Source organism: Ancalomicrobiaceae bacterium S20 (assembly GCA_040269895.1).
Taxonomy (GTDB): domain Bacteria; phylum Pseudomonadota; class Alphaproteobacteria; order Rhizobiales; family Ancalomicrobiaceae; genus Methyloraptor; species Methyloraptor flagellatus.
The window spans coordinates 1245778-1303448 of sequence record CP158568.1; the positions used below are offsets into that span (position 1 = coordinate 1245778).

The 57671-nt window shown below is 67.6% G+C and carries 47 protein-coding genes and 4 pseudogenes (2 of these 51 only partly in view); 28 read left to right on the forward strand and 23 right to left on the reverse strand.

Annotated features, from left to right (window positions below):
• The 3 genes from ABS361_05835 to ABS361_05845 form a co-directional block, all read right to left on the reverse strand.
• A protein-coding gene (locus tag ABS361_05835; protein XBY45782.1) for an NAD(P)-dependent oxidoreductase crosses the window boundary here: on the reverse strand, nt 1-63 show its 5' end (the start). It extends 807 nt beyond the left edge of the window; the window shows 63 of its 870 coding nt (coding positions 1-63); its start codon is at nt 61-63; its stop codon lies off the left edge, out of view.
• Between the two features lie 128 nt (nt 64-191).
• Nucleotides 192-1118, reverse strand: coding sequence for a LysR family transcriptional regulator (locus ABS361_05840; GenBank protein XBY45783.1), 927 nt, complete (start codon nt 1116-1118; stop codon nt 192-194).
• Between the two features lie 338 nt (nt 1119-1456).
• A complete protein-coding gene (locus tag ABS361_05845) occupies nt 1457-2179 on the reverse strand; it encodes an SDR family oxidoreductase (protein XBY46824.1) in 723 nt (240 codons plus the stop codon).
• Nucleotides 2180-2274: 95 nt separating this feature from the next.
• On the opposite strand from ABS361_05845, the gene ABS361_05850 reads away from it, so the two are divergent.
• Together ABS361_05850 and ABS361_05855 are read left to right on the forward strand one after the other, a co-directional pair.
• Nucleotides 2275-3189: a LysR family transcriptional regulator gene (locus tag ABS361_05850; protein XBY45784.1), complete on the forward strand. Its 915-nt coding sequence runs from the start codon at nt 2275-2277 to the stop codon at nt 3187-3189.
• Between the two features lie 49 nt (nt 3190-3238).
• Nucleotides 3239-4393 (forward strand): MFS transporter, encoded by a 1155-nt coding sequence (locus ABS361_05855; GenBank protein ID XBY45785.1) that lies wholly within the window; start codon nt 3239-3241, stop codon nt 4391-4393.
• A 16-nt stretch (nt 4394-4409) separates the two neighbouring features.
• On the opposite strand, the gene ABS361_05860 is transcribed toward ABS361_05855, so the two are convergent.
• Genes ABS361_05860 through ABS361_05875 form a run of 4 tightly spaced genes read right to left on the reverse strand, consistent with a single transcriptional unit; the run spans nt 4410 to nt 7913 of the window.
• Entirely contained in the window at nt 4410-5447 is a 1038-nt protein-coding gene (locus ABS361_05860; protein ID XBY45786.1) for a branched-chain amino acid ABC transporter permease, read from the reverse strand.
• Entirely contained in the window at nt 5447-6355 is a 909-nt protein-coding gene (locus ABS361_05865) for a branched-chain amino acid ABC transporter permease (protein ID XBY45787.1), read from the reverse strand. The genes ABS361_05860 and ABS361_05865 overlap by 1 nt, the downstream gene beginning before the upstream one ends.
• On the reverse strand, nt 6352-7098 hold the full coding sequence (locus ABS361_05870; protein ID XBY45788.1) for an ABC transporter ATP-binding protein: 747 nt from the start codon (nt 7096-7098) through the stop codon (nt 6352-6354). Before ABS361_05870 ends, ABS361_05865 begins: the two co-directional genes overlap by 4 nt.
• The gene (locus ABS361_05875; GenBank protein ID XBY45789.1) at nt 7095-7913 is read right to left on the reverse strand and encodes an ABC transporter ATP-binding protein; all 819 of its coding nucleotides are present in this window, start codon (nt 7911-7913) and stop codon (nt 7095-7097) included. Before ABS361_05875 ends, ABS361_05870 begins: the two co-directional genes overlap by 4 nt.
• Before the next feature lie 174 nt (nt 7914-8087).
• Between ABS361_05875 and ABS361_05880 the strand changes: the two genes are divergently transcribed.
• The 5 genes from ABS361_05880 to ABS361_05900 all read left to right on the forward strand — a co-directional run bounded on the left by ABS361_05880 (nt 8088) and on the right by ABS361_05900 (nt 13281).
• On the forward strand, nt 8088-8831 hold the full coding sequence (locus ABS361_05880) for a GntR family transcriptional regulator (GenBank protein ID XBY45790.1): 744 nt from the start codon (nt 8088-8090) through the stop codon (nt 8829-8831).
• Nucleotides 8828-9211 (forward strand): TIGR04076 family protein, encoded by a 384-nt coding sequence (locus ABS361_05885; protein XBY45791.1) that lies wholly within the window; start codon nt 8828-8830, stop codon nt 9209-9211. The genes ABS361_05880 and ABS361_05885 overlap by 4 nt, the downstream gene beginning before the upstream one ends.
• Entirely contained in the window at nt 9211-10287 is a 1077-nt protein-coding gene (locus ABS361_05890; protein XBY45792.1) for an aldo/keto reductase, read from the forward strand. The genes ABS361_05885 and ABS361_05890 overlap by 1 nt, the downstream gene beginning before the upstream one ends.
• Nucleotides 10288-10325: 38 nt before the next feature.
• Nucleotides 10326-11588: an ABC transporter substrate-binding protein gene (locus ABS361_05895; GenBank protein ID XBY45793.1), complete on the forward strand. Its 1263-nt coding sequence runs from the start codon at nt 10326-10328 to the stop codon at nt 11586-11588.
• A 199-nt stretch (nt 11589-11787) separates the two neighbouring features.
• Nucleotides 11788-13281, forward strand: a complete 1494-nt coding sequence (locus ABS361_05900; GenBank protein XBY45794.1) for an aldo/keto reductase — start codon at nt 11788-11790, stop codon at nt 13279-13281.
• An 89-nt stretch (nt 13282-13370) separates the two neighbouring features.
• On the opposite strand, the gene ABS361_05905 is transcribed toward ABS361_05900, so the two are convergent.
• Nucleotides 13371-13955, reverse strand: coding sequence for a TetR/AcrR family transcriptional regulator (locus tag ABS361_05905; protein ID XBY45795.1), 585 nt, complete (start codon nt 13953-13955; stop codon nt 13371-13373).
• A 690-nt stretch (nt 13956-14645) separates the two neighbouring features.
• On the opposite strand from ABS361_05905, the gene ABS361_05910 reads away from it, so the two are divergent.
• Complete coding sequence (locus ABS361_05910) at nt 14646-17924, forward strand: multidrug efflux RND transporter permease subunit (GenBank protein XBY45796.1); 3279 nt, start codon at nt 14646-14648, stop codon at nt 17922-17924.
• Between the two features lie 14 nt (nt 17925-17938).
• Nucleotides 17939-19144 carry an efflux RND transporter periplasmic adaptor subunit gene (locus ABS361_05915; GenBank protein ID XBY45797.1) on the forward strand — a complete coding sequence of 402 codons (1206 nt, stop codon included), beginning with the start codon at nt 17939-17941 and terminating at the stop codon, nt 19142-19144.
• Between the two features lie 101 nt (nt 19145-19245).
• On the opposite strand, the gene ABS361_05920 is transcribed toward ABS361_05915, so the two are convergent.
• A complete protein-coding gene (locus ABS361_05920) occupies nt 19246-20520 on the reverse strand; it encodes a sodium:proton antiporter (GenBank protein ID XBY45798.1) in 1275 nt (424 codons plus the stop codon).
• A 255-nt stretch (nt 20521-20775) separates the two neighbouring features.
• Here ABS361_05920 and ABS361_05925 point away from each other — a divergent pair.
• The 3 genes and pseudogenes from ABS361_05925 to ABS361_05935 all read left to right on the forward strand — a co-directional run bounded on the left by ABS361_05925 (nt 20776) and on the right by ABS361_05935 (nt 23447).
• A pseudogene (locus tag ABS361_05925) lies at nt 20776-21386 on the forward strand (cytochrome c3 family protein).
• A 3-nt stretch (nt 21387-21389) separates the two neighbouring features.
• Nucleotides 21390-22481 (forward strand): hypothetical protein, encoded by a 1092-nt coding sequence (locus ABS361_05930; protein ID XBY45799.1) that lies wholly within the window; start codon nt 21390-21392, stop codon nt 22479-22481.
• A pseudogene (locus tag ABS361_05935) lies at nt 22384-23447 on the forward strand (IS3 family transposase). Before ABS361_05930 ends, ABS361_05935 begins: the two are co-directional and overlap by 98 nt.
• A 61-nt stretch (nt 23448-23508) precedes the next feature.
• Here the strand turns inward: ABS361_05935 and ABS361_05940 are convergent.
• The 4 genes from ABS361_05940 to istA form a co-directional block, all read right to left on the reverse strand.
• A complete protein-coding gene (locus tag ABS361_05940; protein XBY45800.1) occupies nt 23509-25836 on the reverse strand; it encodes a TIR domain-containing protein in 2328 nt (775 codons plus the stop codon).
• Between the two features lie 209 nt (nt 25837-26045).
• On the reverse strand, nt 26046-27677 hold the full coding sequence (locus tag ABS361_05945; protein ID XBY45801.1) for a hypothetical protein: 1632 nt from the start codon (nt 27675-27677) through the stop codon (nt 26046-26048).
• Between the two features lie 1634 nt (nt 27678-29311).
• On the reverse strand, nt 29312-30040 hold the full coding sequence (gene istB / locus ABS361_05950) for an IS21-like element helper ATPase IstB (protein ID XBY45802.1): 729 nt from the start codon (nt 30038-30040) through the stop codon (nt 29312-29314).
• Entirely contained in the window at nt 30040-31539 is a 1500-nt protein-coding gene (istA, locus tag ABS361_05955) for an IS21 family transposase (protein XBY45803.1), read from the reverse strand. Before istA ends, istB begins: the two co-directional genes overlap by 1 nt.
• Nucleotides 31540-31760: 221 nt before the next feature.
• Between istA and ABS361_05960 the strand changes: the two genes are divergently transcribed.
• Nucleotides 31761-31970 (forward strand): hypothetical protein, encoded by a 210-nt coding sequence (locus tag ABS361_05960; protein ID XBY45804.1) that lies wholly within the window; start codon nt 31761-31763, stop codon nt 31968-31970.
• A gap of 400 nt (nt 31971-32370) precedes the next feature.
• Here the strand turns inward: ABS361_05960 and ABS361_05965 are convergent.
• Nucleotides 32371-36055: pseudogene (locus tag ABS361_05965) on the reverse strand (vitamin B12-dependent ribonucleotide reductase).
• Between the two features lie 781 nt (nt 36056-36836).
• On the opposite strand from ABS361_05965, the gene ABS361_05970 reads away from it, so the two are divergent.
• Nucleotides 36837-37706, forward strand: coding sequence for a response regulator (locus ABS361_05970; GenBank protein ID XBY45805.1), 870 nt, complete (start codon nt 36837-36839; stop codon nt 37704-37706).
• Between the two features lie 82 nt (nt 37707-37788).
• Entirely contained in the window at nt 37789-38196 is a 408-nt protein-coding gene (locus ABS361_05975) for an NADH:ubiquinone oxidoreductase subunit NDUFA12 (protein XBY45806.1), read from the forward strand.
• Nucleotides 38197-38310: 114 nt separating this feature from the next.
• Here ABS361_05975 and ABS361_05980 read toward each other — a convergent pair whose 3' ends face one another.
• Both ABS361_05980 and ABS361_05985 read right to left on the reverse strand, forming a co-directional pair.
• Nucleotides 38311-38499, reverse strand: coding sequence for a hypothetical protein (locus tag ABS361_05980; protein XBY45807.1), 189 nt, complete (start codon nt 38497-38499; stop codon nt 38311-38313).
• Nucleotides 38496-39092, reverse strand: coding sequence for a hypothetical protein (locus tag ABS361_05985; GenBank protein XBY45808.1), 597 nt, complete (start codon nt 39090-39092; stop codon nt 38496-38498). The genes ABS361_05980 and ABS361_05985 overlap by 4 nt, the downstream gene beginning before the upstream one ends.
• 352 nt (nt 39093-39444) lie before the next feature.
• Between ABS361_05985 and ABS361_05990 the strand changes: the two genes are divergently transcribed.
• Nucleotides 39445-40068 (forward strand): DUF2155 domain-containing protein, encoded by a 624-nt coding sequence (locus ABS361_05990; GenBank protein XBY45809.1) that lies wholly within the window; start codon nt 39445-39447, stop codon nt 40066-40068.
• Between the two features lie 84 nt (nt 40069-40152).
• Here ABS361_05990 and aat read toward each other — a convergent pair whose 3' ends face one another.
• The 6 genes from aat to ABS361_06020 form a co-directional block, all read right to left on the reverse strand.
• Nucleotides 40153-40833, reverse strand: coding sequence for a leucyl/phenylalanyl-tRNA--protein transferase (aat, locus tag ABS361_05995; GenBank protein ID XBY45810.1), 681 nt, complete (start codon nt 40831-40833; stop codon nt 40153-40155).
• Between the two features lie 223 nt (nt 40834-41056).
• The gene (gene accC, locus ABS361_06000) at nt 41057-42406 is read right to left on the reverse strand and encodes an acetyl-CoA carboxylase biotin carboxylase subunit (protein XBY45811.1); all 1350 of its coding nucleotides are present in this window, start codon (nt 42404-42406) and stop codon (nt 41057-41059) included.
• An 11-nt stretch (nt 42407-42417) separates the two neighbouring features.
• Nucleotides 42418-42906 (reverse strand): acetyl-CoA carboxylase biotin carboxyl carrier protein, encoded by a 489-nt coding sequence (gene accB, locus ABS361_06005; protein ID XBY45812.1) that lies wholly within the window; start codon nt 42904-42906, stop codon nt 42418-42420.
• Between the two features lie 278 nt (nt 42907-43184).
• Entirely contained in the window at nt 43185-44285 is a 1101-nt protein-coding gene (locus ABS361_06010) for an RICIN domain-containing protein (protein XBY45813.1), read from the reverse strand.
• Between the two features lie 76 nt (nt 44286-44361).
• Nucleotides 44362-45132, reverse strand: coding sequence for a DsbA family protein (locus tag ABS361_06015; GenBank protein ID XBY45814.1), 771 nt, complete (start codon nt 45130-45132; stop codon nt 44362-44364).
• A gap of 37 nt (nt 45133-45169) precedes the next feature.
• Nucleotides 45170-46651 carry a M48 family metalloprotease gene (locus ABS361_06020; protein ID XBY45815.1) on the reverse strand — a complete coding sequence of 494 codons (1482 nt, stop codon included), beginning with the start codon at nt 46649-46651 and terminating at the stop codon, nt 45170-45172.
• A 135-nt stretch (nt 46652-46786) separates the two neighbouring features.
• On the opposite strand from ABS361_06020, the gene ABS361_06025 reads away from it, so the two are divergent.
• The 12 genes and pseudogenes from ABS361_06025 to ABS361_06080 all read left to right on the forward strand — a co-directional run bounded on the left by ABS361_06025 (nt 46787) and on the right by ABS361_06080 (nt 57238).
• On the forward strand, nt 46787-47950 hold the full coding sequence (locus tag ABS361_06025; protein ID XBY45816.1) for an aminotransferase class I/II-fold pyridoxal phosphate-dependent enzyme: 1164 nt from the start codon (nt 46787-46789) through the stop codon (nt 47948-47950).
• A 126-nt stretch (nt 47951-48076) separates the two neighbouring features.
• Nucleotides 48077-49192, forward strand: a complete 1116-nt coding sequence (locus tag ABS361_06030) for a cysteine desulfurase family protein (protein ID XBY45817.1) — start codon at nt 48077-48079, stop codon at nt 49190-49192.
• Between the two features lie 170 nt (nt 49193-49362).
• Complete coding sequence (sufB, locus tag ABS361_06035; protein ID XBY45818.1) at nt 49363-50832, forward strand: Fe-S cluster assembly protein SufB; 1470 nt, start codon at nt 49363-49365, stop codon at nt 50830-50832.
• A complete protein-coding gene (locus ABS361_06040; GenBank protein XBY45819.1) occupies nt 50829-51071 on the forward strand; it encodes a hypothetical protein in 243 nt (80 codons plus the stop codon). The genes sufB and ABS361_06040 overlap by 4 nt, the downstream gene beginning before the upstream one ends.
• An 80-nt stretch (nt 51072-51151) precedes the next feature.
• A complete protein-coding gene (gene sufC / locus ABS361_06045; protein XBY45820.1) occupies nt 51152-51910 on the forward strand; it encodes a Fe-S cluster assembly ATPase SufC in 759 nt (252 codons plus the stop codon).
• Nucleotides 51911-51920: 10 nt separating this feature from the next.
• Nucleotides 51921-53264: a Fe-S cluster assembly protein SufD gene (sufD, locus tag ABS361_06050; GenBank protein ID XBY45821.1), complete on the forward strand. Its 1344-nt coding sequence runs from the start codon at nt 51921-51923 to the stop codon at nt 53262-53264.
• Between the two features lie 60 nt (nt 53265-53324).
• Nucleotides 53325-54560, forward strand: a complete 1236-nt coding sequence (locus ABS361_06055) for a cysteine desulfurase (protein ID XBY46825.1) — start codon at nt 53325-53327, stop codon at nt 54558-54560.
• An 84-nt stretch (nt 54561-54644) separates the two neighbouring features.
• Nucleotides 54645-55004: an SUF system Fe-S cluster assembly protein gene (locus ABS361_06060; GenBank protein XBY46826.1), complete on the forward strand. Its 360-nt coding sequence runs from the start codon at nt 54645-54647 to the stop codon at nt 55002-55004.
• Nucleotides 55005-55017: 13 nt separating this feature from the next.
• On the forward strand, nt 55018-55392 hold the full coding sequence (gene sufA, locus ABS361_06065; GenBank protein XBY45822.1) for a Fe-S cluster assembly scaffold SufA: 375 nt from the start codon (nt 55018-55020) through the stop codon (nt 55390-55392).
• Between the two features lie 94 nt (nt 55393-55486).
• A pseudogene (gene tenA / locus ABS361_06070) lies at nt 55487-56147 on the forward strand (thiaminase II).
• Between the two features lie 150 nt (nt 56148-56297).
• Nucleotides 56298-56678: a metalloregulator ArsR/SmtB family transcription factor gene (locus tag ABS361_06075; GenBank protein XBY46827.1), complete on the forward strand. Its 381-nt coding sequence runs from the start codon at nt 56298-56300 to the stop codon at nt 56676-56678.
• Nucleotides 56679-56695: 17 nt separating this feature from the next.
• Nucleotides 56696-57238 (forward strand): SRPBCC family protein, encoded by a 543-nt coding sequence (locus ABS361_06080; GenBank protein XBY45823.1) that lies wholly within the window; start codon nt 56696-56698, stop codon nt 57236-57238.
• Between the two features lie 77 nt (nt 57239-57315).
• On the opposite strand, the gene ABS361_06085 is transcribed toward ABS361_06080, so the two are convergent.
• Nucleotides 57316-57671: the 3' end of a phosphatase PAP2 family protein gene (locus ABS361_06085; protein ID XBY45824.1), read on the reverse strand. It continues 358 nt past the right edge of the window; the window shows 356 of its 714 coding nt (coding positions 359-714); its start codon lies off the right edge, out of view — the gene reads right to left on this strand; it ends in the stop codon at nt 57316-57318.

Sequence of the window (57671 nt, forward strand, 5' to 3'; positions counted from 1 at the left end):
TCGCAGGGTCAGAGCCATGCCCCGCCCCATGTTGCCGAGACCCACGATACCCACGATCGCCATGCATCACTCCGCTTCGTCCGTTTTGTGAACGCTAGCGGAAGCGGAAAGAGCGGGGCACACGAAGTCCGAGCGCCTAGCGTTGCATCATGCGCAACGATAGTGCAGTGCGGGATGAGAGACGCATAGCCTCAGGCGCGATCGACGGCCGCGAGCGGGGCGCCGAAAGCGCGGAGCCGCGCCCGGAGATGCGAGAGGAATTTCGTGGCTGCGGCGGGTAACTGTCGGCCCCGCCGCGTGACGATGTGGATCTCGGCGGCGTCGAGCATCGGATCGTCGATCGGAACCGCAATGATCGAACCGTCCGTCAATTCCGGGACCGCAACGAAGGCCGGCACGAGGACCACGCCGAGGTCGGACGCCACGAGACCGCGCAAGACGGCAAACGAATTCGTCCGCATCACAGGCTCGATCGAGACGTTGGCGCGCCGCAGAGCCGCGTCGATCATGCGCTGGACGCCGAAGCCCGGCAGCAGCACGCCGATGCGCTCGGCGGCCAGATCGGCGAGCACCGGATGGCGCGGCGCCGACGCCAACGGATGGCCCCGCGGCACGAGCAGGCGGATCGAACTCGCGATCCGGGCTGTTGTATGCAATCGCTCGTCGAAAGGCGGATTGAAGACCAGCCCGATCTGCGCCTCGTCCTCGACGATGGTTCGGACGATGTCCGTGGTCGGCATCACCTCGACCGACATGGCGATACCGGGGTTCTGGCGGACGAAGTCCTGGAGCGGACCCGAGAGCAGGTCGCCGACGAAGCCTTCACCGAGGACGAGGCGCACCGTGCCGCGGCGCGATGCCCTGAGTTCCCGGATCTTCTGTTCGACGTCGGCGAAGGCGGTTTGCTGCTGTGCCCACCAGTCTGCGAGGAGGCGCCCCGCTTCCGTCGGCCGGATGCCGCGGGCGAGGCGTTCGATCATCGGCGTCCCGAAGTCTTTTTCGATCAGGGCGATCTGGCGGCTGATGGTGGAAGCGTTGACGCGCATCCGTTCCGCCGCTGCGCGGATGCTGCCGGTCCGGATGGCTTCGTAGAGATAAGCGACACGCTGGTCGTCCAAGTCGGAGATCCTTCGAGTGCACCAAGCATAGGCGGTCTCCTGAGCTTGGGCTGGCGGCTCGATCTTGGAACGCGATCCGTGATTGGACAAGGAGGCGGAAGGCCGAGGCTACGCAGACCCGGCATCGTTGGACGCATCAACCGGGGCACTGGGCCGCTGCGCCGTTTGCATCCGGGTCGTCAGAGCGTCACGTCGGTGCCGGTGGTTTCGGCCCGGGGAGAGCGGAGGCGCCGCCCCGATCGGAGCGGTCGTCGTTCGCCGGATGATCGAACGCACATGCTGCCGATCGGATCAGATGCCCGATCAGGCCGGCGGCGCCTCTTCGGTCGACTCGGCGGTCAGTTGGCCGATGCGGTCGGCCGGATCGTGATTTCGGTGGTGTCGACGCTCGCCGGAGCCTCGATGATCTGGCGGACGGCTCGGGCAATGTCGGCGGGCTGCAGTGCGACGGCGCGATAGGCGTCGATCGCCGCCCTGGTTTCGGCGTGGGTGATGGTCGAGGCCAAGTCGCTTTCGACGACGCCGGGATTGACGCAGGTCACGCGAATATGCGCGCTTTCCTGCCGCAACCCGTCCGAGATCGCCCTGACCGCGAACTTGGTGGCGCAATAGACCGCGGCCGTGGGCACGACCGAGAGCCCGCCGATCGAGCCGATATTGATGATCTGGCCGCTGCCCTGCGCGTCCATGACCGGCAGCACGGCGCCGATGCCCCAGAGCACGCCCTTGATGTTGACGTCGACCATGCGCTCCCACTCGTCCTGCTTGCCCGCGGCGAGTGGCGAGAGCGGCATGATGCCGGCGTTGTTGACGAGAACGTCGATGCGCCCCCAGGCGTCGATCGCGGCCTGGACGAAATCCGCCATGGATCGGCGGCTCGTCACGTCCAGTTCGCGCGCTTCGGCCGTACCTCCCGTCGCGCGGATGTCGGCCGCGACGGCCTCGACCCGGTCCAGTCGCCGTGCGCCCAACAACACCTTCGCACCGGCGCCGGCCAATTCTCTGGCGATGCTTTCGCCGATGCCGCCGGAGGCTCCGGTGATCAGAACGACCTTGTCCATGTCTTGCTCCTTCTGTGGTGAAGGAGACTGTGGACGCCCATGATTGGTTCTGGTATCCGCCAAGTTCTGGACTTGATGGTTAGCCGCGCTGGACAATGAAGGTCGACCTGAACCTGTTGCCTTTGTTCCTCGCAGTCGCCGAGGAGCACAATTTTCGGGCCGCCGCCGATCGGCTCGGCGTGACGCGCTCGGCCGTCAGCCAAGGGATCCGGCGGCTCGAGGACGCCTTCGGAACCGCGCTCGTGATGCGCACGACCCGGTCCGTGCACCTGACCGAAGCCGGGACGCGCCTGCGCGAGGCTCTGTCGCGCCCCTTGTCGGACATCGGAACCGCGCTCGAAGGCGTTGCAGCGGAAAGCACGCCACGCGGACTGCTGCGGATCGCCACCACCTCGATCGCCGAGCCGTTCCTGTCGGGACCGCTCATCGCCTCGTTCGCGGTAGCCCATCCCGGCGTGACGATCGACGTGACCGTGACGGACGAGGAGTTCGACATCGTCGCCGCCGGCTTCGACGCGGGGGTGCGGTTGGGCGAGGTGATCGAGCAGGACATGATCGCCGTGCCCCTCGGCGGCGATCAGCGGGAGATGGTGGCCGCCGCGCCGGCGTATCTCGCCGCGCACGGCACACCCGCGCATCCGCGCGACCTGATCGAGCACCGATGCATCGGCTGGCGGCCGGCACCGAACGTCGCGCCCTACCGTTGGGAGTTCGCGGAAAACGGCGTCCCGTTCGACGTGGCGGTCGAGCCGCAGATCACCACCAACGATCTACGCCTGATGTTGCGGGTCGCCCTGGCCGGGGGCGGCATCACCTTCGCGCCCGAAGAGACGTTCCGGCCCCATGTCGAGGCCGGGCGGCTCGTGCCCCTGCTGGACGATTTTCTGCCGCCGTTTCCCGGCTTCTTCCTGTATTTTCCACAGCGTCGCAACATCGCGCCGAAGCTTCGCGCCCTGATCGATCATATCGGGCGCAGGACGGACACGAGTCGCTCCGTGGCGCCCGAGTGATCGCCCGGACGCCACCGGAAAGAGAACACGCAAGCGAATGCGACGGATCATGCCCGACCTCCCGACGCCCTCGGCGAACACCCCGGCCACGCGCCTGGCGACGCGACTGGCCTTCCTCGTGGCCGGCTTCGGCATCGCGTGTTGGGCACCGCTCGTGCCCTTCGCCAAGCTCCGGCTCGGCGTCGACGACGCCACGCTCGGACTGTTGCTGCTCTGTCTCGGCATCGGATCGGTCGTGGCGATGCTCGCGACCGGGCCGCTCAGCGCACGCTACGGCACCAAGCCGGTGATCGTCGGTGGCGGCCTCGGGCTCGCGATCGTGCTCCCGTTGCTGACGGTCGCCGCGTCGCCGGCGACGCTCGGGGCGGCCCTGTTCCTGTTCGGCGCCGCGCTCGGCTCGATCGACGTGGCGATGAACGTGCATGCCGTCGAGGTCGAGCGCGATTCGGACCGTCCGCTCATGTCGGGGTTCCACGCGCTGTTCAGCATCGGCGGCTTTGCCGGGTCCGTGCTGACGACGTTTCTTCTGTCCTACGGGGTCACACCTCTGGTGGCGACGCTGGTCGCGGCGGCGATCATGGCGGCCGCGACGATCGCCGCGGCACCGCGCCTGCTCGCGACGTCCGGGAACGGGGAGGGGCCGATCTTCGCCTTTCCCAGGGGCGTCGTGCTGTTGCTCGCCGGGCTGACCGCCGTGACCTTCCTGACCGAGGGCGCCATGCTCGACTGGAGCGCGCTGCTGATCACCGATCTCGGGCTCGCCGCGCGCGATCAAGCCGGCCTCGGCTACATCCTGTTCGCGATCGCCATGACGGCGGGCCGTTTCGGCGGCGACGCGCTGACCGCGCGCTTCGGCGACGTCAGGGTTCTCGTCTGGGGCGGCGCCCTCGCGGTCGCCGGTTTCGTGCTGCTGCTCGCGACCGCCGTGCCGACCGTCGCGCTCGCCGGGTTCCTGCTGATCGGGTTCGGCGCCTCGAACGTCGTGCCGGTCTATTTCCGGCTGGCGGGCGTCCAGACCGCGATGCCCGCCGCGCTCGCCGTTGGGGCCATCACGACGACGGGCTATGCGGGCATTCTGGTCGGCCCGGCCGGCATCGGCTTCGTCGCCCAAGCGCTCGGACTGCCGGCGGCGTTCTGGCTCTTGGCGGGCCTGATGGTCCTCGTTCCCATGACCGCACGCTTCGTCGCGGGCGATCGCCCCTGACGACGCTCAGCGTCGATCACTCTGTGCGTCGGTGCGGGCGCGGCGCTCCGGCCCTTTCCCCCACGATGCCGCCGTCTCCCTTCGACCCGCCGTCGATCGGGCCATCGGCATGGCGCGAGACCGCGATGCGTTCGCCAAAAATGCCGCGCGGCCGGAAGACCAGCGTCGCCGAGAGCAGGACGCCGATCGCGACGATCTGCAGGGCGGCCGCCCGCGCCTGGGCGTCGGGCGGGAACAGGACGCCCGTCGCGAACCCGGTCAGCGACCAGAGCGCCCAGATCAGCACCGCCCCCGTCAGGGCGCCGACGTTGCGGCCGGAACCGCCGACGATCAGCATCGTCCAGATCTGGAACGTGACCGCGGAGCCGTAATTGTCAGGCGCGATGAAGCCGATGAAGCTCGCGTGCACCGCGCCCGACAGCCCCATGATTGCGCCGCCGAGCGCGAAGGCCTGCAGCCGGTAGCGCGACGGGCTCTTGCCGAGCGAGGCGGCCGCGCGTTCCTCCTCGCGGATCGCCCTGAGCACGCGACCCCACGGGCTCCGCGCGAGCCGCTCGAGCCCGACGAAGAGCACCGCGACGAGGCCGCCGACGAGCACCAGATTGGCCAGTCCGAACAAGGCCGGGCGCTCGGCCAGCGCCTCGAACGGGCGCGGAATGAAGGCGAGGCCGAAACTGCCGCCGGTCAGCTTCTGCGCGTTGAGCACAACGAGGTGCACCGCGACCGCGACCCCGAAGGTGGTGATCGCGAGATAGTCCGACCTGAGCCGCAGCGTCGCCGCGCCGACGAGAAGCGAGGCGAGCCCGGAAAGCATCGCCGCGCCGATCCAGCCGACCGCGATCGGCAGGCCGAAGCCGCCCCAGTGCTCGGACGTCGGCGGCGTGGTGAGAAGGCCGCAGGCATAGGCGCCGATCGCGATGAAGCCGGCGACGCCGACGTTGAAGAGGCCCGTCTGGCCCCATTGGACGTTCAGTCCGAGGCACGCGATCGCGTTGATCAGCGCGATGACCAGAAAGAAGCTGCCATAGGCGGTCAGGCCGAGGATGTCGGGCATCAGGCGCGGCTCCCGAAGAGGCCGTTCGGCCTGAGGATCAGGACGGCGATCAGCAGCACGAAGGCGACCGCGGCGCGCCATTCCGCACCGATCAGCTGCACGGCCGCGGCTTCCGCGAGACCGACGATCAGCGCACCGACGATCGCGCCCGGAACGCTGCCGATGCCGCCGAGGATGGCGCTGGCGAACAGCGGCAGCAGCATGTCGAACCCCATATAGGGCCGGATCTGCACGACGAGCCCGAGCATGACGCCGGACGCGCAGGCGAGCATGCCGCCGAGGATCCAGGTCACCCGGACGATCCGGTCGATGTCGATGCCGGCGACGCGGGCGAGCGCGGGGTTCTCGCTGACCGCCCGCATCGCGCGGCCCGTCTGCGTGTAGGCGAGCACGTAGTGCGTGAGACCCGCGAGCACGACCGTGAGCCCGAGGAGCGCGGTCTGGTCGGGGGTGACGCGGATGCCGGGCAGCACTTCGCGGGCAATTTGAAGCTCACGCGAAAAATAGCGCGGGCTCGACGTGAACACGAACTCGAGCAGCGCCCTGAGCGCCATCGACGCGCCGAAACTCGCCATGACCACCGTGATCGCGGCACCTCGGGCGCGCAGCCGGGCGAACAGCAGCCGATCGAGCAGCAGCGCCAGACCGCCGGTCAGGACCATGGCCAGCAGCGTCGCGACCAGGACGCCCCAGCCGACCGAGAAGTCGCCGAGCGACGCGGCCGATCCGGGCGCGAGATAGCCGAGGACGCCGGCGATGACCAGCGTGCCGTAGGCGCCCCACGAGACGAACTCGCCATGGGCGAAGTTGGAGAACCTCAGGATCGAATAGGTCAGCGTGACGCCGATCGCGCCGAGCCCGATCATTGCGCCCGCGATCAGTCCGTCGGCGAGGAATTGAGGGTTCATGGCGTCGCCCCCGGACGGGCGGCACGGTTGCCGCCGAGATAGAGCGCGGCGACGACGGGGTCGTCGGCGAGGGTGGCGGCCGGCCCCTCGTGGGCGTTGTGGCCCTCGACCAGGATCAGGGCGCGATCGGCGATCGAGAGCGCCGCGCGGGCGTTCTGCTCGACGAGCAGGATCGCCACGCCGGTCCTGCGGATCGCGGCCAGTTGCTCGAACACCATCTCGACCAGCTTCGGCGACAGGCCGGCCGACGGCTCGTCGAGCATCAGCACCGCGGGCGAGACGATCAGCGCGCGGGCGACCGCGAGCATCTGCCGTTGTCCGCCGGAAAGGCGCCCCGCAAGCAGGCGGCGTTGCCGCGCGAGGTCGGGGAAGAAGGCATAGAGTTCGTCGATCCGGCCGCGGACGTCGATGCCGGGGAGCGCGCCGCCCGCGAGTTTAAGATTGTCGTCGATCGTCATGAGCGCGAAGACGTTTTCGGTCTGCGGCACGAAGGCGAGGCCTTGCGCGACCATCCGATGCGCCGGCGTGTCGCCGATCGGTCGGCCGGCGAGCGTCACGCTGCCCGAAAACTTCGGCACCAGCCCTGCGATCGCCTTGATGAAGGTCGACTTGCCTGCGCCGTTGGGGCCGAGCACGACGACGATCTCGCCGCCGGCGACCGACACGCTCGCCTCTTTGACGATGGCGAGCCCCGGCTCGTAGCCCGCGACGATCCGATCGGCGACGAGGAGCGGTTCGGTCATGGAACCGCCCCGCCGAGATAGGCCTCGACGACGCGCGGGTCCCGGACGACCGCGTCGGGCGTGCCCTCGGTCAGCAGTCGGCCCGAGGCCATGACGAGCACGTGACCGCAGAGCCGCGCCACCATGTCCATGTTGTGCTCGATGACCAGAAAGGTCATGCCGCGCGCGTTGAGGTCGAGGATCCGCTCGATGATGACTTCGAGCAGGCTCGGGTTCACACCCGCGGCCGGCTCGTCGAGCAGCAGGATCTCGGGATCCGCCATCAATACGCGCGCCAGTTCGAGCAGCTTCCGCTGCCCGCCGGAGAGGACGCGCGCCGGCTCGCGGGCGAGCCGGGCGAGGCCGACGAAGGCCAGCGTCTCCATCGCCTTGTCGTAGGTCTCGCGCTCCTGCCGGGCGACGCGGGCGGGCATCAGCCAGTTCGCCCAGATCCGTTCGCCGATCTGGCCCTGCGCCCCGAGCATGACGTTCTCGACCAGCGACAGCGCGGCGAACGGGCGCGGGATCTGGAACGTGCGGCCGAGACCCGATCGGATCCGCAGGTGTGCCGGCTCCGCCTCGACCGCGCGTCCCTTGAGCCGCACGGAGCCCCGTGACGGCGCCTGATCGCCGGCGAGAATGTCGAACATCGTCGTCTTGCCGGCGCCATTCGGTCCGATCAGCCCGACGATACGCCCCTTCGGCACGCCGAACGACACGCCGCCGACCGCAGCAATGCCGCCGAAGCGCTTCTCGATGCCGTCGGCCGCCAGAATGACCGGCGCATCGCTGGTCTCGGCGTTCGATCGTGCGGGAGAGGCGGAGAGCTGCGTCACTTTGATCGCACATCTTTGATCAATTCGACCGAACGCTAGCCACTGCCGCCGTCCGGCGCAAGGCGACAACATGGGCAACGGCGACCAGGTTTTGATCTTCCATCTTTGATCAAACGCGATAGTCTCTCACCGAGTTCGCCCACGGAAGCCCTCGAAGGGAGGCCGACGGATCGCATGAAGCGGGCAGCAAACAGTGCGGACGACGTCGCGGTGCCCGACGGTGCTTCGGCGCTGGGGTTCACCCCGATCGCGCGCGAAAGCATGCAGACGCAGGTCTATCGCGAGCTGCGACGCGCCCTCATGCACGGCCGTTTCGCGCCCGGTCAGGTGCTGACGATCGTCGACCTCGCGAAATCCCTGAACGTCTCGACGATGCCCGTGCGCGACGCGCTGTCCCGGCTCGTGTCCGAGCAGGCACTGGAGGCCTTGCCCAGTCGCTCCGTCCGCGTGCCGCTCATCGACGTTCCTCGCCTGGAAGACCTGAAGCGCGCCCGCATCCTGATCGAGGGCGAGGCGCTGGCGCTCGCGGTGCCGCGCGTCACGGACGCGGCGATCGCCGAGGCACGCCGGACCATCCGCGCCTACGACGAGGCGATCGCCGCGCGCGGGCACTTCGCGATCGAGAAGGAGCTCGACGCAAACCAGGCCTTCCATCTGAGCCTCTACGAACAGTCGGGATCGACGATCCTGATCCCGATCATCGAAAGCCTCTGGCTGCAGTCCGGTCCCGTCATCCGCTCGGCGATGCAGGCCTTCGATCCGACCAGCAAGATCTCCGGGCCGCACTACCATGCCGAGATCGTGGAGGCGCTGGTCGCGCGCGACGTCGAGGCCGCGCGCCGCGCGCTGGCGCTCGACATCTCCCGCGCCTTCGATCTCCTGATCGACACGCTGACCTCCGCGGAGGTCGCGCCATGACCGACGCGGCCGACGACGACGGTTTTGAACTCTACGATCTGCGTGTCGAGGCGGTGATCCCCGAGGGCGCGAAGGTCTATTGCGGCGCCAAGCCGGGCGACTACTTCGACCTCAAGGGCGAGATGCTGACGCTGCCGGAGGGGCAGGGGATCTCGATCTATGCGCTCTCCGCCGTCCTGCCGCTGCTGGCGGCCAAGCAGCGCCCGACACATCCGAACGACTGGATGACGACGGACGCCGAGATCGCCTGTTCGGACCCGAACTGCGGCAGCCGGCTCAGGATCGTCCGCACCGGCCTGCGCCGCTTCAGTCACGCGGCGACCACGGCCGTGCCGCTCGGCCGGCCCGCCCACGACGTTTCATCCGAGGAAGAGATCTGATGTCGCATGATGCCGTCCCGCCGACCGTGGAGCGCCGCGAGATCCTGCCGGGCTACACGATCTCGCGCGTCATTCGCGGCGGCTGGCAATTGGCGGGCGGGCACGGCGACATCGAGCGCGAGACGGCGATCGAGGATCTGATCGCCGCCTACGACGCGGGCATCACGACGTTCGATTGCGCCGACATCTATACCGGCGTCGAGGAGATCTACGGGCTCTTTCGCGAAAGGCTGATCGCGACCCGCGGCCGTGACGCCGTCGCGGCGCTGCGGGTCCATACCAAGCTGGTGCCGGACCTGAGCCTCCTGTCGAGCGTGACCAAGTCGGACATCGAGGCGATCGTCGATCGTTCGTTGCAGCGCCTGAAGCTCGACCGTCTCGACGTCGTGCAGTTCCACTGGTGGGATTACGCCGAGCCGAAGTGGCTCGACGCCCTGCACTGGCTGCGCGAGATCGCCGAGAGCGGCAAGATCGCGGTCGTCGGCGGGACCAATTTCGACTGCGCGCACATGCGCGAACTGCTCGGCGCCGGCATTCCGATGAAGACGTTGCAGCTGCAATATTCGCTCGTCGATCATCGGCCCGAGAACGGCATGGTGGCCCTGGCCGAACGCGAGGGCATCGCGCTGTTCTGCTACGGCTCCGTCGCCGGTGGCTTCCTGTCGGATGCCTGGCTCGGCAAGCCGGAGCCGAGGCACCCGCTCGAGAACCGGTCGCTGACCAAATACAAGCTGATCATCGACGACTTCGGCGGCTGGGATCTGTTCCAGGCGCTTCTGAGGACGCTCCGCTGCATCGCCGATCGCCACGACACCGATATCGCGTCGGTCGCGGGCAGGGCGGTGCTCGATCGGCCCGGTGTCGCGGCGATCATCGTCGGCGCGCGCAACCGTCGTCACGTCTCCGCCAATGCCGGCGCCTCCGCGATCCGGCTGACGGCGGAGGACCGGCGTGAGCTCGAGGCCGTGCTGGCCGCCCGCAAGGGGCCCGAGGGCGACGTCTACACCCTGGAACGGGACAGGACCGGGCGGCACGGTTCGATCATGAAATACAATCTCAACACGAGCAGTCACTGACCGAAAGCCGGCTCTGCCGGAGGGGAGAGGGGAAAGTCATGAAACGCAATGCACTCCTGGCGACTTCGGCGCTCGCACTGACGCTTCTCGCTCCGGCGGCCCGCGCCGCCGATTGCACGATCACCATCGGTCTCGTGATGGAGTTGACCGGCCCGGCCGGCGAATATGGTCAGGCCGGCGCCAAGTCCGTCGACATGGCGCTGCGCGACATCAACGACGCCGGCGGCGCGCAGGGCTGCAAGCTCGTCTCGGAGACGAAGGACTCGCAGTCGTCCGGCACGGTCGCGGTCGACGCCGCCAACCAGCTCGTTCAGCTGAAGAAGGTGCCGGTCGTCATCGGCGGCATCATCTCGTCGGTCTCGATCCCGATCCTGACCTCGGTCACCGGCCCCGCGAAGATCGTGCAGGTCTCGCCCGCCTCGTCCTCGCCGACGCTGACCAAGCTCGGCCGAGAGGGCAAGACCGGCGGCATGTTCTTCCGCACCATCACCTCCGACGCGCTGCAGGGCGTGGCGGCGGCGCAGTACGCCATCGACCAGGGCTTCAAGAAGATCGCCATCGTCCACGTCAACAACGACTTCGGCGTCAATCTCGCGAACGAGTTCACGACCGCCTACAAGGCGCTCGGCGGCACGATCGCGAGCACGACGCCCTACAACGAGAAGCAGTCGAGCTATGCGGCGGAAGTCACCGCGGCGCTCGGCTCGAAGCCGGACGGGCTCTATCTGATCTCGACGCCGGTCGACGGCGCGACGATCGCCCGCACCTGGATCAGCCAGGGCGGCACGCCGAAGATGCTGCTGAACGACGGCATGAACTCGCCAGACTTCATCGCCTCGGTCGGCGCGAAGTATCTGAACGAGGCCTACGGCACGTCGTCGGGCACGGCGCCCTCGGCCTCGACCGAGTATTTCAACGCCAACTACAAGGCCTTCTCCGGCGGCATCGATCCGTCGAACCCGGCCGCCGACCGCGCCTACGACGCGGGCGCGATCGTCGGTCTCGCGATCGCCGCGGCCAAGACCCAGGACCCCGCCGCGATCCGCGACGCGATCTTCAAGGTGACCGACCCGAAGGGCGAGGTCGTCCACGCCGGCAAGGCCGAGTTCACCAAGGCGCTCGCGCTGCTGAAGGACGGCAAGTCGATCCGCTACGAGGGCGTCATCGGGCCGATCTCGTTCGATCAGTACGGCGACATCACCGGTCCGTTCCGCCTCTGGAAGATCACCGACGGCAAGGTGGTCACGACCGGCGAAGTGTCGACGGCGCAAGTCGACGCCCTGAAGGCCAAGATCAAGTGAGCCGCTGACGGCGCCCGCCGGCATCCGCGCGCGGATGCCGGACATCCGACCCGTTCCGCCGTGCCGGGCCCGGCACGGCGACACGTCTCGCACGTCGGTGCCCGGGCCGTCCGGTCGCCGTCTCTTCGTCGCGCCATTCTGCTGCGAAAGCCGATGCCGCCCGCACGGGCGATCGTCCGCACATCCGACAGGAAATCCCATGTCCACACCTTCGACGTCTCGGCGTACCCGGCTGGCCCCCGATCTGGAGATCAGCCGGATCGTGACCGGCCTTTGGCAGGTGGCGGACATGGAGCGCGGCGGCGCGCTGCTCGATCCGGAGACGGCGTCTTCGTCGATGCTCGACTACGCCCGCGCCGGGTTCGATACGTTCGACATGGCCGATCACTACGGCAGCGCCGAAATCATCACCGGTCGCATGCTGGAGCGTGTCCGCTCCGGCGAGACGGCGGGCGCGAACAGGCCGGTCGCCTTCACCAAATGGTGCCCGATCCCGGGGCCGATGCCGCTCGCCGTCGTGCGCGAGGGCGTGAAGCGCAGCCTCGACCGCATGAAGCTCGACCGGATCGACATCATGCAGTTCCACTGGTGGAGTTTCGAGCATCTCGCCTGGCTCGACGCGCTCAAGGGGCTCGCCGAGCTGCGCGAGGAGGGCCTGATCGGCCACATCGGCCTGACGAATTTCGATACGGCCCATCTCGCCGTCGCGGTCGGGCACGGCATCCCGATCCTGACCAATCAGGTCTGCTTCTCGCTGCTCGACCGGCGCGCCGGACAGGAGATGAGCCGGTTCTGCCTCGACAACGGTGTCAGGCTTCTCGCCTACGGCACGCTCGCGGGCGGGCTCATGTCGGAGAAATGGCTCGGGGCATCGGAGCCGGGCGCCGGCGACATCGCCGATTGGTCGAAGATGAAATATCGCCGCTTCGTCGAAGCGGTCGGCGGCTGGCGCGCGCTGCAGGCGATCCTCACGGCGCTGAAGGCGATCGCCGACAAGCACGCGGTGTCGCTGCCCAACGTCGCGACGCGCTGGGTTCTCGAACACGAGGCGGTGGCCGCGACGATCATCGGCGCGCGACTGGGCGAGCGCGAACACCGCGCCGACAATGAAAAACTGTTCGCCTTCGCGCTCGATGCCGGGGACCACGCGCTGATCGCCGAAGCGCTCGAGAAGACGACCATGCTCCCGGGGGATTGCGGCGACGAATACCGCAAGCCGCCGTTCCTGACCGCCTCCGGCGACCTCAGCCATCACCTCGAGACCATGCCGAAGTACTACGCGGCCGAGCCGGTTCCCGGTAAGCCCGGCCGCCTGCGCGTGTCGTCGGGCAGCATCTGGGAGCCGCTCTGCGGCTTCTCGCGCGCGGTCAGGATCGGCGACCGCATCCACGTCAGCGGCACCACGGCGACCAACGGCGCGGGCGAGATGGTCGCGCCACGGGACGCGACCGCGCAGACCGTGTTCATCCTCGACAAGATCGCCGCGAGCCTCGCCGCGCTCGGCGCGGACCTCTCCGACGTGTTCCGCACCCGGATCTATCTCGCCGACGCCGACGACTGGGAGGCGGTCAGCCGCATCCACGGCCGCTACTTCGGCGACTGGCGCCCGGCGAACACGCTGATCGAAATCGGTCGGCTGGTCGGCGACTATAAGGTCGAGATCGAGGCGGAAGCGATCGTCGGCGAGGGGTGAGAACCGCCTGCCGCACACATGGGGTGCGAGGCGGGGGCAGCGATGCGACCCGTCGAACCGCGCTATCGGGTGGTCCCCTCGGCTCCGCCTCAGGCGCTCCGGCCGATCGCGGCGGCGACGGCGGCTTGCGCCGCACGCACGAACACGGCGCTCGGTCCGTCCGCCCCGTTGATCTGCCGGCTGATGCGGGCGCCTTCGACGAGGAGATAGAGCGTATCGGCCAGCAGATCCGGATCACGGGCACCGGCGGCCCGACAGATGTCGGCCAGTTTCTTCAATTGTTCGGCCTTGAACGCGCCGATCACGGCCCAGGCCGGATGCCCCTGTTCGTGCAGTTCGACGGCCGCATTGGCGAGATCGCAACCGCGGACCTCGGTCTCCAGACAGTTGGCGATCAGCGCGATCCAGCCGTGCAACTGTCCGAGCGGATCGTCGGGATGCTCGCGTTCGAGCCTGACCCATTTCTCCGCGGCTTGTTCCGCCTGTAGCCTCAGGCACTCGGCGACCAGTTCGTCCTTCGATCCGAAATGCCGGTACAGCGTCATCTTGTTGGAGCCCGCGGCCTCCGCGATCGTGTCGACGCCGACGCCGCGAATGCCGTGTTCGCGAAAAAGCGTCGCCGCCGTCTCGATAATCCGGTCGCGGGGGCGCGGCTTGGGGCAGGGCTCCGACATCGGACGAATGTTGCTCCTGGTTCGAAAACGGGGTTGACGACGATGTTACCGGTCTGTAACTTCCGTCCTGTTACTGACAGGTAACACCCCATCGTCCCCGTCGTCAAGATCGGTCGGGATGAGGGTAATTCCCGAGATTGCCGCTACGTGATCGCCTGTACAAGAGGATGCTCGGTTGCAGGCGAGGTCGGCAGTACGGGACCCATGGATGCTGACAGATTCTGGCGGCACCCGGCCGTACGTTTGGTTCGACCGACACGTGGCGCGCCGGTCGGGCGTCGTTTCCACCGATGTACATCCGGCTGCTGTTGACCCGGCCTGGGGCGCAGTCGCCGCCTTCGGCGATCTTTCTGCCGTGCGAACGGTCGAAGGCGTCCGATGAAGGAGCTTTGCCGTGACAAACCCAACCGAACTGACGCTCGAAAGCGCTCTGTCGGACCCGCTGATCCTGACGCTGATGCGGGCGGATCGGCTCGACCCCGAGGACGTGCGCGCGGCCTGGGCCAAATCTGCGGCGGTTCTCCGCGCGGACGCTGAGGCCCGTGGGCGGGCGCCGGAGAGGGTTCCTCGGGAACCCGCCGCGACCGTGGCGACGCCGCGAGGCCTGAGCGGCCTCGTCACCGACTGCATCTGCGCCGGGGCGGCGCGGGCGGCAGACCAATCTCGACAGAGCAAGACGGGATCACGGGCGTGGTAGGATTCTTCACCGAACGGCCGATCTTCGCGTCGGCCATCGCCATCATCATGGTTCTGGCCGGGACGATCTGCTACTTCCTGTTGCCGGTCGCCCAGTTTCCCGACATCACGCCGCCGCAGGTCGTCGTCAGCGCCCGCTATCCGGGTGCGAGCGCCCAGGTGGTCGCCGACACCGTGACGACGCCGCTCGAACAGGCGATCAACGGTGTCGAGGGCATGATGTATCTGTCGTCGTCCTCGTCGAACGACGGCTCGGCCACGATCACGGTCACCTTCAACGTCGGCTATCCCCTGTCGACCGCCGCGGTCGACGTGCAGAACCGTGTCTCGCAGGCATCCTCCTCGCTGCCGGCGATCGTAAATCAGGCCGGCGTGACGCTGCGCAAGCAGAACCCCAACTTCGTCCTCATCGTCGACCTGACCTCGCCCGACGGGTCGATCGACCCGGTCACGATGTCGAACTACGCCTATCTGCAGATCGTGGACCCGCTCAAGCGGCTGCCGGGCGTCGGCGACGTGCAGATCTTCGGCGAGCGGCGCTATTCCATGCGCATCTGGCTCGACCCCGACAAGCTCGCGAGCCTGAGCCTTACCGCGCTCGACGTGCAGCAGGCGATCGCCGAGCAGAACGTCCAGGTCGCCGCGGGCAAGATCGGGCAATCGCCGGCGCCTGATGGCACGGCGTTCGAAGCGCAGGTCAACGCCGCCGGTCGCCTGTCGACGCCCGAGCAGTTCGGCGAAATCGTCGTGCGCGTCGATGCGGCGAACGGATCGGCGATCCGGCTGAGGGACGTCGCCCGTATCGAATTGGGCGCGCTGCAATATTCGTCCTCGGCCCATTTCGGCGGGCGCCCGTCCGTCGTGCTGGGCGTGTTCCAGATGCCGGGCTCCAACGCCCTCGATCTTCAGGCCCGCGTCCAGAGCAAGATGGAGGAACTGTCCCAGCGCTTCCCCAAGGGCCTGGCCTACGGGATCCACTACGACACCACGCGGTTCGTCTCGGCGGCCATGGAGGACGTGGTGGTGACACTGTTCGAGGCTCTGATCCTCGTCGTCATCGTCGTCTTCGTCTTCCTGCAAAGCTGGCGCACCACGATCATTCCGATGATCGCGATCCCGGTGTCGCTGATCGCCACCCTCGTGGTCATGCTTGCGCTCGGATTCTCGCTCAACATGCTGAGTCTCCTCGGCATGGTGCTGGCGATCGGTCTCGTCGTCGACGACGCGATCGTCGTCGTCGAGAACGTCGAGCGGCAGCTCGAAGCGGGCCTGCCGCCCATGGAGGCGGCCAAGGTCGCCATGCGCGAGGTGACGGGCCCGATCATCGCCACGACGGCGGTGCTGATGGCGGTGTTCGTGCCGGTCGCCTTCATTCCGGGCGTCGCCGGGCGGCTCTACAATCAGTTCGCCCTGACCATCGCCATTTCCGTCGGCATCTCGGCCTTCAACTCGCTGACCTTGAGCCCAGCCTTGAGCGCGGCGTTCCTGACCCATCGCGGCCCCACGACGTTCCCGCCGTTCCGCTGGTTCAACGCCGGGTTCGATTGGGCCTCGCACGCCTACGCGCGTTCGGTGCGCGGCTTCGTCCGTTTCCGCTGGCTGCTGCTCGCCTGTTTCGTCGCGCTGATCGGCGGCACCTACTTCGCCTGGCAGCGGCTGCCGTCCACCTTCCTGCCGGTCGAGGACCAGGGCTACTTCTTCGTGGTCGTGCAGCTGCCCGACGGCGCTTCGCTGGAACGGACCGACGCGGTCGTCCGTCAGGTCCACGACGTGCTCATGGCGGAGCCCGGCGTCGAGACGGTCGGCTCGATCGGCGGCTTCAACTTCCTGACGAGCGCGGCGCAGTCCAACGCGGCGGTCGAGTTCGCGATCCTGAAACCGTGGGCGGAGCGCGGCGCCAACCTGAAGGCGTCGGCGATCGTCAACTCCGTCAGGCCGAAGCTCCTCGGCATCCCCGACGCCTTCGTGCTGTCCTTCGATCCGCCGTCGATCCCAGGCCTCAGCGCCACCGGCGGCTTCGAGTTCCAGGTCGAGGATCTCGGCGGACGCGGTCCGGAAGCCCTGAACGAGGTGACGCAGGCCGTGATCGCCGAGGCGCGCAAACAGCCGGAGATCAACGGCCGACAGGTCTTCTCCTCGTTCTCGACCTCGACGCCGCAGTACGTCTACGACCTCGATCGCAACAAGGCGAAGCTCTTGGGCCTCAATCTGCAGGACGTCTTCAACACCCTGCAGATCTATCTCGGCTCGCTCTATGTCAACGACTTCAACGCCTTCGGCCATACCTTCCGGGTGACGCTGCAGGCGGAGCAGGAGGCCCGCGCCACGGCCGCCGATCTGTCGCGACTGGCGGTCCGCAGCCCCACGGGGAAGATGGTGCCGCTCGACACGCTCGGCACGCTGAAGGCGACCGTCGGGCCGGAGACCGTGCCGCACTACAACAACAACGCCTCCGCCCTGATCAATGGTGCGGCCGCGCCGGGGTTCTCGTCCGGCCAGGCCGTGGCGGCGATGCAGCGGGTCGCGGACGCCGTGCTGCCGAAGGACTTCGGCTATGAGTGGACGGGCATCACCTTCCAGGAACTGAAGGCCGGATCGATCGCCTCCATCGTCTTCGGGCTGGCGATCGTGTTCGTCTTCCTGATCCTGGCGGCGCAGTACGAGAGCTGGTCGATGCCGTTCATGGTCCTGCTGGCCGTGCCGCTGGCGCTGTTCGGCGCCTTCGTCACGCTCGGCTGGCGCGACATGCAGATCGACGTCTATTCGCAGATCGGCTTCGTCATGCTGATCGGCCTCGCCGCCAAGAACGCCATCCTGATCGTCGAGTTCGCCCGCAAACGGCGCGAGGAGGGGCTCGAGATCGTCGAGGCCGCGATGGAGGCGGCACGGCTCAGGCTGCGCCCGATCCTGATGACGGCCTTCGCCTTCATTCTCGGCGTCGTGCCGTTGATGCTGGCGACCGGGGCGGGGGCGGCGAGCCGCCAGTCGATCGGCACGACGGTGTTCGGCGGCATGCTCGCAGCCACCTTCCTGACGCTCGTCTTCGTTCCGGTCTTCTACGCCGTGATCGAGACCTGGCGCGAACGGCGGGGGGAACAGGCCGTCGTGCCCGCGCACGTTAGCCCGGTCCCGCACCATCATGCCGCCCCCGATCCCGTACCGCAGCCGCACGGCCGGCCGCACGACCATCATCTTCCTCACGCTCGCCCGCAGCCGCGTCCGGCAGCGGCGAACGACACGGCGCCGGTCGAAGAGCCGGCCGCAGCGGAATGACCGGAGACTACCCGATGAAACCCTCTCGCTTTGTGCTCCTGGTGGTCGCCGTCGCGATCGGCGGTGCCGTCGTCTACACCAACCATGAAAAGATCGGCGTCTTCGCGACGACGCAGTACGCGTCCCTCGTCGCGCAGTATGCGGCGCTGACGAAGCCAGCGGCGCCGCCGGCGCCCCCGGCCTTCGTCATGCCCGTGCCGGTCGTCTCCGTCACCAAGCAGACCCTGCCGGTGACGCTCGACTATTCGGCCCGCGTCGAGGCGACCGACAAGGTCACCCTGCAGGCGAAGGTCTCCGGCTACCTCGTCGAGCAGCACGTTCCCGACGGAGCCGACGTGAAGCAGGGCGATCTGCTCTACCGGATCGACTCACGGGATTACGACGTCGCGCTCGAGCAGGCGACGGCGCAGCTCGCGCGCGATACCGCCTCGCTGGACTACCTGAAGGCCAGCCTCGATCGCGGCGCCGATCTGGCCAAGGGCGGCTTCGTGTCGAAGGACACCTTCGACCAGCGGGCGAGCGCGGCGAAGCAGGCGGAATCGCTGCTCGCGATCGATCGGGCCGCCATCCGCGCGGCGGAACTCAATCGCGCCAACACCGAGATCCGGGCCCCCTTCGCCGGCCGCCTCGGCCGCAGTCTGGCGTCCGTCGGCACGCTCGTCGGCAGCGGCGGAACCGCGCTGAACTCGCTGGTCAGGATCGACCCCGTCTATGTCACGTTCAATCCGAGCGAGACCGATCTGGCGAAGATCCTGAAGGCGCGGGGGCAGGGCGAGGTGACGGCGGAGGCGTTCGTTCCCGGCGACGAGGCCCACCCGAAGCGGGGGACGCTGACCTTCATCGACAATGCCATCGACCAGTCCACCGGGACGATCGCCGTGCGCGTGACGATCGCCAATCCGGACGTGGCGCTGCTGCCGGGCCAGTATGTCCGCCTGCGTCTCCACATCGGCACCGAGCCGGACGCGTTGATGCTGCCGCAGGTGGCGATCGGGTCGAACCAGTTCGGCAAGTACGTCTATGTGATCGGCGAGGGCGACAAGGTGGAGATGCGCCCGGTCACCGTCGGCCGAAGCAACGGCAGCCTCGTCTCCATCGTGTCCGGCCTCAAGGAGACCGACCAGATCATAACCGGCAACCTGCAGAAGATCGGCCCCGGCCTACCGGTCAAGCCGATGCCGCAGAAGGTCGCGACGGCCGAGCAATCGAACCGGAATTAGGGAAAGAGGCCGAAGGAGCCGAGAGCGTTGCCCAGCGGCGTGGTCCTTCTGCGAGGAGATCGCATCCGAACTTGTCCGGGAGGGGGAGCATGGTGAACAGCTTATGCCCCTCTCTGCCCGGCTCGGTCGTCCTGGCTCGGTAGTGCCCATCGGATGACCTGGCCGAGCGTCAGCCCTTGCACAAGGATGCTGAAAAGAACGACGACATAGGTCGCGGCCAATAGCGGACCGTGTTGAGCCTGGTCGCCAAGCGAGAGTACCAAGGCGACCGAAACCCCGCCGCGCACGCCGCCCCAGGTCATGACCGGGATCGGCCCTGGCGCGAACGGTTTCCAACGCGACAGGACCAGCACAGAGGCCGAGACCGACAGGAAGCGGCCGACGAGAACCGCCGGTACGGCGATCAACCCGATCAATGCGAGACCGGTGTCCCACGGCAGGACCGCCAATTCGAGTCCGACGAGCATGAAGAGGACGGAGTTGAGGATCTCGTCGACCAGGCGCCAGAAGCCGAACACGTAGCGCCGCGTGACCTCGCTCATCGCCCGGTCCTTGCCGCGGTTGCCGATGAGCACGCCGGCGATCACCACCGATATCGGGCCGCTCATATGCAGGGCATCCGCGGTGACGTAGGTGGCGCTGACGAGCGCGATCGAGATCAGCACCTCGGTCGCGTAATCGTCGATCGCGTGCAGCGCGCGATAGGCGAGATATCCGGTGGCGAGTCCGAGCAGGGCGCCGCCGACCGCCTCGAGCAGCAGCATGCCGACGATCGCGTCCGGGCCTGGATCGCTGCCGCTACCGGCGAACTGAACGGTCACCGCGAAGAGCACGACGGCGATGCCGTCGTTGAAGAGCGTCTCGCCGGTCAGGTCGGTCTCGAGGTTCTCCGGCACGTCAACGGTGCGCAGAGCGGCGAGGACCGCCACCGGATCGGTCGGCGCGATCAGGGCGCCGAAGACGAACGCCCAGGCGAGCCCGATCGGCATGCCGATCAGATCGGTTCCCCACCAGAGCGCAACGGCGATGACCACGGTGGAGATTGCCGTGCCGAACGTGGCCAGCCCGCCAACGACCGGCAGGCGCCCTCGGAGACGCCTGAGATCGACGTTGATGGCGCTCGCGAAAAGCAGAAACCCGAGCAGGCCGTGCATGACTGTATCGTAGAAGTCGATCTGCCGAAGACTCCGCGTCAGCAGCGTATCGAAACCGGCCACGGGAAACAGGTTCCGCAGCACGACCAGTGCGAGCGACGTGGCGAGGCCGAGCACCAACACCCCGATGCTCTCCGGAAGACGGACAAGACGATGATTGAGCCAGGCGAAGATCGCCGTGGCCGTCAGCAAGATGGCGAGCATCTGGAACAGGGAAAGCATCGGTCGATCCCGAAGTCGGCGTCCTCACTCGACGGCATTGGGCAAGGTCCGACCTCTTCGCCGATCGCCGCGATCGCGACCGGCTAACCGATCCATCTCGCTCCTGTCCCGTGCCTTCCCCGAAGTTGGCGGTCGACGATCCGGAACAATTCAGCTCCCACACGGGTTGGCGGTCGTTGCAAGGCGGGGGCATCAAACGTGCCGCAGGTCTTCACGGCGTCTGCCGACACGCGGCTGCGCGCCGCCCTTCTCGTTCTGGCGCTGGCCGTGCTCTGGGCCGGCCTGTTCATCGGGGGCTACATGAACTCGAGCTACGCGACCGCGGTCGGGTCGGTGAAGGATCAGCCTGTCCCTTTCAGCCATCGCCACCACGTCGGCGGTCTCGGCATCGACTGCCGTTACTGCCACACCGGCGTCGAGGACAGCGCCGAGGCGGGCTTCCGGCCACCCACGTCTGCATGAGCTGCCACTCCCGGATCTGGACGGGCGCTCCGATGCTCGCGCCGGTCCGCCAAAGCCTCGCCGAGGAGAAGCGGATCCGCTGGCAGCGCGTCGCGCGTCTGCCGGACTACGTCTATTTCAACCATTCGATCCACCTGGCGCGCGGCGTTCCCTGCGTCGAGTGCCACGGCCGCGTCGACCAAATGCCGTTGATGAAGCAGGCGAAGCCCTTCCAGATGGGGTGGTGCCTCGACTGCCACCGCGACCCGGCCCCGCACCTCCGCCCGCGCGACCAGGTCACGCGGATGGACTGGTCCGACTAGGACGCCCATCCCGAGCAGCACCGCCTCTACGGCGCGCTGATGATGAAGGCCTACGCTGTCGAGCCGTCGAAGCTCGACGACTGCAACATCTGCCACAGGTGAATCATGCCGGGATCGAAGGCGGGCTCGGCCGATCCTTTCCGAGGCGTCGAGGCCCGCTCCGGGTCCGCATTCCGCCCCGGCCTCGACGATCCGGCCGGGGCGCGTGACCTTGCGGCCGTCATCCGGCAGGAGTTTCCAGCAGCCGCGCCCCTGTTGACGGCCGTCGACCGACGCTCTCTGCTCAAAGCGATGGCCGCTTCGCTCGCGCTGTCGGGCTTCGGCAGCGCAACTGCGGAGGCCGACGAGTTCGCGCTGCCCTATGTCGAGCAGCCCGAAGGCGAGGTCGAGGGCATCGCCCGCTGGTACGCGACCGCGGTGACGTTCGCGGGCTTCGCCCAGCCCGTCCTCGGCAAGACCCTCGCCGGCCGACCGGTCAAGCTGGAGGGCAACGGCGATCACCCGGCGACGGGCGGCGGCAGCGACCCGTTCCTGCAGGCGGCACTGCTCGGCCTCTACGATCCGTCGCGCTCGGCCGGGCCCCGGCGCTCCGGCGAACCCGCGAGCTGGCAGGCCTTCGACGCGGCGCTCGCCGACCGCGCCGTCGCACTCGACCGGTCGGGAGGCGAGGGCTTCCGCCTACTGACCGGCACCGTCACCTCGCCGACCTCGGCGCGGCAGATCGCAGCCTTTACGGCGCGCTGGCCGCACGCGCGCTGGCACGTGTTCGAGCCGCTCGCCGAGGACCACGGCGAGGTGACCGAACGCCTGTTCGGCCGCCGCCTGGATCTTCATCCGCGCCTCGACGCGGCGGAGGTCGTCGTCAGCCTCGATGCCGACCTGCTCGGTCCCGGGCCCCGGCAGATCGAGCAGGCACGCGCTTGGTCCAGACGCCGGCAGGCGTTCCGAAACGGCGACGGCGGCTGTCGCCTGATGGTGGCCGAGGCCGTTCCCTCGGCGACGGGGCTGATGGCCGAGCAGCGGCTCGTGGTCGCCGAATCACGCATCGGCCTGCTCGTTCGCGTCATCGCCGAAGTTCAGCGACGCCCAGAAGGCGTTCATCCTGAAACAGGGCGAGCAGGGTTTGCCCGTGGCGGAGATCTGTCGAAAGGCGGGAATCAGCCAAGCGACCTACTTCAGCTGGAAGAAGAAATATGAGGGCTTAACACCGCCGGAGATGCGGCGGTTGAAGCAGCTCGAGGACGAGAACGCCAAGCTGCGCAAGCTCGTCGCCGACCTCTCGCTCGACCGAGAAATGCTTCAGGATATCGTCCGGCGAAAAATCTGAGGCCTGTTCGGAAACGCGAGCTCGTCGACGATGTTCGGCGGGAGTGGGGAACGTCCATCCGGCGCACCTGTCGGCTCGTCGAGATGGACACGTCGACCTACCACTACCGCTCTCGTCGGCCCGACCAGGCCCCACTCAGAGCCCGCATCCAGGAGATCTGCGCCGTTCGCGTTCGGTATGGCTACCGGCGCATCCACGTCCTGTTGCGACGGGAGGGTTGGCAGGTGAACCACAAACGATCCTATAGGCTCTACAAGGAGTTGGGCCTTCAACTGCGGAACAAGACGCCGAAGCGACGCGTGAAGGCGAAGCTCCGGGACGATCGCGTCCCAGCGGCAAACCCCAACGACGTTTGGGCCATGGACTTCATTCACGATCAGCTGGCGACCGGCCAGAAGATCCGGGTTCTGTCGGTCGTCGACACGTTCTCGCGGTTCTCTCCGGCGCTCGACGCCCGCATCTCCTACCGCGGCGAGGACGTGGTCCGAACGCTCGAGAAAGTCTGCGCCGAGATAGGCTATCCGAAGACGATCCGGGTCGATCAGGGGTCCGAGTTCATCTCTCGCGACCTCGATCTGTGAGCCTATGCGAAGGGGGTGACGTTGGACTTCTCCCGACCGGGCAAGCCGACGGACAACGCCTTCGCCGAAGCCTTCAACAGCCGTATCCGGGCCGAGTGCATGAACGCACACTGGTTCCTGACCCTCGCCGACGCCCGCGAAAAGTTGGAGGCTTGGCGCAACGACTACAACGACGTCCGCCCGCACGGAGCGATCGGCAACAAGACGCCGCGTTCATTGCAAAATCCCGGTGGCGCATCCCGCCCGCTACCGTGACGAAGGCCGGAAACTCTAGCTTCCGGTGCTCCAAAGTCCGGGTGCGGACCAGCACCACGCTTCAGCGTCCGCTCATAGCGCCCATGAGGGCGGCGCCGAACAATCCGAGCATCTGCTGCTGCATCTGTTGCTGGTTCAGTAGGTCCTGTTGTTGCCGCTGGTAGTTCGCCATTTCGATCTCGAGCGCGCGCTGAGCGCTCGGGTGGCCTAGCGCCGCAGCCTGCTTGTAGAGCGCGATCTTCTCCCTCAGGGGATCGCTCGGCAGATAGGCTTTCTGGTCGATCATCTCGGCTAGGCTCATCATGCAGTCCGGATCGCCCAGCTGTACGCCGACCTTGAACTGGCGGACCGCCTCGTCCTTACTCTTGGCGAGAGAGATGTAGAGCCATCCCAGATTGTCGAAGGCAGCCGGATAGCGCTTGGCGGCGACGCGCTTCTGCATCTCGAAGGCGCGGGGCTTGTCGATCATCTGGGTTGCGCGTGCGAGTTGGTATTGGTAGCGCGCCTCGGCTGGATTGAGTTCGACCGCCTTGGTGCAGGCGTCGATCGCTTCACGCGTCTGGAGCTTCAGGATCTCGTAGGGGACCCCTCGACCGTTACCGCGCTGGTCCGTCGGGTTCCCCGCCAGTTCGTCGCATCGATCGCCGGCTCGGCGTTCGGCCTCGCGAGCCTCCGCTTCCCGGCGACGCTGCTCCGCCTCCCGTTCGGCTTGTTCGCGGCGTGTACGCTCGGCTGCTTCGGCCTGTCGCCTGCGCTCTTCCTCGCTTCTGCGCTGTTCTTCGGCGACCCTGCGCTTCTCTTCCGCGGCGCGGCGTTCTGCCTCGGCGCGCTGTTCCGCCTCCTGACGCTCGCGTGCGATCTTCGCCTCGGCTTCGGCCTTGGCGCGGGCCTCGCGCTCTTCCTGTTCGCGCTTGGCCTGCTCGCGTCGCGCCCGCTCCGCCGCCTCGATCTGGCGGCGTTGTTCCTCGGCGACCCTGCGCTTCTCCTCGTCCGCACGCCGCTCGGCCTCGGCGCGCTGTTGCGCTTCCAGCCGCTCGCGCGCGAGCTTCGCCTCGGCTTCGGCCTTGGCGCGGGCCTCGCGCTCTTCCTGTTCGCGCCTGGCCTGCTCGCGTCGCGCTTGCTCGGCCGCCTCGGTCTGGCGGCGTTGTTCCTCTGCGGCTATGCGCTTCTCGTTTTCCGCGCGCCGCTCGGCCTCGGCGCGCTGTTCCGCTTCCTGACGCTCGCGTGCGAGCTTCGCCTCGGCTTCGGCCTTGGCGCGGGCTTCGCGCTCTTCCTGTTCGCGCTTGAAATCCATGACGAAGGCCTTGTCCGCAACCATGAGCGGCTCCCCGACCGTCGGGTGGAAGCCGGGTGCGTCGAAGAAGCTGTAGCGCCCCTCGGTGTCCTTCCAGTACCAGATCCGCGGCGCCCCGGTGATCTGATCGAAGAACGGATATGTCTTGGGATCGACCGGCTCCGGTGCCTTGCTCGGCACGGCGCGCGCCGTCGCTCGTTTCGTTTGCCACTCCTCGATGACGTCGCGGGTGATGGGCAGAAGGGGTTCGCCCGACTTCGGGTGGAATCCCTTAGCGTCGTAGAGCTCGATGTCACCGTTCGACGTCTTCTGATACCAGACGATCGGTTGTCCGCTGGCTCGATCGAAGAACGTCGGATCGTCGGTGGTCAGGAGCCCCGGGGTTCCGCGATTGTCCGGGCGCCGTGCCGTCTCCGTCGATGCTCGGTGCTCGGGCCCCGGCTCTTGCGACACCGATGCGGCCGTGGCGAGCGACCCGAGTTGCGGCCTGGCTTCTGCCCTTGTGCGTTCGGGTGCCGAACCCGCGCTCCAGTACCAATATCCCCCGGCGGCGGAGAGGACGAGAACGGCTGCGCTCAGGGCGGCGAGCCGAGGCGACGTCGGGCGCGGCGCGGAGAGCGGCGGCGGCGAGAAGCCGTCGTTCGTGGTCTCCGTGTCTGATGTTGGCAGTGGTTTTGCGGGCAGTGCCGCGAGGGGCCCGTCGAGGTTGCCGACGGTGGTCACCAACTGGTCGAGGGCCTTGTCGCGCTCGACGAAGGCGTCGATCCAATGAAGGTCGGTAAGCCTGATCTTGAGGCCTTTGCGCGGTTTGGCGTCTTCGATCCGCAGAGGGATGACGATCTTGCCGCTCTCGCCGGCGACGGTCACTTCGCGACGGATGTAGTCGCTGTCGTTGCATCGGTCCGAGAAGACGAGCAGCATCGCGCGGCACTCGTCGAGCGCGTCGGCGATGGCGTCGTCGTAGGCCTGACCGCCTACGATATCCCTGGGCGCGAACCAGCAGCGCAGACCGCGCTTCTCGAGTTCGACGACGAGATCCTGAGCGGTCTGCCGGTCCTCCGTGACGTGGCAGACAAACAGGTCGATGCGGGCCATGGTGCCGTTCCGCTACCGCTGACAGCAATCTCAAATTGCTATCGGGCCGATGTGAAACTGACAAGCCGAAAAGTCGTGCGACTTTCCGCTACGTCTTCCGCTCCGCCGGAATCATAAAATGGAGGCGACGGGGGGGGCGCGGCATCCGCCTATTCGCCCCCCGTCCGCTTCCGTCGTTCGGCGCCGCGAGATTGCCCAGACAGGAGGGCTCAGCCGAGCTCGGCGGCCTTGATGCGGAACAGGCGGGCCCAGCCTTCGAGATCCTGCAGCATCAACGTCGTGACGGCGGTCGCTTCACTGCCAAGAGCCTGAGAGGCGAGGGGACGGCCACCCGCGATCCGTGCGACCCGCTCGGCCGCATGCCGGAGCTCGACTTCCATATGTCGGGACTGCACCGCCAGAAGCTCTAGTTCGGCATAGGCCCGGATGCCCACGAACGCGGCCGACGCCGCCGGCAAGACCGTCGCCGCCCAGCCCAGCAGCAGCGCAATGCGATCCCAAGGGCCGCCGTGGGCGTCGTGCGTCCAATGACCAAGCAGGAGTTTCAGGGCGACGAAGACGCCGACGGCGAGGAACAGGAACACGCCCGTGCGCTCCAGCGTCGCGCTCGCACGGTGGGCGACGGTATGCCGTTCGCGATGGTAGAGCGCTTGTTCGGCGACCAGCTTCGCCAGGGTATCCGACTGGTGCCGAAGGCCGTCCTCGGAGATCGCACCCGCAGCGAAAGGTGCGCCGCGCTGCCATGCGGCGAAGAGCCAGGCGACCCATCCGGAAGGGTCCCTGGGGCGGGTCCCGTGCTCGCCGACCGCGGTCCGGACCGCGACGATCGGGAGCGTCCAGCCCAGCGGGGCGAGAACCTGCTGCTTGCGGGCGAGTTCGGCGAGGAGCCGATACTCGATCGATCGCTCGTGCCAGTCTCGCGCCTTGACCGCCACGACGAGGGCGAGAACCGCGACAAGACAGACGAATTCGACCCAGGTCGCGGTCGATTTGAGACCGACTAGCAGCTCGGCTTCATGATCGCTCCCTATCAGCGCGGCGAGGGCTAGCGCGGACGCCCCACAGACGAGCGCCACGGTCGCAAGGAGAAAGACCCACACGTAGGACGAACGGTAGCGCAGCGCATATTCTGCCGCTCGGGAGTCCGCTGGCGCGAAGCGCTGGTACCAATACCCGTCCGCTTCGGCTCCATCTACCTGCCTCGAATGCCCGACACGGGGGAGAGCGGATCGCGTCGCGAGGGCGATCAGGCGCCGATGAGCATGCCAGAGCCGGTGATCGGGCAGGGGCCGTTCGCCGAAGAATCGCTCCAGCGGCGTTTCCTTGCTGCGCAACCACCCCGCCATCCGGTCGAGCAGACCGTGCGCCTGACGACGGGGAGGCTTGGGGGGCTCGACGATGGTGGCGAGCCAGACGCCCATTGCGATGGCCCAGTCGCTGGGCGCCCCGTCGGTGTGGACGAGGTCTAGAGGCTCGGCGATCCACCGCGGTGGCGCTGCCTCTGCGGTGTTGATCCAGACGACGGGTACCCCCACGGCGGCCGCATAGCGCACGATGTCGCCGGTGCCGCCTCTGCCGCCGGGCTTGCCGTCCCACAGCGCGATCAGAACATCCGATTGCCGGACTACCAGCCGGCCGACCGCCTCGTAGCTCCGCGCCTCCAAGTCGCCGCGCGCACCGTCGAGCGCGAACGAACCCTCCGTCGCTGCGGCGAACAATTTCCGAAACTCGGCCAGATCGTCGGGCGTGTCGAAGTCGGCTTCGTAGTCCGCGAGGGCGAACGGCGTCGGTACGTGTAACGAAGCCCCGATTTCGGGCGACAGCGCAACCCGGGCGACCAACCGGTCCGCCCCGGCCGCGAGTGGGCTCGTGAGCCGGAGCCTCGGCCCGCGAGCCTCGGCAGCATATGCGGCTCGGACCGTATCGCGGGCCGCGAGCCCATAGAATTCGGTCCGTAGCCGGAGCAGAACCTCGCGGACAAGGGCCTCGAGCCGTGACAAGGACGCAGGCTCGATGAGCCTCGCTCCGGTGACGCCGACCCGCAGCGCGATGGAGGGACGAAGATCTGCCGCCGGTAGCGCGGGAGCCTTTAGTATCATGGTACTTTTCGGCCTGCGGGTGGGTACGCAATCAGCAATAGCACAATTTAACCTCATTCGACATTTCGTGTCGAATGGCCTGCTGCCGGTTCCGTGGACACGATCCCAAGCTAATTCGGCCGTCCGTTCGAACTCTGCCGGGCTGAGATTGCCGATCGGCCCGTCTTGCGTTTCTGGTTGTAAAAAACCAGCGACCTTGCAGCTTACAGATAGCATTTTTGTCGATACGCGTAACGCGGGTGCGATCGTGCGGGCTTTCGCGATGGCTCGGTAGGTGATTGACAATACGAGCCGGAAAACTTCCGCCTGATATCGGGCATCTTCTAGGGCGTCATGCGTGCCGGGCAGAGTCGGTTTCAGGTGCGCCGCAGCTTTACTGGATCGTGTATCGTGCCAAGAACAGTTGCGCCCATATAAAGCCTGAGTTTTGCATCACGGATGCGAGTGCGCCTTCCGGATTGGTTCACAGAGTTCCTGCCAGCGCTCGGCCTTTTTTGGGGGGGCGTTTCGACTCTCGTACACCTCACCCCAACAGACGGTCAGCCAGACGACAGTATGTTACCCATGATGCGATCTCCTTTAGTATGCTTTTATTTGCCAGGTATGAAGTACATTGATCCAACTTCGAGAAATATAAGTATTGAAATTAGGGTGCCGATTTTTGAAATTTTTCGGATTTCACGAAGGTCGTCTAAGATTTCATCTGGTATTTTTTTGAATTCTGTCTTTATGAGTATTAGGGGTGTTGCTGACGGGGATACATACAAATATTTCTCGACGTCTCTCCTCTTAAGGAGTCGCTGTGAAATGATGCGATTTCGCGCCATCGCTAGCCATAGGCCGGCGATGCTCAGGGCGATGAAAATAATAATCGTTATTTGAGCAAGAAATATATTCATGGATATTGTCTCGCTGAAACGTAGTTTTAAGGTTTGGCGGAGGGCCGGAAAAGCCTGGGTTTTGCTCGCGGATGCGAGCGCGCCTTCCGGATTGGTTCACAGAGTTCCTGCCAGCGCTTGGTTTTTTGGGGGGCGTTTCGACTCTAGTATACTCACCCCAACAGAGTGTCAGCCAGACGACAGTTTCACCCAACCCCTGGAAATCCAGGGATGACGTAAAGGAAAGTCAGGCGGCTAGCGCCCCACCGGCTCTGGCGTGAGCGCCACGCCTTCCTTCGCCTTGCTGTCCTTCGACAAGGTCTGTCAATCGGCGAGCAATCTTGACCCCGGATCGGCGTCGAACTTTGACCCCCTGGTTTCGCGCAGTTGGGCGCTTCCGATCGAATGTCGAAGCTTCGCTGTGAGCATGTCGTCGGTGTCGTGACGGAGGGAGGGCGTAGCCCGACCGGAGGCACTATACCGACGACGGCGCCGATCTCAGGCCCGGTGTTTGAAGCGCCAGCTGTCGTTGCCGGTCTCGACGATGTCGCAGTGATGGGTGAGGCGGTCGAGCAGCGCCGTAGTCATCTTGGCGTCGCCGAACACCGACGGCCATTCGCCGAAGGCGAGGTTGGTCGTGACCACGATCGAGGTGCGCTCGTAGAGCCGGCTGATCAGGTGGAACAGCAACTGACCGCCGGATTGGGCGAAGGGCAGGTAGCCCAACTCGTCGAGGACGACGAAGCCGAGGCGGCAGAGCCAGTCGGCCATTCGCCCCTGTCGGCCGGCACGGGTCTCGGCCTCGAGCTTGTTCACGAGGTCGACGACGTTGAAGTACCGCCCCCGCATGCCGGCTCGGATGCAGGCCCGTGCGATGGCGATGGCCAGGTGGGTCTTGCCCGTGCCGGTACCGCCGATCAGCACGACGTTGCGCTGCTGGCCGATGAAGCCGCCGGCGGCGAGGTCTCTGACCAGGTTCTCGTTGATCGGCGTGCCGTCGAAGGCGAACTCGTCGATGTCCTTGGCGAGCGGCAGCTTGGCCACGCCCATCTGGTAACGGATGGAGCGGGCCTGCTTCTCGGCGATCTCGGCGGTGAGCATCGCCGCGACGATGCGCTGTGGGTCGTGGTTGCGCTTCAGGGCCGCCGCTACGATCTCGTCGTAGGCCGCCTTCATGCCGAACAGCTTCAGCTCGGTCATCGTGCTCAGGATCTTGGTGCGGTCCATCAGCCGGCCCTCCGCAGGTCGTCGTACCGCGCGCAGTCGGCAATCGGCTCGAACCGCAGCTTCAACGCATCCGGGGTCAGGATGCCGACCGGGATCGGCGCGGGCCGCCGTCGCGCCAGGATGTTCAGCACCACGTCGGCGGAGTGCACGCCTTCGCCGAGCGCCTCGGCGCAGGCCGCCTCGACCGCACCCAGTCCGTCGTCGAGCACCGCGGCGAGGATCTCCACCATCTGCCGGTCGCCGTCGTTGGAGCCGGCGAGCTTGCGGCGCACCCGATCCATCGCGCCCGGCAGAACCCAGTCCTTGAACGGGGCGCCGTTGCGCAGGGCTCCCGGCTTGCGGGCGAGCACCGGCACGTAGTGCCAGGGATCGTAGATCGTCTCGCCGCGACCGAAGGAGCGAGGATGCTCGGCGACCACTCGGCCGTCCTGACGAACGACGATCCGATCGGCATAGGCCCGGATCTCCACCGGCCGGCCGACCGCGCTCGCCGATACGGAGTATTTGTTGTTGTCGAACCGCACGAGGCAGGTCTTCGATACCGACGCCGTCACCGCGTGGAACCCGTCGAAGGGGCCGCGATACGGCACCAGCGACGCCCGCTCGGCTTCGAACGCTTCCCATATCGTCCGGTCGGGGAACTCCGGGTTCCGATGCGCCTTGGCGTAGGCGATGCACCGGTCGAGCAGCAGGGTGTTCAACTCGTCGAAGGACCGAACCCGCAGGCGCGGGGTGAAGAACCGCTCGCGGACCAGCCCGACCTGGTTCTCGACCTGCCCCTTCTCCCAGCCCGAAGCCGGCGTGCAGGCGACCGGCTCGACGAGGTAATGCCCCGCCATCTGCAGGAAGCGCCGATTGTAGGCCCGCTCCTTGCCGACGAAGATCGTCTCCACCGCGGTCTTCATGTTGTCGTAGATGCCGCGCGTGCAGGTGCCCCGGAAGAAGGCGAAGGCCCGGTCGTGGGCATCGAACACCATCTCCTGGCTCTCGCGCGGATAGGCACGGACGAACATCATTCGGCTGTGGCAGAGCCGGACGTGCGCCACCTTCACCGTCATCGGCAGGCCGTTCATCAGGACGACCTCGTGGCTCCAGTCGAACTGGTACGCCTCGCCCGGCGCGAAGGAGAGCGGCACGTAGGCGTCGACCTTCGCCGCCGACGTCTCCAACGCCCAGGCCCGCGCGTAGCGACGAACGGCGTCGTAGCCGCCTTCGTAACCCCGGCCGCGCAACTCCTCGAACAGTCGAACCAGCGTCAGCCGCTCACGCGCAGATGCTGCCGCGTTCGCCGCGAGCAGCCCGTCCAACTCGGTCTTCCACGGTCCGAGCTTCGGTAGCGGCTGGTTCCCGCGACTGTAGGAGAAGATCGTTTCACCGGAACGCAGCACCTTCCGGACCGTGTTCCGGGCAACATGCAGTTCGCGGGCGATCTCCTTGATCGAACGACCTCGAACGAAGAACTCGCGGCGTATCCGCGCAATCGTATCCACTGACTTCATCCCCCGACCGCCGCCCTCCACGAAAGGAACGGCAGTCTGCTCGCGGTGGCGGTAAGGGGGTCAAAATTGGACGCCGATCACCCCTCGTAGGGGGTCAAAGTTCCACGCCGAAACACAAGCGTCAGCACGGTCGTCACCGCAAGGTTGCCGTCGGCCTCCTCTATCAGGATCACCGCGTTGCAAATGATCATGTCTACGGCGTCGAGCTGGTCGAAGACCGCGTGACGAAGAAGCCGGCGAAGCTCGCGGCCCTCTGGGTGCGCGAACGCATGAAGTCGCTCGGCGTCCTGCTCGCGTCGTCGGGCCCGTACGGCAACATCATCAAGATCAGACCGCCGCTGTGCCTGAGCATGGACGAGGCGAACGCCTGTCTCGCCGCGCTCGACCGCTCCCTCGCCGAGGTTCCGGCAGACCGGCGGACGTCGGCTTGAGCGCAGGGCGATCCGACCGGTCGGGCCGGAGCCGGAGCCGGAGCCGGCGTTCTCGCACGTCCGTCCGAAACACCACCACCAACGCACTGCGCACCTCGCCTGACGCCGTCGGCGGGGCAGGGCGCCCCGCGCGTTCGCCAGACATGGACGCCCCATGAAGAACCACCACCCGTCGCTGCCTGCCACCGAGAGTTTCGTTGCTTTCCCGAGGGGCTCGCCCGCTCCACAGGGGGGTGTTCGGATAAATGGAACCCCGAGACATAAAAGGCCCGTCGGGTGACGGGCCTCTTGGCGATAACTCACTGTTTTTAAAGGGAAATGGGCACTCAAAACCGCCTTTTTGGCTGGAATTTGAGTGACTTTGGACGGAACTCAGGGGTCTTCAACACACCCTGCCGCCTCAGCTGCAGCCGCTCGTCGAGCCGCAGGTGTCACACTTCAGGCAGGTGCCGTTGCGCACCATCGTGAAGTTGCCGCATTCCTGGCAGTTCTCGCCCTCGTAGCCCTTCATGCGCGCTTCCGCGATCTTGGCGCCGACGTCCTGGACCGGGCGGGCTTCGGCCTTGCCGACCGTCGCCTGCGCGGCCTCGAAGCGCCGATCCGGCCTTCAGCGCGGTCGCGCCGAACACGGTGCCGAGCGTCGTCACCACGTTCGAAGCCGCGGTCGCGGTCGAGCCGCCGCGGTTGGCGGCGCCTTCGACCACCTTCAGGCGCTCGTGGACCCGGCCACGGACCAGGCCGCGGGAGACCACCGTCTCCGGGCCCGGACGCGGCGCGGTGTCGGCATCGCCGACCGTCGTGCCGAAGTCGTCCGGGTTGGTGTGGGCGAGGTCGTGGCGGCCGAGATAGCTGACCGCCAGTTCGCGGAAGATGTAGTCGAGGATCGAGGTGGCGTTCTTGATCGCCTCGTTGCCGATCACCATGCCCGCTGGCTCGAACTTCGTGAACACGAAGGCGTCGACGAACTCCTCGAGCGGCACGCCATATTGCAGGCCGACCGAGACCGCGATCGAGAATGAGTCCATCAGCGCGCGGAAGGCCGAGCCTTCCTTGTGCATGTCGATGAAGATCTCGCCGATGCGGCCGTCGTCGTATTCGCCGGTGCGCAGGTAGACCTTGTGGCCGCCGACGACCGCCTTCTGGGTGTAGCCCTTGCGGCGGTTCGGCATCTTCTCGCGCTGGCGGACATGCCGCTCGATGATGCGCTCGACGATGCGCTCGGCCGCCACGCTGGCGCGCGACTGAGCCGGCTGGCTCGCGCGCATGGCCTCGATCGCGTCCTCCGCCTCGTCCTCATCATCGGCGATGAGCTGGCTGTTCAGCGGCTGCGACAGTTTCGAACCGTCGCGGTAGAGCGCGTTCGCCTTGAGCGCCAGACGCCAGGACAGCATGTAGGCGTTCTTGGCGTCCTCGACCGAGGCGTCGTTCGGCATGTTGATGGTCTTGGAGATCGCGCCCGAGATGAACGGCTGCGCCGCCGCCATCATGCGGATGTGGCTCTCCACCGACAGGAAGCGCTTGCCGGTACGGCCGCACGGATTGGCGCAGTCGAACACGGCGAGGTGTTCGGCCTTGAGGTGCGGGGCGCCCTCGACCGTCATCGCGCCGCAGACGTGGATGTTGGCGGCCTCGATCTCGGCCTTCGAGTAGCCGAGCGCGGTCAGCATGTCGAAGGACGGGCTGTCGAGGTCCTCGGCGGAGAAGCCGAGCACGGTCTTGCAGAAGTCCTCGCCGAGCGTCCACTTGTTGAAGGCGAACTTGATGTCGAACGCCGACTTCAGGCCGGCCGCGACCTTGGCCAGGGCCTCGTCGGTGAAGCCGCGCGCCTTCAGCGTGGTCGGGTTGACGCCCGGCGCCTGGGCGAGCGAGCCGTGGCCGACCGCATAGGCTTCCACTTCGGCGATCTCGCTCTCGCGATAGCCGAGCGTACGCAGGGCCTGCGGCACCGACTGGTTGATGATCTTGAAGTAGCCGCCGCCGGCGAGCTTCTTGAACTTCACGAGCGCGAAGTCGGGCTCGATGCCGGTGGTGTCGCAGTCCATGACGAGGCCGATCGTGCCGGTCGGCGCGATCACGGTGGTCTGGGCGTTGCGGTAGCCGAACTTCTCGCCGAGCGTCAGGGCCTCGTCCCAGGCCCGGGTCGCCGCCGCGATCAGCCGCTGGTCCGGGCAGGAGGCATGGTCGAGCGGCACGGGCAGGGTTGCGAGCTTCTCGTAGCCGTCGAGGTTGCCATGGGCGGCGCGGCGGTGATTGCGGATCACGCGCAGCATGTCGCCGGCGTTTTCGGTGTAGCCGGGGAAGGGCCCGAGCTCCTTGGCCATCTCGGCCGAGGTCTTGTAGGCGACGCCGGTCATGATCGCGGTCAGTGCGCCGCAGATCGCGCGGCCTTCCGGGCTGTCGTAGGCGATGCCGGACGACATCAGGAGGCCGCCGATGTTGGCGTAGCCGAGGCCGAGCGTGCGGAACTTGTAGGAGAGTTCGGCGATCGCGCGGCTCGGGAACTGCGCCATCAGCACCGAAACCTCGAGCACGACGGTCCAGAACCGGCAGGTGTGCTCGTAGGCTTCAATGTCGAACGAGCCGTCTTCCTTGCGGTAGGGCAGCAGGTTCACCGAGGCGAGATTGCACGCCGTATCGTCGAGGAACATGTACTCCGAGCACGGATTCGAGGCGCGGATCTCGCCGGAAGCCGGGCAGGTGTGCCAGTCGTTGATCGTGGTGTGGAACTGGATGCCCGGATCGGCCGAGGCCCAGGCGGCGTGGCCGATGGTCTCCCACAGTTCGCGGGCGCGCAGGGTCTTCTTGATCTTGCCGTCGGTGCGGCGGATCAGATCCCACTTGCCGTCGGTCTCGACCGCGCGCAGGAACTCGTCGGTGACGCGCACCGAGTTGTTCGAGTTCTGGCCGGAGACCGTCAGGTAGGCCTCCGAGTCCCAATCGGTGTCGTAGACCGGGAACTCTATGTCCGTGTAGCCCTGCTTGGCGAACTGTATCACGCGCTTGATGTAGTTCTCCGGCACGGCGTTCTTCTTCGCCGCGCGGATCTCGCGCTTCAGGGCGGTGTTCTTCGCCGGGTCGAAGCAATCCTCGCCCGAGGCCTCGCAGTTCACGCAGGCCTTCATGATCGCGGAGAGGTGCTTGGAGCAGATCTTCGAGCCGGTGACGAGCGCGGCGACCTTCTGCTCTTCCTTGACCTTCCAGTTGATGTAGGCCTCGATGTCGGGATGGTCGATGTCGACCACGACCATCTTGGCGGCGCGGCGGGTCGTGCCGCCCGACTTGATGGCGCCCGCGGCGCGGTCGCCGATCTTCAGGAAGCTCATCAGGCCCGAGGAGCGGCCGCCACCGCCGAGGCGCTCGCCGTCGCCGCGCAGCCGGGAGAAGTTCGAGCCGGTGCCGGAGCCGTATTTGAACAGGCGCGCCTCACGGACCCACAGGTCCATGATGCCGTTCTCGTTGACGAGGTCGTCGTCGACCGACTGGATGAAGCAGGCGTGCGGCTGGGGGTGCTCGTAGGCGCTCTCGGAGCGGGTGAGGGCGCCGGTGCGGTAGTCGACGTAGAAGTGGCCCTGGCTCGGGCCGTCGATGCCGTAGGCCCAATGCAGGCCGGTGTTGAACCACTGCGGGCTGTTCGGCGCGACCAGCTGCTTGGCCAGCATGTAGCGCAGCTCGTCATAGAAGGTGCGGGCGTCTTCTTCCTGGTCGAAGTAGCCGCCCTTCCAGCCCCAGTAGGTCCAGGTGCCGGCGAGACGGTCGAACACCTGGCGCGCGTCGGTCTCCGAGCCGTAGCGCTCGGTTTCGGGCAGCTTCGCGAGCGCCTTCTCGTCCGGCACGGAGCGCCACAGCCAGGAGGGGACGGTCTCCTCCTCGACGCGCTTCAGCTTCGCCGGTACGCCCGCCTTGCGGAAGTACTTCTGGGCGAGGATGTCGGCCGCGACCTGGCTGAACTGGTTCGGCACCTCGATGCCGTCCAGCTTGAACACGATCGAGCCGTCCGGATTGCGGATCTCGCTCGTCGTGGTCCGGAATTCGATGGCCGCGTACGGCGAACGTCCCGCCGTCGTGAAGCGCCGCTCCATGCGCATGATATTCGACCCCCAAAGTCGATCGGGCCGCTATCCGCGGATGCCCGATCCTATCACGATTTGCCCGAACTCGTTCCACGCCTGCCTGTCGCCGATTCCGGGGTTGCTCCCCAGATATCTTGTGTCGGCTGACCGAGGCAATACCAGATATAGTGTTACTCACTCCTTAATGCACGAGGCCGGAAAGAGTTCCGGTCCGCGCCCGCAGGCGGTCCGAACGGCGCGCGTCGAGAGGCCCGTGCGGCCCTTCTCGGGACGCCGGGTCACTGGAAACACTCGATTTTCGGCTTGAACTCCGCCTCGGGAACACCCGGGCGACGCGAGCTGTCTGCGTGATGAAGAAAGGCTAGTCCGAGTCAGCGAACGGCGTCAAGGACTAGCGGGCGACCCTCGTATTGCCGGCTACATATTGTTATCCACGCCGTCCGAGGTGTGTGGAAAACGGGGACGGCGGACGGCGGTCCGGTCGATCACGGACGCAGGTCGCGCCGGAACGCGCGTCGGAACGTGCGTCGGGGCGCGGATTTCCGCCGGGAAGCACCGATCCGGACAATACGCATCGAAATTCCTGTCGATTTGAAGCATCCGGCGCAACCGGCCGTTCAGCCCGGTGTGGCAGTCTCTGAAGCGGTCCGGAAACGGCCCGGCGGCGCGGCAAATCCGCGGCGCGACGGGCGCGCTCGCGGGCTCCGGAGCCGGTTCGGGGCGCTCCGGGCGGGGCGTTCCGGGCGGGGCGCTCCGGGCGGGGCCTGGGCGGCCCTGCAACGGGAGAGGGTGAGACATGCGGCATCATCGTGCGTTCGGCGTGCCGATCGACCAGCTCGACGTCGTCGTGGTCGATGATTCGAAGCCGATGCAGACGATCTTCCGGACAATCCTGCATGCGATTCGGGTCGGGCGCGTGCGCGTGTTCGACAATGCCGAGGCCGCCCTGCAGTCGATGATCCTGGAGCCGCCGCATCTGCTGATCACCGACTGGAACATGAAGCCGACCGACGGGCTGGGTCTCATTCGCATGATGCGCGACGTCCGCAGCGGTCCGGTCGCGACCGTGCCGGCGATCCTGGTCACGGCGCATGCGACGCGCCAGCTGATCGAGGCGGGCGTGCGCGAGGGCACGCATTACATCGTGGCCAAGCCGGTATCGCCGCAGACGATCCAGAAGCGCATCGAGGCGGTGGTCAACGACCAGCGCCGATTCGTTTCCGACGAGGCCGCCGGCGTGTTCCGGCTCGAGGGCCACGATCAGCAGCTCGCGGCACAGCGCGATCGCTGGGCCAAGATCACCGGTCTGACGGTCCAGCAGTCCGCGACGCGGACCGAATCGGGCCAGATGTTCGCCGACGTGCCGGATCTCCACGAGGAAGGCAGCTTCCGTCGCCCGAAGGTTCGCGTGGTGACCGCCGCGGAGGCGGCCGCCAGCAACGAGCACGCCGCCCATATGGCAAAGGTCATCGCCGACGCGCGTGCCAAGGGCAAAGCCAAGCGGCCGGCGCCGAAGCCGGGCGCGGACATGACCGAAGTCGCGTCGAAACCGGCGGCGCCGCCGGAGCCGACCAGGGCCATCGTCGAACGGCTCGGCGGCTTCGCCGAAACCAAGCCGCGCCGGCCGCGCGCATCGACTGGACAGAGCCCGGTTCCGGCGTCATAACCACCGCCGAGCACAGCGACGCGCGCGGGCCACCGGGCTCTGCGCCGCCGGTCTCGCGGGCTGCCGAGCGGAGTGGGTTCGCATGAAGGAATTCCTGCTGCAGTTGTTCACCTGGTGGAACGGCCAGACCATGGGCACCCGGTTCCACACCTGGCGCCATGGCGAGAAGGTCGGCACCGACGCGTTCGGCAACACCTATTATCGGACCCGCGGCGGCGCGATCGATCCGGTGCTCGGCTTCGAGCGCCGCTGGGTGATCTATAATGGCGAGGCCGAGGCTTCGAAGATCCCGCCCGGCTGGTACGGCTGGATGCACCACAAGCTCGATGTCGTGCCGGACGACGAGAATTTCGTCGCGCGCCCCTGGATGAAGCCGCATCGGCCCAACCAGACCGGCACCGCCGGTGCCTATCGGCCGAAGGGCTCGATCCTGTCGACCGGCGAGCGCCCGCACGCGACCGGCGACTACCGGGCCTGGCAGCCGGACTGATCGGACGCAAATCCGGTTTCATCAACGACCAAAACACGAAGAGCGCCGGTGGCTTCGCCGGCGCTCTTCGTGTTTTGGATGAGGATATGGTGCCGTCCGTGCCTCAGGCGGCGATCAGTGGATCGTGCCGGCGAAGACGGCGGGATCGGCGAGCGAGACGCGCGGGGCGAAGCGCGGCTGGCGTTCGCCGGGCACCAGGGCCGCGCGCGCCCGGCCGCGCGGATCGACATAGACCGCGACGAAGCCGTCGGCGCGATCGTCGGCGATGTCTTCGAGGGTCTCGGTCTCGCTGTCGATGGTCATCGCCGGAGCTCCCACTTGCCCATGTCGATGGTGCTGCGCATCGAGGCGAGCGCGAGCGTCGTCGCCCGCTCGCAGTTCTCGAGCTTGAAGATGCCTTCGAGTTCGGCGACGGCGCGGCCGTCGTCGAGCCGGCGCTTCAGGAGCGCGTCGCCGGTGAGGCCGGTCGAGGTATCGACCATCACTTCCGCCGAGACGAGCCTGGCGCGGTCGTTCGCCACGGCCACGACCGCGCGCAGCCGGCGGCGACCGGCTTGCGCGGTCTCGTCGAGCTTCAGTTCGATCTTGTCGCGGTCGATCCGGCGCCAGCCGCCGATCGTGAACACGTCCTGGCTCCAGGCGTCGCGCTCGACGCGCACGGCGGTGTCGTCGATGACCAGATGCGAGCGGCCGGCCGAGCAGCCGATATCGCGCGACGGCAGCCGGCGGCCGCCGGTGCTCCAGGCCCAGCGGCCCGCGAGGGGAAAGCCCGTGCTGGCGGTCGGCGTCAGGTCGGCGACGGGCGTCGATGCCGATGCAGAAGCGGCGGCCGATGTCACCACGGCCTCGGTCCAGTCGGAGCAGCCGCCGAGACAAGCGGCCAGTGCCGCAGCCATGAACGCACGAAGTACCATCCCATCCCCCTGCGGAGCGCCTCCCGGGCTCTTGTCCGCGAGGGAAAGGAAAGCGGATCGACTTTAACCGTGGCTTGAGCGACAGGGTGAATAGGCAGGTAGGGTTAAACGTCTGCTTGCGCGATTTCGAAAAATCTCGCGATTGCTCCGGTGCGACGGCCGGATAATTGCGCGCCGCCCGAGTGGCGGCGGGCGTCCGCCTGTGATCGGCGCCGGAACCGGGAACGCGGCCTTTTCGCCGCCACACCCGCATGCTAAACGCCGCGGCTCATGCACGTCCCTTTGCGGACTCGTTCCGGTGTCCCGCGCGGCGCCGGGCCTTCGGACCTGATCGATGACCTTCTCCGCCACCGGCCGTTCCCGTTTCTCGCCCGCTGTCCGTCTGGCCGTCGCCGTCCTGGCGCTCGGCGTTGCCGCGGGACCGGCGTTCGCCGCCGGGGCGAAGATCGCGCCGCCGCCGCCGTCGCCTGACGACGGAACGAAGATCTCGCAGCCGACGGCCGTCTTCGCCGGCCTCGACAAGATCACCGGCCGTATCATCACCTTCGATGTCGCGATCAACGAGACGGTGCAATTCGGCGCGCTGCAGGTGACGCCGCGCGTCTGCTATTCGCGGCCGCAGACGATCGCGCCGCTGACGACCTCGTTCGTCGAGGTCGACGAGATCACGCTCGAAAACAAGATCCGCCGCATCTTCACCGGCTGGATGTTCGCCGACAGCCCGGGCCTGCATGCGGTCGAGCACGCGGTCTATGACGTGTGGCTGAAGGACTGCAAGGGGGCGCCGGAGACGACGCCCGCGCCGGTCGCGCAGGAGGCACCGCCGGCCGCGACACCGGCTGCCGCGCCGGCACAGGGAGGCGCGAACGGGCAGGGTTCCGCGGGGCAGGGCGCCGCCAAGCCGCAGGCGCCGAAGCGCCAGAACGCGCAGCCGCCGGCGGCTCCGGCCATTCAGTGATCCGATCCGGCTTTCCGGCTCTTCCCGCGATCCGGCGAGGACGCCGGGACGGCGACGTGCCCTCGAACGGGGGAGGGCTACGCTTCAGCGCGGCTCGGGCGCTCCACCGGCCAGCCGCATGATCGCGTCTCCCCGCACTTCATCGCGACCGAGCGCGTAGAAATCGGCCTGGCCGCGCATGGCGCGGTCGAGCAGGCCTTGGTAGCTGCGCTTGGGGATCTCGACGGCGCCGAACTTCGCCAGATGATCGGTCACGAACTGCGTGTCGAGCAGCGTGTAGCCGCCGGCCTTCATCCGCGCGACCAGATGCACGAGCGCCACCTTCGAGGCGTCGGTCTCGCGCGAGAACATGCTCTCGCCGAAGAAGGCCGTGCCGAGGCTGACGCCGTAGAGCCCGCCGACCAGCTCGCCGTCGTGCCAGGTCTCGACGGTGTGGCAATGGCCGAGCGTAAAGAGCTCGCCGTAGAGCTTGCGGATGCGGGCGTTGATCCAGGTCTTGCGCCGGCCGGGGGCGGGCGCTGCGCATCCGTCGATGACGCCGTCGAAGGTGCGGTCGACGCGGATGGTGAAATGGTCGGAGCGGACGGTGCGCGCGAGCCGCTTCGGCACATGGAAATCGTCGAGCGGGATGATGCCGCGCCGCTCCGGCTCGATCCAGAACAGGCTCGGATCGTCAGCGGATTCGGCCATCGGGAAGATGCCGACCGCATAGGCCTTGAGCAGGACCTCCGCCGTGATGTCCGGTGTCTTGTCGCGGGCGGCCATGGGGCTCTTCTGCTTACCTGCTCCGGTGCGTACCTGCTCCGGCCGGTCGCGTGCGGGTGGGCACGGACAGTCATGCCGCGCCCAAGGGCTCGCGCGAGGCCGGTCGATTGTCGTGATGAAGCCTAGAGCGAAGCGCGGTCCTGCGCCAGTGCGCGCGATCGCGGCTCCGATGGGCCTGAAAGGGCGGCCGCCCGGACCCCGTGGGGAACCGGGCGGGTCCGGATCAGGCGATCGGGTTCTCGGCCAGGAAACGCTCGAGCCAGTGGATGTCGTACTGGCCGTTGGCGATGTCCTGGTTGTCGATCAGGCGGCGGAACAGCGGGATCGTGGTCTGGATGCCGTCGACGACGAACTCGTCGAGGCAGCGGCGCAGCCGCATCATGCATTCGACGCGGTTGCGGCCGTGCACGATCAGCTTGCCGATCAGGCTGTCGTAGTAGGGCGGGATCGAGTAGCCCTGATAGACGCCGCTGTCGACGCGCACGCCGAGGCCGCCGGGCGGATGGAAATAGGTGATCCGGCCGGGCGACGGTGCGAAGGTCGCCGGGTTCTCGGCGTTGATGCGGCACTCGATGGCGTGGCCGTTGAACTCGATGTCGTCCTGTTCGACGGACAGGCCGGCGCCGGAGGCGACGCGGATCTGCTCGTTGACGAGATCGATGCCGGTGATCGCCTCGGTGACCGGATGCTCCACCTGGAGACGCGTGTTCATCTCGATGAAGTAGAACTCGCCGTCCTCGTAGAGGAATTCGACCGTGCCGGCGCCGGCATAGCCGAGATTGGCGCAGGCGCGGGCGACGATGCCGCCGATCTTCTCGCGTTCGGCGGCGTTGAGCGCCGGCGAATTCGCCTCTTCCCAGACCTTCTGGTGGCGACGCTGCAAGGAACAATCACGCTCGCCGAGATGGATCGCCTTGCCCTTGCCGTCGCCCATGACCTGGACTTCGATGTGGCGCGGGCGGCCGAGATACTTTTCGATGTAGACGCTGTCGTCGCCGAAGGCGGCGCGGGCCTCGGCACGGGCGGTGGCGAAGGCCTCGGCGAGATCGGCCTCGGACCGGGCGACCTTCATGCCGCGACCGCCGCCGCCGGCGGCGGCCTTGATCAGCACGGGGAAGCCGATGTCCTTGGCGATGCGCAGCGCCTCGTGCTCGTTGGCCACGCCGCCCTCCGAGCCGGGCACGACCGGAATACCGAGGCGGGCGGCGGTGCGCTTGGCCTCGATCTTGTCGCCCATGATGTGGATGTGCTCGGACGAGGGTCCGATGAAGGTGACGCCGTGCGCTTCCAGGATCTCGGCGAAGCGGGCGTTCTCCGACAGGAAGCCGTAGCCCGGATGCACGGCCTCGGCGCCAGTGATCTCGCAGGCGGCGACGAGCTGTGGGATGTTCAGATAGCTGTCGCGGGCCGGCGGCGGGCCGATGCAGACGCTCTCGTCGGCGAGGCGCACATGCATGGCGTCGGCGTCGGCGGTCGAATGGACCGCGACGGTCTTGATGCCGAGCTCCTTGCAGGCGCGCAGCACGCGAAGGGCGATCTCGCCGCGGTTCGCGATCAGGATCTTGTTGAACACGCGCGCCCCCGTCATTCGATGACGACGAGCGGCTCGCCGTACTCGACCGGGGTCGCGTCGTCGAACAGGATGGCCACGACCGTGCCGGCGCGCGGCGCCGGGATCTGGTTCATCGTCTTCATCGCCTCGATGATGAGGAGCGTCTGGCCCTCGCGGACCTTGTCGCCGACCTCGACATAGACCGGCGCGCCGGGTTCGGCCGCCCGGTAGGCGGTGCCGACCATCGGCGACTTCACGGCGCCGGGATGCTTGCTGTAGTCGGACGACGCGCTCGGCGCGGCGGCAGCCATCGGCGCGGCAACCGCAGCTGCCACCGGGGCCGGCGCCGGCGCGGCGGCCGGAGCCGTGACCTGGACCGGCGCGACGATCTGGACGTTGCGCGCCACGCGGATGCGCAGGTCGCCTTGCGACACCTCGATCTCGGTCAGGTCGGTCTCGGCGATGAGCATCGCGAGATCGCGGATCACGTCGGTGTCGAACGGCTTTTTGGAAGTTGCCATCGGGGGATCGGTCTTCGCTCTGTCCGGCGGCCCGCGATCGGACCGCCTCGGTTACGAATAGGCCGGGGTCGGTCAGACGACGGGACCGCGCGAGACGCGCGGCATATCCGACCCGGAGCGCGAGGCCCCTTACCAAAGTCGAGGGGACCCGCGTGCTGAGCGCGTCTTATAGGCGCAAGTGCGGGGAAGGGAAAGGGCGGGCGCGCCCGAATTCCCCCGCTGTTCGCGCGGAGCTGGCCCGGGGCGCGTCCGGGTGGTCGCGCGGAGCGTGCGCCCGGTCACATCGCCTGGAACCGCTGGGGCATCTTGCCGTGGCACGGCCACATGATCAGGCGCGTGCCGGGCTTGTACTCGCCGCGCCGCACGTCCCAGCACCGGCCGGCGTTGTTGTGGACGGCATGCTTCAGCGGATCGTAGGTCCAGCGGAACCGGACCGCGCCGCAATCGACCAGTGCCAGCCCTTGACCCGGAATGTCGTCGACGCAGAGCGCGGTGTTCTTCTGCGGCGAGATCCGGCCCGTCTGCGTGTTGATCACGAAGTTCTGCGCGGGCGCGAAGTTGCAGCCCCAGACCCGGACGATCGTGCCGGGTCTGAGGTCGCCGTTCATGACGTCGGCGCAGAGGCTCTTGTTCATGCCGCCGCCCTCGATACGGAACCGCTTCATGGTCACCGCGAACGGATTGGGCTTGGCGGTGTTACTCACCGGCTTGCCGCCGTTCGCGCCGAAGCCCGCGTTGCCGCCGAAACCGGCGTTGCCCGTGAACGCGTTGCCGGAGGTCGAATTGCCGGCGGTCGTGGTGTTGTTCGCCGTCGTGTTCGGCGCGCCGACCGTGACCGAAGACGGCCCGCTCTTCGACGCCGGCCGCGTACGGCACAGCATCTGCAGGCAGCCGGTCATGAAGCCCTTGGCCTTGAGGCAGGCCTTCTGCGCGATCTCCTGGGCGCGCACCGGGTCGGCATCGACGCCGAGAAAGATGTCGCCGTCGTACCAGAAGCCGGCCGGGCCGCCGGTCTGGCCGCCGCGGTACTCGCAATAGGTAGCGCCGGGCGCGATCGCGAGGGTGTTCATGATCACGCCGGACTGGAACCGGTGGGCATCGCTCTGCTGGATGTCGTTGCAGCCGAGCGACTCGCAGCCCTTGGTGCCCTCGCTCTGTTCGCAGGCGGCGCGTGCGGCCAGCGCGAGCTTGTTCGTGTCGGCACCGAACTGGCGATAGAAGCGGCCGTTCGGGATCAGGTCGCCGTTCTCGCGCACGCCGCCGCGGAATTCGCAGACACGGTAGGGCTGCGCCGCCGCGGCCCCGATCCCGGCCAGCGATATCAACACCGCGATCACGGCCGCCGCGAACCGGGCGGCCGCGCTCTTCGTTCTGATCATCTCGTTCCCCCCGCGTTTCTCGCGGGGGTCACGCTATCCGAAGCACCGCGCTGACGCTACGTCGCGGTGCGCCGGTTCAGCACTGCTTCGGCAGGCAGCCGCGCACCTCGGCGATGCGGTCCTTGAGCTTCGGCATGCCGATCGCGCCCGGGATCACCTGCTGGCCGATCACGTAGGACGGCGTGCCGGTCAGGCCGAGGCCGTTGGCGAGGCCGAAGCCTTCCTCGAGCGAGGCCTGCACCTCGGCCGACTTCATCTCCGCCTCGATCTTGGCTGCGTCGAGGCCGACGGCGACGGCCGCCTCCATGGCGCGGGCCTTGTTGGCCTCGCCGCGAGCGCTGAGCAGCTTCTTGTGGAAGTCGAGGTACTTCTCCGGGGCGAGCTTGTTCACGGCGGTCGCGACATGCGCGGCCTCGACCGAGCCCTGGCCGAGCACCGGGAACTCCTTCAGGACGAAGCGCAGGTTCTTGTCCTGCTCGAGCAGCGCCAGCATGTCCGGCATCGCACGCTTGCAGTAGCCGCAGTTGTAGTCGAAGAACTCGACGACGGTGACGTCGCCCTTCGGGTTGCCGAGCACGACCTGGCGCGGCGAATTGAGCAGCAGCGACGCCTTCTCGGCGATGGTCCTGCTCTGCTGCGCCTGAGCCTGATCGGCGCGCTTCTTCTCGAGCGCGCTCATGGCCTCGTCGAGGATCTCGGGGTTCTCGAGCAGATACTGCTTGATGATCTGGCCGAGCTCTTCCTTCTGGGCGGCGGTGAAGCTCTCGGCCGCACCGGCGGAGGCCGCGCCGAACAGGAGCGAACCGGCGACGCCGGCGGCGAGGATGGTCTTCAGCGTCTTCCGCATGGTTCAAGTCTCTCAGTCTCGGCCGGCAACGGCGCTGTCACGGCGTGTTCGGCTTGTACGATACGATATCGTCGGCGCGAAGCCAGTCCGGCGACCCCGGCTTCAAATTCCCTTGAGCGCGGTTGGCATAGCGCCGCGCCTCCTGAATGTCACCGGCGACGAACAGGCCCTTGGCGATCATCAGATCCGCCTTGGGCAGGTCGCCCTTCATCGCGTAGGCCCGGGCCAGGAAGCGGTAGCTGCCCGAATCGAGCTTGTCGCGATCTACGGCGGATTGCAGCTCGCGGATCGCTTCGTCGGTCAGCGCCTTGTCCTCGGTCGCGACCAGCGCCTGACCGAGCAGCGAGCGGATCGGCCCGGCGTTGGGCGCCAGCGACACGGCCTTGCGCAAGGGCGCGAGCGCCTCGCGCGGCTTGCCCCATTCGAGCAGGACCTGGCCGCGCAGCTCCCAGAAATAGGGATTGTTCGGCTGCACCTTGATCAGGTCGTCGAGCTGGCGGATCGCGTCGGCCGGGTTCTTGAACCGGTAGGCGAGCACGGCGCGGGCGTAGCGCGCGGGCAGGCCGTTGTCGGTCGCCGGATAGAGGCGCTCGATCAGGCGCAGGTTGCCGGTGAAGGCGGAGAGCTTGGCGCGCATGAGGTCGTGGCGGGCCTGGAGCTCGGGCGGATCCTTGCGATCGGCGAATTTCGACGTCTCGATCAGCCGTTCGAGCTGGGCGATGCGCTCTTGCGGCATCGGATGGGTGAGGGCGTATTTGTCGAGCGAGGCGGCCTTCACCAGCAGCTGATCGGCGAAGCGCTTGAAGGTCGTCAGCATGCCGCGGCCAGACTGGCCGGTCTTCTCCAGATAGGTGATCGCGGCCCGGTCGGCCGACATCTCCTCGGTGCGGGCATAGGCCAGGAACGATCGCTGCGCCACCTGTGCGGTGCCCGCGAAGACAGCCGCGCCGCCGTCCATGCCGGAGCGAGATCGGGTCGCGGCGCTGGCGGCGATCGCCCCGGCGCCGAGCACGGCGCCGATGACCGCGAGCGTCTGCGCCCGCGCCATCGCCTCGCGCAGCCGCACCATGTGCGAACCGGCGATATGGCCGGTCTCATGGGCGATGACGCCGATCACCTCGTTCGGCGTCGCTGCATCGATCAGCACGCCGACGTTCATGAACATGCGCGTGCCGTCGACGACGAAGGCGTTGTACTCGCGTTCGTTGATCAGGATGATCTCGACGCCGCGCGAGGGCACGTTCGCCGCCTTGAAGATCGGGGCGGCGTAGTCGCGCAAGAGCGTCTCGGTTTCGGCATCGCGGACGAGCGGGATCGAGCCCGGCACCGCCTGCTGGGCCAGCGCCGGCGCGACCGGCTCGGCGGCGAGCAGCAGGGCGAGACCGGCCGCGATCAGACGGGCGGTTCTGCCCGACGCGCGCGACCGCTCGGCGCCGCGCGCGTCGGCTCGAGGTGGCGCGGCGGGCGAAACTCGCCTAAGGAAGCCGCTCGAGGCGGCCGCTGGCCGTTCGGTGGTCACTGGTCTCCATCTCCCTTGCGGTCGTGGCTGCACGACGCGGGGGGCGCGCGGATCGGTTGCCTCGACTATAGCCGAACCGATTGGGGCAACTCCACGGCACGGTCGCACTCCGGAAAAACATGAGATTTCGCATCGATGGCTGGCTTCGATCCTTCCACTCGCTCCAATGTGGACCCGTTCATTGCCATGGAGGTGCTCGCCGCCGCGGTCGAGCGCGAGCGCGCCGGCCATCGGGTGGTGCGCATGGAGGTCGGCCAGCCGGGCGCGCCGGCACCGCTGCCGGTGCGCGAGGCGGCGCAGGCCGTGATCGCCAAGGGGCGCATCGGCTATACCGACGCGCTCGGCATCCGCGAGCTGCGCGAGGCGATCGCTGCGCATTACCGGGTGACCTATGGCCGCGACGTGCCGGCCGAACGGATCGCGATCACCGCCGGCTCGTCGGGCGGTTTCAGCCTGGCGTTCCTGGCCGCCTTCGATCCCGGCGCGCGCATCGCGCTGCCGACGCCGGGCTATCCGGCCTACCGCAACCTGCTCGGCGCGCTCGGGCTGGAGGCGGTCGAGATCGAGACCGGCCCGGAGACGCGCTGGGCGCTGACGCCGGCGATGCTCGAAAAGGCGCATGCCGAGAAGCGGCTCGACGGCGTGCTGATCGCGAGCCCGGCCAACCCGACCGGCACGATGTATTCGCCCGAGAGCCTCGGCGCGCTCGTCCGCGCGAGCGACGATCTGGGCTTGCGGTTCATCTCGGACGAGATCTACCACGGCCTCATCTACAACGGCCGGCAGGAGACCGCGCTCGCCTTCTCCGACAAGGCGATCGTGGTCAACAGCTTCTCCAAGTACTACTGCATGACGGGCTGGCGCATCGGCTGGATGGTGGTGCCGGAGAATCTCGTGAAGCCGGTCGACCGGCTGGCGCAGAACCTGACGCTCTCCAACAACGAGATCTCGCAGCGCGCCGCCATCGCGGCCTTCGATCCGCGCGCGACCGCCGAGCTCGATGTGACCAAGGCCTCCTACGCCGCCAACCGCGCGCTGCTGCTCGAACGCCTGCCGAAGATCGGGCTCGACGATCTGCTGCCGGTCGACGGCGCGTTCTACGCCTATGCGAGCGTCAAGCGTTTCTCCAACGACAGCGTCGACTTCGCTCGCCGCATGCTGATCGAGGCCGGAGTCGCGGCGACGCCCGGCCCGGACTTCGACCGCGAGCGCGGCCACGGTTACATTCGCTTTTCCTTCGCGGGGACGACGGCGGATGTCGCCGAGGCGATGGACCGGGTCGAGGCCTGGCTGAAGTGAGGCCTCTTCGGCGTTGCCCATCCGAACGCATCGCGTCAAACACCATCTGAAACCCATGCCCGCACCGCGCATCTACCTCGACCACAACGCCTCCGCCCCGGCACGCCCGGCGGCGATCGAGGCGGCGTGCGCGGCGATGCGCGCGGGCGGCAACGCCTCGTCGGTGCATGCCGAGGGCGCGCGGCGCGCAAGGCGATCGAGCGGGCGCGCGAGGCCGTGGCGATCCTGACCGGCGTCGCGCCGCGGCAGGTGCTGTTCACCAGCGGTGCGACCGAGGCCAATGTCACCGCGCTGACGCCGGTGATGCGGCGTGGCGGTGAAGAGGTGCGGTTCAGCCGGCTGTTCGTCTCGGCGGTCGAGCATCCGTCGGTGCTCCGCGGCGGACGGTTCCCGGCCGAGCGCGTGACCGAGATCCCGGTCGATCAGGACGGCCTCGTGCGCCACGACGAACTCGCGGTGCGGCTCGAAGCGGAGCGGGGGGCGGGCGGACGGCCGCTGGTCGCGATCCAGCTCGCCAACAGCGAGACCGGCGTGATCCAGCCGATCGCGGACCTCGCCCCGATCGTGCGCGCGGCCGGCGGCGTGTTCGTCTGCGATGCGGTGCAGGCGTCCGGGCGCGTGCGGCTCGACGATCCGACGCTCGACGTCGATTTTCTCACGCTCTCCGCCCACAAGATCGGCGGCATCCAGGGCGCCGGCGCGCTGATCGCGCGCGATCCGGAGCTGTGGCCGGTCGCGCTCATGCCTGGCGGCGGGCAGGAGCAGAACCGGCGCGGCGGCACGGAAAACACGCCCGCGATCGCCGCCTTCGGTGCCGCAGCCGCATTGGCTACGGGAGAACCCTTATCCTTGTCGCCGCTTTCGGGCCTCAGGGACTGGCTCGAAGACCGATTGCGCACTATATATCCTCATGTTGCGATCCATGGCGCCCGCGCGCCCCGTATCTTCAACACCTCGCTCGTGTCGGTCCCCGGCTGGCCGGCGGAAACCGCGGTGATCGCCTTCGATCTCGCGGGGATCGCCGTGTCCTCCGGCTCGGCCTGTTCCTCGGGCAAGGTCGGCGCGAGCCATGTGTTGAAGGCGATGGGGGTGGTCGAGGGCGGTGATTTCCGCGGCGCGGTCCGGTTCAGCCTCGGCTGGAACACCACGCGCGCGGACGTCGAGGCGGCGGCTGCCGCCTTCGAGCGGATCGCGGCACGGTTTTCCGCGCGAACCCTGTCCGATCGGAGCGCTGCGCTCTGACCGGAGAGGGCTCGCGGAGACGGGCCGAGCGGCGGACGTGCATTTTCGCTTCCTGCGAAGCGGGCATGCACGCTGCCGGCTTGGGATTCGTGTGATGTCGGGTTAAGCTCCGATATCCGGAAGCTTCTTCAAACCGGCGGTCCTTGAAACCGCGTCCTGGGGTGAGAGCGATGGCTGCAGTGAAGGAAACGGTCGACCAGGTTCTGGCGATCGACGTCGACCAGTACAAGTACGGTTTCGAGACCGCGATCGAGTCCGAGAAGGCGCCCAAGGGCCTCAGCGAGGATATCGTCCGCTTCATCTCGGAGAAGAAGGGCGAGCCCGAATGGATGCTCGCCTGGCGCCTCGACGCCTATCGCCGTTGGCTCACCATGGAAGAGCCGACCTGGGCGCGCGTCGACTATCCGAAGATCGACTTCAACGACATTTACTACTACGCGGCGCCGAAGGGCACGGCGGGGCCGAAGAGCCTCGACGAGGTCGATCCGGAGCTCCTGCGGACCTATGAGAAGCTCGGTATCCCGCTCAAGGAGCAGGAGGTGCTCGCTGGCGTGCAGGGCGCCAAGATCGCCGTCGATGCGGTGTTCGATTCGGTGTCGGTGGTCACGACCTTCCGCGAGGAGCTGAAGAAGCACGGCGTGATCTTCTGCTCGATCTCGGAGGCGCTGCGCGAGTACCCGGATCTGGTGCGCCAGTATCTCGGTTCGGTCGTGCCGGTGACCGACAATTATTACGCCACGCTCAATTCGGCCGTGTTCTCGGACGGATCGTTCGTCTACATCCCGCCGGGCGTGCGCTGCCCGATGGAGCTGTCGACCTATTTCCGTATCAACGAGAAGAACACCGGCCAGTTCGAGCGGACGCTGATCATCGCCGACAAGGGCGCCTACGTCTCGTATCTGGAAGGCTGCACCGCGCCGCAGCGCGACGAGAACCAGCTGCATGCGGCTGTCGTCGAGCTCGTTGCGCTGGAAGATGCCGAGATCAAGTACTCGACGGTCCAGAACTGGTATCCGGGCGACAAGGACGGCAAGGGCGGCATCTACAACTTCGTGACCAAGCGCGGCGACTGCCGCGGCGCACGCTCGAAGATCTCGTGGACGCAGGTCGAGACCGGTTCGGCGATCACCTGGAAGTATCCGTCGTGCATCCTGCGTGGTGACGAGAGTCAGGGCGAGTTCTACTCGATCGCGATCTCGAACGGCTATCAGCAGGTCGACAGCGGCACCAAGATGATCCATCTCGGCAAGAACACGTCGAGCCGGATCATCTCGAAGGGCATTTCGGCCGGGCGCTCGAACAACACCTACCGTGGTCTGGTGTCGATCAACCGCAAGGCGACGAACGCGCGCAACTTCACCAATTGCGACAGTCTGCTGATCGGCCAGGACTGCGGCGCGCACACGGTGCCCTACATCGAGACCCGCAACTCGTCCGCCACGGTCGAGCACGAGGCGACGACGTCAAAGATCTCCGAGGACCAGATGTTCTACTGCGTGAGCCGCGGGCTTTCGGAGGAGGAAGCGGTCGCGCTGATCGTCAACGGTTTCGTCAAGGACGTGCTGCAGCAACTGCCGATGGAGTTCGCCGTCGAGGCGCAGAAGCTGATCGGCATCTCGCTCGAAGGGAGCGTCGGATGACGGAGGACACGTCCAATCTGGTCCTGGAGCACCTGAGGGCGATCCGCGCCACGCAGGGCGAGCACAGTCGCCGCTTTGACGAGCTCGGACGACGGATCACCAACGTCGAAGACGCTCTTCGGGCCGTTCGGCGCGACCTTCTCGTCCATGACGAAGATACCGCGACGCTTAGGCAGGAGGTGGAAGGCCTTCGTTCCCAGGTCGACCGGATCAATGCCCGCTTGGGTCTCGTCGACTGATCGCCTAGCCCATCCCATCCCATTTCCCGCGGCAGAGCAGCCGAACCCGACCGGCGCCGCCCGACACGAGACCAGAACCGATGCTGAAGATCGAGAACCTGCACGCGAAGATCGCCGACGAAGACCGCGAAATCCTTCATGGATTGGACCTCGAGGTCCGTCCGGGCGAGGTGCATGCCATCATGGGCCCGAACGGCTCGGGCAAGTCGACGCTGTCCTATATCCTGGCCGGCAAGGAGGACTATGAGGTGACCGAGGGCTCGGTCACGCTCGACGGCGAGGATCTGCTCGACCTCGAGGCCGATGCGCGCGCCGCCAAGGGCGTGTTCCTGGCGTTCCAGTATCCGGTCGAGATCCCGGGCGTCGCCAACATGACCTTCCTCAAGGCCGCTCTCAACGCGCAGCGCCGCGCCCGCGGCGAGGGCGACATCTCGACCCCGGACTTCATGCGGCTCGTCCGCGAGAAGGCGGCGGCGCTCAAGATCACGCAGGACATGCTGAAGCGGCCGGTCAACGTCGGCTTCTCGGGCGGCGAGAAGAAGCGCAACGAGATCCTGCAGATGGCGGTGCTCGCGCCGAAGCTCTGCATCCTCGACGAGACCGACTCCGGCCTCGACATCGACGCGCTGAAGGTCGTCTCCGACGGCGTCAACGCGCTGCGCTCGCCCGATCGCGCCTTCGTGGTGATCACGCATTACCAGCGCCTGCTCGACCACATCAAGCCGGACTTCGTCCACGTGCTGTCGAAGGGCCGGATCGTCCGCTCGGGCGGGCCCGAGCTGGCGCTCGAACTCGAGGCCAACGGCTATGCCGAGTATGTCGGCGTCGAGGCCGCGTGAGGAGGGCGTCATGGCAAAGGTGACACCCCTGAAGACGGCCGCCGAACAGGCGCTGATCGCGGCCGCGAACGCGCGCGCCGCCGCCGACGGCTCGGCCGCGCGCGGCTTGCGGGATGCGGCTGCCAGGCATTTCGAGAACACCGGCCTGCCGCATCGGCGCGTCGAGGAGTGGAAGTACACCGATCTCAAGGCGAGCCTGCGCGAGGCGAAGCCGCTCGATCTGCCGACCGATGCGGCGGCCGCCTCGGCGATCGCGGCGCGGACGCTTCTCGACGGCGCGGTCCGGCTGTTCGTGATCGACGGCGTGTTCCGGGCCGATCTCTCGGATCTCGCCGGCCTGCCGGCCGGCGTGACCGCCGGTTCGCTCAAGGATCTGCTCGGTTCGGGTTCGGAGGCCGAGATCGCGGCGCTGTCCGGCCCGCTCGTCGCCCATGGCGATCCGATCATCGCGCTCAATGCGGCGCTGATGACCGACGGCGTCGTCGTGAAGGTCGCCGCCGGCGCCGCGGTCGCGACGCCGATCGTCATCGTCCAGGCGATCACGCCGGGCGCGGCGCGCGGCGTGCACACGCGCTCGCTCGTCGATGTCGGGGCGGGCGCCTCGGTCGCGATCGTCGAGGTGCTCGAGGCGGATCAGGCCGGGCACCAGCAGACCTCGATGCTCAACTTTGTCGTCGCCGACGGCGCCAAGGTCGAGCATCTCGTGATCCGCGCGGCGGATTTCTCGGCCGTCAACGTCGGCACGCTGACCGCGGTGCTCGGGGCGCATGTCGAGTTCGCGAGCTTCGCCTTGCAGTCGGTCGGCGACATCGCGCGCCGGCAGCTGTTCGTGCGCATGCAGGGCGACCACTCGAAGCTGGCGCTGCGCGGCGCCACCATGCTCGACGGCCGCCGCCATGCCGACACGACGCTGGTGGTCGACCACGCCTCGCTTCATTGCGAGAGCCGCGAACTGTTCCGCACCGTCGTCGACGAGGCGGCGCAGGGCGTGTTCCAGGGCAAGATCATCGTACGCCACGGCGCGCAGAAGACCGACGGCCAGATGGCGTCCAACGCGCTCCTGCTCTCCGACGAGGCCGAGATGGCCAACAAGCCGGAGCTGGAGATCTTCGCCGACGACGTCGCCTGCGGCCATGGCGCCACCTGCGGCGAGATCGACGAGCGGCTGGTGTTCTACCTCATGTCGCGCGGCGTGCCGCGCAAGGAGGCGGAGGCGCTGCTGATCCAGTCGTTCCTCGGCGAGGTGATCGACGAGGTCGGTTCGGTGCTCGGCGAGGATCATGGCGGCGCGCTCCGCGATATCCTGACGGGGCATCTGGAGGCCTGGCTCGCGGCGCGCGCCGCGCGCGGGTGAGGGCGCCGCGCCCTCGGCCGGACGTTCGGACATTCAGCGGAAGGGATCGTTCCCGTGAACATGGCAGCGCAGGTGACCGCCCCTTATGACGTCGACGCGATACGCGCGGATTTCCCGATCCTCGCGATGAGCGTCCACGGCAAGCCGCTGTCCTATCTCGACAACGGCGCCTCGGCGCAGAAGCCGCAACAGGTCATCGACCGCATGACGCGGCTGATGACGTCGGAATATGCCAACGTCCATCGCGGCCTGCATTATCTCGCCAACGCCTCGACCGAGGCGTTCGAGGAGGCGCGCGAGATCGTGCGCGGCTTCCTCGGCGCGGCCACGACCGACGAGATCGTGTTCACGAAGTCGATCACCGAGGCGATGAACCTGCTCGCCTATTCGCTCGGGCAGGACATCCGCGCGGGCGACGAGATCGTGCTCTCGATCATGGAGCACCATTCCAACATCGTGCCCTGGCACTTCCTGCGCGAGCGCAAGGGCGCGGTGATCAAGTGGGTGCCGGTGTCGGACGACGGCGTGTTCGATTTCGAGGCGTTCGAGAAGCTCTTGTCGCCGCGGACCAAGATCGTCTCGGTCACGCACATGTCGAACGTGCTCGGCACCGTGGTGCCGATCAAGGAGGTCGCGCGCGCGGCCCACGCGGTCGGCGCCAAGGTGATCGTCGACGGCGCGCAGGGCGCGGTGCATCTGCCGGTGAACGTTCAGGATCTCGGTGTCGACTTCTACGGCATCACCGGCCACAAGCTCTATGGTCCGACCGGCATCGGCGTGCTGTGGGGCCGGCGCGAGCTGTTGGCGGCCATGCCGCCGTTCCTCGGCGGCGGCGAGATGATCAAGGACGTGACCGAGGACCTGGTCACCTACGGCGAGCCGCCGCACCGGTTCGAAGCCGGCACGCCGCCGATCATCGAGGCGGTCGGGCTCGGCGCGGCGCTGAAGTACATCGACAGCGTCGGCAAGGCGCGCATCATGGCGCATGAAGAGGCGCTGCGCGACTACGCGACCGAGCGGCTGTCGCAGATCAACCGCGTGCGCATCTTCGGCCGCGCGCCGGGCAAGGGTGCGATCGTGTCGTTCGAACTCGAGGGCGCGCACGCCCACGACGTCGCAACGATTCTCGATCGCTACGGGGTCGCGGTGCGCGCAGGCACGCATTGCGCCCAGCCGCTCTTGAAGCGCTTCGGCGTCACGTCCACATGCCGGGCGTCGTTCGCGATGTACAACAAGCCGGAGGAGATCGACCGGCTGGCCGAGGCGCTGCAAAAGGCGCAAGATTTCTTCGGCTGACGGCCGATCACGCGCGGTCGGACATGCGCCGGCCGTCAGAATGGGAACGAAGGACGCAAGATGGATACCAGGTCCGAGGAACCGATGGGGCCGGCCGAGATCGCCAAGCCGAGCGCTGTCGCGATCGCGCCCGAGGAGCTCGACCGGCTGACCGGCGACATCGTCGCCGCGCTGAAGACGGTCTACGACCCGGAGATCCCGGCCGACATCTACGAACTCGGCCTGATCTACAAGATCGACATCGACGACGATCGCAACATTGCGATCGACATGACGCTGACCGCGCCGGGCTGCCCGGTCGCCGGCGAGATGCCGGGCTGGGTCGAGAACGCCGTCAGCTCGGTGCCGGGCGTCGGCACCGTCGCCGTCACGATGGTGTTCGACCCACCGTGGGACCAGAGCCGCATGTCCGACGAGGCGCGGGTGGCGCTCGACTGGTACTGAGGGAGACCGAGCCATGTTCGGACTGAAGGTGATCTCGCTGACCGATGCCGCCGCCGAACGCGTGAAGGAGATCATGGCGTCGTCGGACGAACCCGTGGTCGGCCTCCGGCTCGGCGTCGAGAAGGGCGGCTGCGCGGGCATGTCCTACACGGTCGACTACGTGACCACGCCGGACCCTAAGGACGACGTCGTCGAGGAGAAGGGCGTGACCGTGTTCGTCGATCCGAAGGCGGCGCTGTTCCTGCTCGGCACGGTCATGGACTTCCGCGTCACGAAACTCTCCTCCGGCTTCGTGTTCGAGAACCCGAACCAGGTCTCGGCCTGCGGCTGCGGCGAGAGCGTCGAGCTGAAGCCGGCCGATCCGGCCGCGCTCGCCGCCCAGCACTGAGGCGAGCCCCGAGACTTCCCGCCTCGGCAATCGCGGCAGGCGTCAAGCCTGACCGCCCGCCAGTACCGTCTCCAGCCCCGAGCGTCCCCGCCCCATGGATCTGTTCGATCGCCTCAAGGCCGCCCGGCCGCTCGCCTGGTCGGCCTATGTCGATCACGCCTTCGTCGACGGCCTCGGCACCGGCGCGCTGCCGGTTGCGGCGTTCCGGACCTATCTGGTGCAGGACTACCTGTTCCTGATCCAGTTCGCGCGGGCCTACGCGCTGGCCGTGTTCAAGAGCCGGACGCTCGCCGACATGCGTGCCGCCCATCGCGGGCTTTCGGCGATCCTCGACAAGGAAATGGACCTGCATCTGGCCTATTGCGCCGAATGGGGGCTCGATGCGGCCGCGATCGAGGCGACGCCGGAGGCGCGCGCGACCACGGCCTATACGCGCTACGTCATCGACGTCGGGCTCTCCGGCGACCTGCTCGATCTCAATGTCGCGCTGGCGCCCTGCGTCGTCGGCTATGCCGAGATCGCGACCAAGCTCGCCGCCCGGCCGGGGGCGCTCGACCCGCCCAACCCTTATGCGCGCTGGATCGCGGAATATGCGAGCGAGGGCTATGTCGAGGTCGCGGCCGCCGCGCGCGAAGCTCGACGGCCTTGCCGCCCGCGCGATGACCGAGGCGCGCTTCGAAGACCTCGCCGACATCTTCGCCCAGGCCTCGCTGCTCGAGGCCGATTTCTGGCAGATGGGCCTCGACGCCGCCTGAGGCGGGGCGGTGAGGGCGGGCGCCGGCTCCTGTTTCTGTTTCCGACCTGAAGCCCGGAGCCTTCTGGCGGCGCGCCCGTCAGTGCAGCAACTCGCGTCAACGCTAAACCATTCGGTTGACAATCCGCATCGCGTGCTTATATTCAACCATATGGTTGATCAAAGCGCATCCCAACTCGACACCGTCTTCCACGCCCTCGGCGACGCCACGCGGCGGCGCATGGTGCAGGCCTTGGCGGCGGGCGAACGCTCGGTCGGCGAACTCGCCGCGCCGTTCGACATGTCGCTCGCCGCCGCCTCCAAGCACATCAAGGTGCTGGAGAGCGCCGGCCTGATCCGACGCGAGATCCGCGGCCGGACCCATGTCTGCCGCCTCGATGCCGCGCCGCTCGCCGACGCACAGGCGTGGCTCGCCTCTTACGAGCGGTTCTGGACGAGCCGCCTCGATGCCCTCGATCGGCTCCTGCGCGCGGAGGATGCGCGGGCGGCCGAGACCCGCGACCCCGAACCGGACCCGAAGCCGGATCCATGACAGAGGAGGAAGCCCCAATGAACGCGATCACGACCTCAGCCCAAACCATCGACCCGCATGCGCGGCTGGTCGAGCCGACCACGCTTCGGATCGAGCGGCTGTTGCCCGGCCCGATCGAACGGTGCTGGGCCTATCTCACCGACAGCGACCTGCGTCGGCAGTGGCTGGCGGCGGGCGCTATGGACCTCACGCCCGGCGCGGCCTTCACCTTCACCTGGCGCAACGACGAACTGACCGATCCGCCCGGCGCCCGTCCGGAGGGCTTTGGCGCCGAGCACAGCATGGCGAGCCGCGTGATCGCGGCCGAGCCGCCGTACCGGCTCGAGATCGCCTGGGGCGAGGGCACGGTCTGCTTCGAACTGGCGCCGGCGGGTGATCGCGTGCTGTTGACGCTGGTCCATACCCGGATCGTCGAACGCGACATGCGGCTCAAGATCGGCGCCGGCTGGCACGCGCATCTCGACGTCATGGCGGCCAAGCTCGGCGGCGCCGACCTGCCGCCGTTCTGGGACCACTGGCGCGCGCTGCGTGATGCATACGATCGGCGGATGCCGGCCTGACAAGCGACGGCATCGCAAGAAAACGGCCGGCGTCACCGCCGGCCGTGTCGTCCTTCGCGGCAAATGCGTCGGACCGCTCAGAGGCCGAGCGCGGCGCGCAGTTCGGCCCGTGCGGCGGCGAAGTCGGCCTGGAACTTCGCATCGGCGAAGGCGGTCGCGGCCATGGCGGTGCCGGCGCGGCGGCCGCCGTCGAGGTCGCGCGGATAGTGCATGCCCCCGACGACGCGGCTCCAGGCATATTCGTCGGCGCGGGCCCAGATCTCGGCGCGCTTCTCCGGCACCATCGCCGACAGCACGATCGCGCTCAGCGTCACGCGCGTGGTGTGGCCGGAGGGGTAGGAACCGCTCTTCGACGCCTTCACCTGCGCCTTGATCTCCTCGGGCGCGGCGAGATACGGGCGCACCCGGCCATAGGCCGGCTTGACCGGATCGA

Coding starts and splice junctions, on each gene's coding strand:
- ABS361_05850 (XBY45784.1), top strand. CDS start 2,275: ATGAAGGTCGACCTGAACCTGTTGCCTTTGTTCCTCGCAGTCGCCGAG.
- ABS361_05985 (XBY45808.1), bottom strand. CDS start 39,092: ATGGCTGCGGCACTGGCCGCTTGTCTCGGCGGCTGCTCCGACTGGACC.
- ABS361_06080 (XBY45823.1), top strand. CDS start 56,696: ATGAACGCGATCACGACCTCAGCCCAAACCATCGACCCGCATGCGCGG.
- ABS361_05870 (XBY45788.1), bottom strand. CDS start 7,098: ATGACCGAACCGCTCCTCGTCGCCGATCGGATCGTCGCGGGCTACGAG.
- ABS361_05990 (XBY45809.1), top strand. CDS start 39,445: ATGACCTTCTCCGCCACCGGCCGTTCCCGTTTCTCGCCCGCTGTCCGT.
- ABS361_06010 (XBY45813.1), bottom strand. CDS start 44,285: ATGATCAGAACGAAGAGCGCGGCCGCCCGGTTCGCGGCGGCCGTGATC.
- ABS361_05920 (XBY45798.1), bottom strand. CDS start 20,520: ATGCTTTCCCTGTTCCAGATGCTCGCCATCTTGCTGACGGCCACGGCG.
- ABS361_06015 (XBY45814.1), bottom strand. CDS start 45,132: ATGCGGAAGACGCTGAAGACCATCCTCGCCGCCGGCGTCGCCGGTTCG.
- ABS361_05865 (XBY45787.1), bottom strand. CDS start 6,355: ATGAACCCTCAATTCCTCGCCGACGGACTGATCGCGGGCGCAATGATC.
- ABS361_05970 (XBY45805.1), top strand. CDS start 36,837: ATGCGGCATCATCGTGCGTTCGGCGTGCCGATCGACCAGCTCGACGTC.
- sufC (XBY45820.1), top strand. CDS start 51,152: ATGCTGAAGATCGAGAACCTGCACGCGAAGATCGCCGACGAAGACCGC.
- ABS361_05890 (XBY45792.1), top strand. CDS start 9,211: ATGTCGCATGATGCCGTCCCGCCGACCGTGGAGCGCCGCGAGATCCTG.
- ABS361_06055 (XBY46825.1), top strand. CDS start 53,325: ATGGCAGCGCAGGTGACCGCCCCTTATGACGTCGACGCGATACGCGCG.
- ABS361_06040 (XBY45819.1), top strand. CDS start 50,829: ATGACGGAGGACACGTCCAATCTGGTCCTGGAGCACCTGAGGGCGATC.
- aat (XBY45810.1), bottom strand. CDS start 40,833: ATGGCCGCCCGCGACAAGACACCGGACATCACGGCGGAGGTCCTGCTC.
- sufB (XBY45818.1), top strand. CDS start 49,363: ATGGCTGCAGTGAAGGAAACGGTCGACCAGGTTCTGGCGATCGACGTC.
- istA (XBY45803.1), bottom strand. CDS start 31,539: ATGAAGTCAGTGGATACGATTGCGCGGATACGCCGCGAGTTCTTCGTT.
- ABS361_05940 (XBY45800.1), bottom strand. CDS start 25,836: ATGGCCCGCATCGACCTGTTTGTCTGCCACGTCACGGAGGACCGGCAG.
- ABS361_06060 (XBY46826.1), top strand. CDS start 54,645: ATGGGGCCGGCCGAGATCGCCAAGCCGAGCGCTGTCGCGATCGCGCCC.
- sufA (XBY45822.1), top strand. CDS start 55,018: ATGTTCGGACTGAAGGTGATCTCGCTGACCGATGCCGCCGCCGAACGC.
- ABS361_05915 (XBY45797.1), top strand. CDS start 17,939: ATGAAACCCTCTCGCTTTGTGCTCCTGGTGGTCGCCGTCGCGATCGGC.
- ABS361_05900 (XBY45794.1), top strand. CDS start 11,788: ATGTCCACACCTTCGACGTCTCGGCGTACCCGGCTGGCCCCCGATCTG.
- ABS361_05905 (XBY45795.1), bottom strand. CDS start 13,955: ATGTCGGAGCCCTGCCCCAAGCCGCGCCCCCGCGACCGGATTATCGAG.
- ABS361_05855 (XBY45785.1), top strand. CDS start 3,239: ATGCCCGACCTCCCGACGCCCTCGGCGAACACCCCGGCCACGCGCCTG.
- ABS361_05895 (XBY45793.1), top strand. CDS start 10,326: ATGAAACGCAATGCACTCCTGGCGACTTCGGCGCTCGCACTGACGCTT.
- ABS361_05880 (XBY45790.1), top strand. CDS start 8,088: ATGAAGCGGGCAGCAAACAGTGCGGACGACGTCGCGGTGCCCGACGGT.
- ABS361_05980 (XBY45807.1), bottom strand. CDS start 38,499: ATGACCATCGACAGCGAGACCGAGACCCTCGAAGACATCGCCGACGAT.
- ABS361_06075 (XBY46827.1), top strand. CDS start 56,298: ATGGTTGATCAAAGCGCATCCCAACTCGACACCGTCTTCCACGCCCTC.
- ABS361_05975 (XBY45806.1), top strand. CDS start 37,789: ATGAAGGAATTCCTGCTGCAGTTGTTCACCTGGTGGAACGGCCAGACC.
- ABS361_05845 (XBY46824.1), bottom strand. CDS start 2,179: ATGGACAAGGTCGTTCTGATCACCGGAGCCTCCGGCGGCATCGGCGAA.
- ABS361_05930 (XBY45799.1), top strand. CDS start 21,390: ATGCCGGGATCGAAGGCGGGCTCGGCCGATCCTTTCCGAGGCGTCGAG.
- ABS361_05860 (XBY45786.1), bottom strand. CDS start 5,447: ATGCCCGACATCCTCGGCCTGACCGCCTATGGCAGCTTCTTTCTGGTC.
- ABS361_06025 (XBY45816.1), top strand. CDS start 46,787: ATGGCTGGCTTCGATCCTTCCACTCGCTCCAATGTGGACCCGTTCATT.
- accB (XBY45812.1), bottom strand. CDS start 42,906: ATGGCAACTTCCAAAAAGCCGTTCGACACCGACGTGATCCGCGATCTC.
- ABS361_05885 (XBY45791.1), top strand. CDS start 8,828: ATGACCGACGCGGCCGACGACGACGGTTTTGAACTCTACGATCTGCGT.
- sufD (XBY45821.1), top strand. CDS start 51,921: ATGGCAAAGGTGACACCCCTGAAGACGGCCGCCGAACAGGCGCTGATC.
- istB (XBY45802.1), bottom strand. CDS start 30,040: ATGGACCGCACCAAGATCCTGAGCACGATGACCGAGCTGAAGCTGTTC.